The sequence below is a fragment of the Neobacillus niacini genome, assembly GCF_000759675.1.
GTDB classification, from domain to species: Bacteria; Bacillota; Bacilli; order Bacillales; family Cytobacillaceae; genus Neobacillus; species Neobacillus niacini_A.
Window position 1 is genome coordinate 6,828 of the sequence record NZ_BAWM01000086.1, and the last position, 57,671, is coordinate 64,498.

Annotated in this window: 53 protein-coding genes and 1 other annotated feature (1 of these 54 only partly in view); of the genes, 40 read left to right on the plus strand and 13 right to left on the minus strand. The window is 37.4% G+C overall.

Annotated features, from left to right (window positions below):
* Positions 1-376 precede the first annotated feature (376 nt).
* Entirely contained in the window at positions 377-913 is a 537-nt protein-coding gene (locus tag TR08_RS20405) for a YhcN/YlaJ family sporulation lipoprotein (protein WP_052427549.1), read from the minus strand.
* 191 nt (positions 914-1,104) lie between these two features.
* Here TR08_RS20405 and TR08_RS20410 point away from each other — a divergent pair, with 191 nt between their 5' ends.
* From TR08_RS20410 to TR08_RS20440, 7 genes are all read left to right on the plus strand, one after another.
* Positions 1,105-1,389, plus strand: a complete 285-nt coding sequence (locus tag TR08_RS20410) for an ArsR/SmtB family transcription factor (protein ID WP_045521443.1) — start codon at positions 1,105-1,107, stop codon at positions 1,387-1,389.
* Positions 1,390-1,408: 19 nt separating this feature from the next.
* Positions 1,409-1,897: an SRPBCC domain-containing protein gene (locus tag TR08_RS20415; RefSeq protein WP_045521445.1), complete on the plus strand. Its 489-nt coding sequence runs from the start codon at positions 1,409-1,411 to the stop codon at positions 1,895-1,897.
* A 185-nt stretch (positions 1,898-2,082) separates the two neighbouring features.
* Entirely contained in the window at positions 2,083-2,505 is a 423-nt protein-coding gene (locus TR08_RS20420) for a hypothetical protein (protein ID WP_045521447.1), read from the plus strand.
* A gap of 376 nt (positions 2,506-2,881) precedes the next feature.
* Positions 2,882-3,463 carry a DUF4256 domain-containing protein gene (locus tag TR08_RS20425; protein ID WP_045521448.1) on the plus strand — a complete coding sequence of 194 codons (582 nt, stop codon included), beginning with the start codon at positions 2,882-2,884 and terminating at the stop codon, positions 3,461-3,463.
* Positions 3,464-3,880: 417 nt separating this feature from the next.
* Positions 3,881-5,824 carry an FUSC family protein gene (locus tag TR08_RS20430; protein ID WP_045521449.1) on the plus strand — a complete coding sequence of 648 codons (1,944 nt, stop codon included), beginning with the start codon at positions 3,881-3,883 and terminating at the stop codon, positions 5,822-5,824.
* A 259-nt stretch (positions 5,825-6,083) separates the two neighbouring features.
* Positions 6,084-7,007 (plus strand): WD40/YVTN/BNR-like repeat-containing protein, encoded by a 924-nt coding sequence (locus tag TR08_RS20435; protein ID WP_045521451.1) that lies wholly within the window; start codon positions 6,084-6,086, stop codon positions 7,005-7,007.
* Positions 6,994-7,821 carry a hypothetical protein gene (locus TR08_RS20440; protein ID WP_045521453.1) on the plus strand — a complete coding sequence of 276 codons (828 nt, stop codon included), beginning with the start codon at positions 6,994-6,996 and terminating at the stop codon, positions 7,819-7,821. The genes TR08_RS20435 and TR08_RS20440 overlap by 14 nt, the downstream gene beginning before the upstream one ends.
* 114 nt (positions 7,822-7,935) lie before the next feature.
* Here the strand turns inward: TR08_RS20440 and TR08_RS20445 are convergent, their stop codons facing one another.
* Positions 7,936-8,760 carry an MBL fold metallo-hydrolase gene (locus TR08_RS20445; protein ID WP_045521455.1) on the minus strand — a complete coding sequence of 275 codons (825 nt, stop codon included), beginning with the start codon at positions 8,758-8,760 and terminating at the stop codon, positions 7,936-7,938.
* Positions 8,761-8,918: 158 nt separating this feature from the next.
* Here TR08_RS20445 and TR08_RS20450 point away from each other — a divergent pair, with 158 nt between their 5' ends.
* The 10 genes from TR08_RS20450 (at position 8,919) to TR08_RS20500 (ending at position 20,013) form a co-directional block, all read left to right on the plus strand.
* Positions 8,919-10,751 (plus strand): sensor histidine kinase, encoded by a 1,833-nt coding sequence (locus tag TR08_RS20450; protein WP_052427550.1) that lies wholly within the window; start codon positions 8,919-8,921, stop codon positions 10,749-10,751.
* Entirely contained in the window at positions 10,729-11,430 is a 702-nt protein-coding gene (locus TR08_RS20455) for a response regulator transcription factor (RefSeq protein WP_045521456.1), read from the plus strand. Before TR08_RS20450 ends, TR08_RS20455 begins: the two co-directional genes overlap by 23 nt.
* A gap of 102 nt (positions 11,431-11,532) precedes the next feature.
* The gene (locus TR08_RS20460; RefSeq protein ID WP_045521457.1) at positions 11,533-12,816 is read left to right on the plus strand and encodes an ABC transporter substrate-binding protein; all 1,284 of its coding nucleotides are present in this window, start codon (positions 11,533-11,535) and stop codon (positions 12,814-12,816) included.
* A gap of 63 nt (positions 12,817-12,879) precedes the next feature.
* Complete coding sequence (locus tag TR08_RS20465) at positions 12,880-13,572, plus strand: hypothetical protein (RefSeq protein WP_045521458.1); 693 nt, start codon at positions 12,880-12,882, stop codon at positions 13,570-13,572.
* 14 nt (positions 13,573-13,586) lie between these two features.
* Positions 13,587-14,522: a carbohydrate ABC transporter permease gene (locus tag TR08_RS20470; RefSeq protein WP_052427551.1), complete on the plus strand. Its 936-nt coding sequence runs from the start codon at positions 13,587-13,589 to the stop codon at positions 14,520-14,522.
* Positions 14,512-15,348: a carbohydrate ABC transporter permease gene (locus TR08_RS20475; RefSeq protein WP_045521460.1), complete on the plus strand. Its 837-nt coding sequence runs from the start codon at positions 14,512-14,514 to the stop codon at positions 15,346-15,348. Before TR08_RS20470 ends, TR08_RS20475 begins: the two co-directional genes overlap by 11 nt.
* 35 nt (positions 15,349-15,383) lie before the next feature.
* Positions 15,384-16,724 carry an FAD-dependent oxidoreductase gene (locus TR08_RS20480; RefSeq protein WP_045521463.1) on the plus strand — a complete coding sequence of 447 codons (1,341 nt, stop codon included), beginning with the start codon at positions 15,384-15,386 and terminating at the stop codon, positions 16,722-16,724.
* A gap of 24 nt (positions 16,725-16,748) precedes the next feature.
* Positions 16,749-18,398, plus strand: coding sequence for a DUF4127 family protein (locus tag TR08_RS20485; protein ID WP_045521464.1), 1,650 nt, complete (start codon positions 16,749-16,751; stop codon positions 18,396-18,398).
* Between the two features lie 448 nt (positions 18,399-18,846).
* The gene (locus tag TR08_RS20495) at positions 18,847-19,410 is read left to right on the plus strand and encodes a class I SAM-dependent methyltransferase (RefSeq protein ID WP_045521468.1); all 564 of its coding nucleotides are present in this window, start codon (positions 18,847-18,849) and stop codon (positions 19,408-19,410) included.
* Between the two features lie 195 nt (positions 19,411-19,605).
* The gene (locus TR08_RS20500) at positions 19,606-20,013 is read left to right on the plus strand and encodes an HIT family protein (RefSeq protein WP_045521469.1); all 408 of its coding nucleotides are present in this window, start codon (positions 19,606-19,608) and stop codon (positions 20,011-20,013) included.
* A gap of 240 nt (positions 20,014-20,253) precedes the next feature.
* Here TR08_RS20500 and TR08_RS20505 read toward each other — a convergent pair whose 3' ends face one another.
* A complete protein-coding gene (locus TR08_RS20505) occupies positions 20,254-22,755 on the minus strand; it encodes an NEW3 domain-containing protein (RefSeq protein ID WP_052427552.1) in 2,502 nt (833 codons plus the stop codon).
* Between the two features lie 388 nt (positions 22,756-23,143).
* On the opposite strand from TR08_RS20505, the gene TR08_RS20510 reads away from it, so the two are divergent.
* The 7 genes from TR08_RS20510 (at position 23,144) to TR08_RS20540 (ending at position 31,710) form a co-directional block, all read left to right on the plus strand.
* A complete protein-coding gene (locus tag TR08_RS20510) occupies positions 23,144-24,349 on the plus strand; it encodes an ROK family transcriptional regulator (RefSeq protein ID WP_045521472.1) in 1,206 nt (401 codons plus the stop codon).
* Positions 24,350-24,437: 88 nt separating this feature from the next.
* Positions 24,438-25,526 (plus strand): extracellular solute-binding protein, encoded by a 1,089-nt coding sequence (locus tag TR08_RS20515; protein WP_045521475.1) that lies wholly within the window; start codon positions 24,438-24,440, stop codon positions 25,524-25,526.
* A gap of 148 nt (positions 25,527-25,674) precedes the next feature.
* Positions 25,675-26,745 (plus strand): ABC transporter ATP-binding protein, encoded by a 1,071-nt coding sequence (locus TR08_RS20520; RefSeq protein WP_045521477.1) that lies wholly within the window; start codon positions 25,675-25,677, stop codon positions 26,743-26,745.
* An 11-nt stretch (positions 26,746-26,756) separates the two neighbouring features.
* Positions 26,757-28,484, plus strand: a complete 1,728-nt coding sequence (locus TR08_RS20525) for an ABC transporter permease (protein WP_045521479.1) — start codon at positions 26,757-26,759, stop codon at positions 28,482-28,484.
* A gap of 14 nt (positions 28,485-28,498) precedes the next feature.
* Positions 28,499-29,230, plus strand: a complete 732-nt coding sequence (locus TR08_RS20530) for a creatininase family protein (protein WP_045521481.1) — start codon at positions 28,499-28,501, stop codon at positions 29,228-29,230.
* A 22-nt stretch (positions 29,231-29,252) separates the two neighbouring features.
* Entirely contained in the window at positions 29,253-30,776 is a 1,524-nt protein-coding gene (argH, locus tag TR08_RS20535; RefSeq protein WP_045521483.1) for an argininosuccinate lyase, read from the plus strand.
* Positions 30,769-31,710 carry an N-acetylglucosamine kinase gene (locus TR08_RS20540; RefSeq protein WP_045521484.1) on the plus strand — a complete coding sequence of 314 codons (942 nt, stop codon included), beginning with the start codon at positions 30,769-30,771 and terminating at the stop codon, positions 31,708-31,710. The genes argH and TR08_RS20540 overlap by 8 nt, the downstream gene beginning before the upstream one ends.
* Before the next feature lie 177 nt (positions 31,711-31,887).
* Here TR08_RS20540 and TR08_RS20545 read toward each other — a convergent pair whose 3' ends face one another.
* Positions 31,888-32,613, minus strand: a complete 726-nt coding sequence (locus TR08_RS20545; protein ID WP_045521485.1) for a hypothetical protein — start codon at positions 32,611-32,613, stop codon at positions 31,888-31,890.
* Between the two features lie 111 nt (positions 32,614-32,724).
* Between TR08_RS20545 and TR08_RS20550 the strand changes: the two genes are divergently transcribed.
* The 5 genes from TR08_RS20550 to TR08_RS20570 all read left to right on the plus strand — a co-directional run bounded on the left by TR08_RS20550 (position 32,725) and on the right by TR08_RS20570 (position 38,438).
* The gene (locus tag TR08_RS20550; RefSeq protein WP_045521487.1) at positions 32,725-33,480 is read left to right on the plus strand and encodes a gluconate 2-dehydrogenase subunit 3 family protein; all 756 of its coding nucleotides are present in this window, start codon (positions 32,725-32,727) and stop codon (positions 33,478-33,480) included.
* Positions 33,481-33,527: 47 nt separating this feature from the next.
* Positions 33,528-35,243: a GMC family oxidoreductase gene (locus TR08_RS20555; protein WP_045521489.1), complete on the plus strand. Its 1,716-nt coding sequence runs from the start codon at positions 33,528-33,530 to the stop codon at positions 35,241-35,243.
* A 22-nt stretch (positions 35,244-35,265) separates the two neighbouring features.
* On the plus strand, positions 35,266-35,457 hold the full coding sequence (gene tatA / locus TR08_RS20560; protein WP_045521491.1) for a twin-arginine translocase TatA/TatE family subunit: 192 nt from the start codon (positions 35,266-35,268) through the stop codon (positions 35,455-35,457).
* Between the two features lie 293 nt (positions 35,458-35,750).
* The gene (locus TR08_RS20565) at positions 35,751-37,277 is read left to right on the plus strand and encodes a malate:quinone oxidoreductase (RefSeq protein ID WP_305082402.1); all 1,527 of its coding nucleotides are present in this window, start codon (positions 35,751-35,753) and stop codon (positions 37,275-37,277) included.
* A 174-nt stretch (positions 37,278-37,451) separates the two neighbouring features.
* Complete coding sequence (locus TR08_RS20570; RefSeq protein ID WP_045521496.1) at positions 37,452-38,438, plus strand: NAD(P)-dependent alcohol dehydrogenase; 987 nt, start codon at positions 37,452-37,454, stop codon at positions 38,436-38,438.
* A 10-nt stretch (positions 38,439-38,448) separates the two neighbouring features.
* Here the strand turns inward: TR08_RS20570 and TR08_RS20575 are convergent, their stop codons facing one another.
* Positions 38,449-38,712, minus strand: a complete 264-nt coding sequence (locus TR08_RS20575) for a hypothetical protein (protein ID WP_045521498.1) — start codon at positions 38,710-38,712, stop codon at positions 38,449-38,451.
* 142 nt (positions 38,713-38,854) lie between these two features.
* Between TR08_RS20575 and TR08_RS20580 the strand changes: the two genes are divergently transcribed.
* From TR08_RS20580 to TR08_RS20595, 4 genes are all read left to right on the plus strand, one after another.
* Complete coding sequence (locus TR08_RS20580; protein WP_045521500.1) at positions 38,855-39,610, plus strand: class I SAM-dependent methyltransferase; 756 nt, start codon at positions 38,855-38,857, stop codon at positions 39,608-39,610.
* A gap of 288 nt (positions 39,611-39,898) precedes the next feature.
* Positions 39,899-41,167 (plus strand): MFS transporter, encoded by a 1,269-nt coding sequence (locus TR08_RS20585; protein WP_045521778.1) that lies wholly within the window; start codon positions 39,899-39,901, stop codon positions 41,165-41,167.
* A gap of 324 nt (positions 41,168-41,491) precedes the next feature.
* Positions 41,492-41,950: a GNAT family N-acetyltransferase gene (locus tag TR08_RS20590; protein ID WP_045521502.1), complete on the plus strand. Its 459-nt coding sequence runs from the start codon at positions 41,492-41,494 to the stop codon at positions 41,948-41,950.
* A gap of 127 nt (positions 41,951-42,077) precedes the next feature.
* Positions 42,078-42,428 (plus strand): VOC family protein, encoded by a 351-nt coding sequence (locus TR08_RS20595; protein ID WP_045521504.1) that lies wholly within the window; start codon positions 42,078-42,080, stop codon positions 42,426-42,428.
* A 98-nt stretch (positions 42,429-42,526) separates the two neighbouring features.
* On the opposite strand, the gene TR08_RS20600 is transcribed toward TR08_RS20595, so the two are convergent.
* Positions 42,527-42,772, minus strand: coding sequence for a DUF1516 family protein (locus TR08_RS20600; protein ID WP_081954580.1), 246 nt, complete (start codon positions 42,770-42,772; stop codon positions 42,527-42,529).
* 354 nt (positions 42,773-43,126) lie between these two features.
* On the opposite strand from TR08_RS20600, the gene TR08_RS20605 reads away from it, so the two are divergent.
* Positions 43,127-44,341, plus strand: coding sequence for a glycosyl hydrolase family 18 protein (locus TR08_RS20605; RefSeq protein ID WP_045521506.1), 1,215 nt, complete (start codon positions 43,127-43,129; stop codon positions 44,339-44,341).
* Between the two features lie 131 nt (positions 44,342-44,472).
* Positions 44,473-44,736, plus strand: coding sequence for a hypothetical protein (locus TR08_RS20610; RefSeq protein WP_045521507.1), 264 nt, complete (start codon positions 44,473-44,475; stop codon positions 44,734-44,736).
* 79 nt (positions 44,737-44,815) lie between these two features.
* Here TR08_RS20610 and TR08_RS20615 read toward each other — a convergent pair whose 3' ends face one another.
* The 3 genes from TR08_RS20615 to hxlA form a co-directional block, all read right to left on the minus strand.
* Positions 44,816-45,532, minus strand: a complete 717-nt coding sequence (locus tag TR08_RS20615; protein ID WP_045521508.1) for a 3-ketoacyl-ACP reductase — start codon at positions 45,530-45,532, stop codon at positions 44,816-44,818.
* Between the two features lie 139 nt (positions 45,533-45,671).
* The gene (hxlB, locus tag TR08_RS20620; RefSeq protein WP_045521510.1) at positions 45,672-46,229 is read right to left on the minus strand and encodes a 6-phospho-3-hexuloisomerase; all 558 of its coding nucleotides are present in this window, start codon (positions 46,227-46,229) and stop codon (positions 45,672-45,674) included.
* 7 nt (positions 46,230-46,236) lie between these two features.
* Complete coding sequence (gene hxlA / locus TR08_RS20625) at positions 46,237-46,869, minus strand: 3-hexulose-6-phosphate synthase (RefSeq protein WP_045521511.1); 633 nt, start codon at positions 46,867-46,869, stop codon at positions 46,237-46,239.
* A gap of 208 nt (positions 46,870-47,077) precedes the next feature.
* On the opposite strand from hxlA, the gene TR08_RS20630 reads away from it, so the two are divergent.
* The gene (locus TR08_RS20630) at positions 47,078-47,443 is read left to right on the plus strand and encodes a winged helix-turn-helix transcriptional regulator (protein ID WP_045521513.1); all 366 of its coding nucleotides are present in this window, start codon (positions 47,078-47,080) and stop codon (positions 47,441-47,443) included.
* A 576-nt stretch (positions 47,444-48,019) separates the two neighbouring features.
* Positions 48,020-48,238: a binding site (T-box leader), on the plus strand.
* Between the two features lie 56 nt (positions 48,239-48,294).
* Positions 48,295-49,998, plus strand: a complete 1,704-nt coding sequence (locus tag TR08_RS20635; RefSeq protein WP_045521516.1) for a 2-isopropylmalate synthase — start codon at positions 48,295-48,297, stop codon at positions 49,996-49,998.
* Between the two features lie 120 nt (positions 49,999-50,118).
* Here the strand turns inward: TR08_RS20635 and TR08_RS20640 are convergent, their stop codons facing one another.
* Positions 50,119-50,820: an AIM24 family protein gene (locus TR08_RS20640; RefSeq protein WP_045521518.1), complete on the minus strand. Its 702-nt coding sequence runs from the start codon at positions 50,818-50,820 to the stop codon at positions 50,119-50,121.
* 360 nt (positions 50,821-51,180) lie between these two features.
* Positions 51,181-51,414 carry a group-specific protein gene (locus TR08_RS20645; RefSeq protein ID WP_370576371.1) on the minus strand — a complete coding sequence of 78 codons (234 nt, stop codon included), beginning with the start codon at positions 51,412-51,414 and terminating at the stop codon, positions 51,181-51,183.
* A gap of 185 nt (positions 51,415-51,599) precedes the next feature.
* Between TR08_RS20645 and TR08_RS20650 the strand changes: the two genes are divergently transcribed.
* On the plus strand, positions 51,600-52,352 hold the full coding sequence (locus TR08_RS20650) for a hypothetical protein (RefSeq protein ID WP_045521521.1): 753 nt from the start codon (positions 51,600-51,602) through the stop codon (positions 52,350-52,352).
* Positions 52,353-52,565: 213 nt separating this feature from the next.
* Positions 52,566-53,516: a ribose-phosphate diphosphokinase gene (locus TR08_RS20655; protein WP_045521522.1), complete on the plus strand. Its 951-nt coding sequence runs from the start codon at positions 52,566-52,568 to the stop codon at positions 53,514-53,516.
* A 352-nt stretch (positions 53,517-53,868) separates the two neighbouring features.
* Here the strand turns inward: TR08_RS20655 and fba are convergent, their stop codons facing one another.
* Together fba and tkt are read right to left on the minus strand one after the other, a co-directional pair.
* Positions 53,869-54,744 (minus strand): class II fructose-1,6-bisphosphate aldolase, encoded by an 876-nt coding sequence (gene fba, locus TR08_RS20660; RefSeq protein WP_045521524.1) that lies wholly within the window; start codon positions 54,742-54,744, stop codon positions 53,869-53,871.
* The gene (gene tkt, locus TR08_RS20665) at positions 54,741-56,759 is read right to left on the minus strand and encodes a transketolase (RefSeq protein ID WP_045521526.1); all 2,019 of its coding nucleotides are present in this window, start codon (positions 56,757-56,759) and stop codon (positions 54,741-54,743) included. Before tkt ends, fba begins: the two co-directional genes overlap by 4 nt.
* Before the next feature lie 188 nt (positions 56,760-56,947).
* Between tkt and TR08_RS20670 the strand changes: the two genes are divergently transcribed.
* Positions 56,948-57,671: the 5' portion of a DeoR/GlpR family DNA-binding transcription regulator gene (locus tag TR08_RS20670; protein ID WP_081954581.1), read on the plus strand. It continues 77 nt past the right edge of the window; the window shows 724 of its 801 coding nt (coding positions 1-724); the start codon lies at positions 56,948-56,950; its stop codon lies off the right edge, out of view.

Genomic DNA, 57,671 nt, shown 5'->3' on the forward strand with positions numbered 1-57,671 from the left:
CAGCATCATTATCGATATTATTGCGTTGGTTTTTATCAGCCACTCATCTCACTCCTTATTTAAAATAGGCATGTACTTTCCAGCACAATCCCGTTACATATTTTGCCCTATTAGGACAGATTTACACGAAATTTAAATGAGTTCTTAAAATGTTGCAACTATAACTATCCTTCACCGTTGTACAAAAAGAAAAGCAGCCATAATGACAGCTTAGATCTTTAACTCTTGCACCCGTTACTTGAAGAACAAGATATGTTTATAATACAAAAAGCCTTAGACATATTTAACAATCCAAGGCTTTTTGACTTATAGATTCTTGTAAAATATACTTAGACTGGGCTTCACTATAAAATAAGAAACGTGACAAATTTACTTTTTAACGTGGATTAGGAAAGACTCTTCTAACCGTTTCATTAAATTCATCAAAAAAGCCTTCTATTGGATGCCCTTGTTTAATTCTTCTACCGTAATCTTTCATTCTTTCCACAAAGTCTGGATTTGATGATACATAAACGTTCTGAATATCACGATCTGAATCCCTAACCTTGTCTGCAATCTTTTTCTCAAGCCGATTTGTTACCTCACCTTTTGCACTATCGCGCAATTCAACTGCAACATATGCATTTCGATTTGTTACAATTACGTTTGCACTATCTACTTCGTCTAAATCAGTAATTCTATCAGCAGCCTTATCAGCTACTTCCATTCGAGTATTGTTATCGAAATTTCGATCAATATCATTTTGATTATTTGTAATTCTTCTAGTATCCACATTGTCAGGTTGATATCGTACATTCCGTGCTCCATCGTTGTTACGATTGTTCATTGCTACATCATCATTATTATTAGCATTACATCCCATCAATGAAAAAATGAACAAAAAAAACATAGGAAAAAGTTTTGCTTTTTTCAATGTTATCCCTCCTTATAATGGTTACGATTATTAATATAAACATTGTAGGAGTTGTTATACATGGAAAATGATTAATATCTTTGACCTCTCCAGAAGCGGCTTGTATCGCCGACTTTAAATGGAATGAAAAGGAGAAGATAGGTAAAGGTTCTTCAAAAAATGGTATTAAAACTTAAAGGTGTAAATTAACTATCCTGCCCGTTTGTTCAGGCCCACTAACAGTGGGGGAAATAGCAGACCATCTTCATATTCGCCAGCCTCAAGCATCTAAACATCTCCGTGTACTGCATGAAGCAGGAATGGTGGAGTTTGATGCAGAAGTGAATCGTCGAATCTACAAGCTGAGGTCAGAGCCCTTCGAAGCCTTAGATTTATGGCTGAAAGAATTCCGTAACATTTGGGAAGAAAAATTCGACAACTTGGATCGTTATTTGCAGGATCTGCAAAAGAGAGAAAATAAAGAGAATGAAAACTAAAATTATTGGAGGAATCATAATGTCAACTCAAATCAAAATCACTCATACTTTCAATGCTCCACGTGAACTTGTGTTTAAGGCATTCACTGAATCAGAACACCTAAAGAACTGGTGGGGGCCAAAAGGATGGACGTTTGAGGTTTCTAAATCAGATTTCCGTCGGGGCGGTGTCTTTCATTACAGCCAGAAACCTGCTGACGGCAACGTAATGTGGGTTAAATTTGTATACAGTGAAATTATTGCACCAGAGAAAATCGTTTACACCAGTTTCTTTTCTGATGAAGAAGGTAACACTTTACGTGCACCCTTTAACGCAAATTGGCCAATGGAAATCCTGAATACCATTACGTTCATCGAGGACGCAGGAAAAACAACCCTAACAATGATTGTGATTCCCGTATCCCCGACTGAGGATGAGTTCAAAACCTTCGAGGATTCAAAAGATATGGCTCAGGAAGGATATACCGGAACCTTTGATCAATTAGATGAATACCTAACAAAGATATAAACCGTAAAAATAGCCGCAGCAAAAAACACCGACCAACGGTATTTTTGTTGTTTATAACTTTCCCCCTTTAGCTTAATAATAATTAATTTCAAAATTTCATCGTTCGCACAATAAGTTACTCCACAATCTGGCCCGATTGTAGAATAAGAGCTAAAGACTTACATAATATTATCGGAGGTGTTGTAATGGTTACGGTTAAAAATGCTGAAAGTTATCTTAAAGAGAAGATTGGTGAAGACGCTGATGATATAAAAAAAGTTTGGGAAACATTTAAAGATTTTTGTAAAGAACCAGTTGAAGGAGAAGAAGATAAAGAAATTCTATTTCAATGTGGTGTTTATGATTTTACTGGAGAGGAACTATTTCATTTTGATTTAGTACGGCAGTTTACTGTTTATGAAGAAGACGAGTATTCTCATATGGAACATCTTCACTGTGAATGGTTGTTTAAACCAATAGATGAGTTAAGAAAATTAGAGGTATCTGAATGGTCAATGGATTACGATGATATAGAAGATTTTTTTAATCATATTGAAAAACTTCAGGAGTTTAAAATACCTTTGAATTTAAAGCCCATAAAATCAGAAATATATCAGGAAGAAGTTTAGATTTTATATCATTAACAGTAGGCATTATCAGAACATGGTAATGCCTCTTTCTTTTTCAAGCAAAGGTCAGAAGGGACCACTGCGGCGATCGCTTTTTCTTGTTATGTTAACGAAGCAGGTTAGCTCAGGACTTCGCCTCTAAGTCTCGGAAACGTCTTGAACACTCAACGTAATACGCAATTCAAAAAATATTTCTCTTGAGGTAATATTAAGATAGGCTTTCAAAGGGAAATAAATTTGATTTTTTCTTTATTTATAGAGGGGGATAATATCGTGATTTCTTCCAATTAGCTTCAGAAAACTATTTATTATAAAACAAATTATATTTATGTATACTTAAACCATTATGAGTAAAAACAATAAGGGGGAAACTAATATGACACAGAGAAATAAAATCAGCAATAAAAAGGAGTTGTCACCAGAACAACTTGAAGAACTACTCAGAGCATTGAAAGCCCGTTTTGAGAAAAATATGAACCGCCATAAAGGGCTTGAATGGGCTAAAGTACAAGCAAAGCTGAAAGCTAATACTGAAAAACTGTGGTCGCTCAATGAAATGGAAAGCAGTGGCGGTGAACCGGATATTGTTGGACATGATATAAAGACGAACGAATACATTTTTTGTGATTGTTCAGCGGAAAGTCCTAAAGGTAGAAGAAGTGTTTGTTACGACCGTGAAGCGCTGGAGTCAAGGAAACAACATAAACCAGAAAATAACGCCATTGATATGGCAGCTGCCATGGGCATTGAACTCTTAACGGAAGAACAATATCGAGCTTTGCAGAAACTTGGAAATTTCGATATTAAAACGTCGAGCTGGGTGCAAACACCCTCTGATATTAGAGAACTCGGCGGTGCCCTTTTTTGCGATCGTCGCTTCGGGCACGTCTTCGTGTATCACAACGGTGCGGAATCTTACTATGCTGCCAGAGGGTTCCGTGGCTCGCTAAGGGTCTAAATTTTGCACAGAAAGAACGGGATCGCTGCGGCGATCCTATTTTGTTATTGAGCTAATAGGGTCAGTTTAGTTGAACAATCGTCATTTAGCTTTTTTTCAACAATCGGGCCATTTAGTAGAACAACACCTTTACAGAAAATTGGATATCTATATTAAAGTTTAGAAGAGATTGTGAAGGTGTGTACTTAAATAACTGACAGGTTTATAGAATAAGGAGATTCACTATGCACAAAATGAAAAAAAAAGTCGCAAATGATTTCACTTCATTTGGGACATCATAAAAATCGCTTTAGCGATTCTGTTTTGGTAGGAAAATAGCAATTCAACTGAATTTTGATAATAATCACGATTGTGTTTTTGTATTTTTATTCACAAATTTATTAATATGTAGATGATTTTGGAAAAGGAGTAATCAGTATGAGAGAAACACCTTCTGTCTCTCCCAAATCCCCCTCCATTATAAAACAGGCTTTAACTGTTAATAGGAAACCTTTTCCATGGGTAAAGGCGTTTTGTGCAGGATTAGCTGCATCTTTGCCAGTCATTATTGGATTATTATTTGGGAATCTAGAATATGGGTTGATAGCTGGAATGGGGGGCTTTACTTATCTTTATGTGTTTAATATCCCATATGCTCAAAGAGCTAAAAAGCTATTTTTTGTGGTACTTGGAATGACTTTAGTCTCTGCTTTAGGGACTCTTGCTGCCCCTTATCCACTTGCAGTAGCTATTTTGATGGGGATTATTGGAGCTGCGTCTATTTTTATTTTTGGAGCTTTAAAAATTATAGGGCCATCTGCGATCTTTTTCGTTTTAGTTTTTGCAATGACAACTGGTATGCCTGTTCATCCAGAACTTGTATTGCTGCGCGCCGGCCTTGTATTTCTAGGAGGTGCACTATCGTGGGTGCTTGCCATGATTGGTTGGTTTTTTGATCCTCATGGCCCGGAAACAGGTGTAGTAAAAAAAGTATATTCAGAACTGGCTGCGTTTCTTGATTCAGTTGGTACAGAGAAATATAATGAGACAAGACACAGAGTCATGTCAGGCTTGAAGGAAGCAGAACAAACACTTGCAGTAGGATATATACCTTGGAGAAATACTGACATATTTAATCGATTAGTTATCTTAAATGATCAAGCAAACACGATATTTTTGTATGTACTTGAAAATTTTTCGAAGACTCACGTAAAATTGCCACCAGAATTAGGAGAATTTATCCGGGAAATTGCTAATTCGCTTGATCTGAAAAATAAGAGTGAAAGTGTTTCTAAAAAAATCCTTCTGCCGGAAGAAATGGATGAATCAGTTCTACAGTTATTCACAAAAATTACCGATGCTGATGCGATCATGAATGAACCAGCTTCAAAGATTAATCAAGTGATTCGAATTTTTAAACCATCACTCAGGACCATTTTTTTGGGGGCCTTTGATAAAAACTCCATTGTTTTTATTACTGCTGTACGGTTCGGTATTGTCACCATTATCGCTGCTATTATAGCGTATCAGTTTGAATTTACAAGGCCCTTTTGGGTACCGTTATCCTGTGTAGCTGTTATGTCAGGCTTTACTATTGTCGCTACCTATCATCGTGCGATTCAAAGAGCATTTGGTACAATCCTAGGTATATTGATTGCAAGTTTAATTCTTATGACTCACCCTTCTGGATTCATCATAGCTGTACTTATTCTGCTATTGACGTTCATTACAGAGTTGTTTATTGTAAAAAATTATGGTCTTGCTGCGTTGTTCTTTACACCGAATGCTTTGCTTATGGCTGAAAGCACGAGTCATGGAAGCTTTACCTTTACTTATTTTGCATCAGCCAGATTAATTGATATCTTTATCGGTATTGTCATTGGTCTAATAGGAGTATTCTTCGTAGGAAGACAGTCTGCCTCTAGTCGACTCCCACATTTAATAACCAAAACGATCCGAAGTCAGGCGCAATTTTTATTAATTCTTTTCTCTGACCAGGGAACCGGATATAATGCGAGAAAAAGCAGAGAAATAATGAAAATGCGAACGAATTTAAATAATTTAAAAACACTATATGATACAGCTACAGGTGAAATTCCAGTTAATAAAAAAGCACTAGAATATTACTGGCCAGTCATATTTTCCATAGAGCATTTAGGATATTTACTGGAAAATTGCTCAAAAAATGAATATCGTCCTATTTTATCAGATAAAACCCTTTCCCAATTGCTTTATGTTTGTGAAACGATGGCTAATGCCGCCAATCGAAAACAGTCACCCTCAATAAAAAACGTCCCTGAAATTGAAAAGTTTCCAAGTATACATAATGAGATTATTACCTTGCAAAAATCCCTTCAAATAGATGAAGGAGTTTCTTTTTAAATTTAAGGGCGCTTATCTTTAGTAAGAAAGCGTCTTTTTGATATGCCCCTACACATTAAGGGATTAGATTTTGTTAAGGTAAAAAAAGATTGTGAAGGTTTTTACTTAAACAAAACTCACCCGTGGATGGTTCTTTTTTTTTTTTTTGGATTAATTTGTAAAATCTAGTAAAATAGTAAGTGGATGTAGTTTTATTAGTCTGCGGTTAGAAGGAAACATTTTCAGAAAATGAAATGCAAGGAAAAAGGAGTATTTCAGCGTGAAAAATATCATCATAGGTACAATTTGTATAATGTTGGTTGGAATAACGGTTGCCACATACTTTTTTGAAAAGCATCCAGAATTAACTACACCAGGACGGAGTCAACCAATTGAAGAGCAAGATACACAAGAATTCGAACCACCTCAACCGAGCCCATTTCTGCCAATCTATGAAGACAATTCAATTGGATACTCGCTTCAAAACGATCAATTACAAATCACCTTTAATAAAGGAGATGATTGGTCTATAGTCCCAATTGAAAAAGAGAAATTATTTGCAGGAGAATATAATGGAAACGCGCAAGAACTCATTGAGAATAGCTATATCCTTACGCAAAATCGTGCTGCCTTTTTATATTCAGAAGGCAACAGTATCAAATTGAAATATTCTCTTAACCAAGGAGAAACGTGGGAAGATAGTGTTGTGACGGCTCAATATCCGACAATCCGTTTCCGAAAGGTTAATTTTTTAAATGAGTCCTTTGGATATGTCATCATTTCAGGTGATCGAACTATGTCACAGGAATGGACGACCGTTTATATCACGAATGATGGTGGTAAGCAATGGAGAGAGACTAACCATTCAAATGTTACTAGATTAATTTATGATGGAGGATTTGTTGATGAAAACACAGGCTTTTTATCATTCGGAATCCTTAATCCTATAGAACCAGATCTTTACGTCACACAAGATGGTGGGAACTCCTGGAGTAAAGCCAATGTAATGATTCCAGAGAAGTATCATGAAATTTTTGTGATGTCTGAAGTCCCTTTTAAAGAAGAAAATCACTTGGCTGTTTATATCAATCAAGGACCTAATGGGGACTACGAAGGTGGGAAAGTAAAGGGAAAATTCACTTCAAACGACAACGGTAAAACATGGGAGTTTTCCATGGAGGTACTGCCAAATGAATCTGAATAAGAAGAAAATCGTGGGGTGGTTGTTTTTCCTTATCGCCATTGGGCTCTTTTGTATCCAAATGGGATACTTCTTTTTACAATCAAGATACGGTATGGAGTACTCAGATAATCGAATTTTTTATGTGATAAACATTATAATTTTTGTCTCCATGTTTTTTTCCATTTTTCTTCTGCTAACTGTAACTAATAAGTGGAAAATGATAATTGGGAGTATACTAGTGATTCTCGTCCTCCTACTTGTGGGCTTGCTTATAAACCATAGCAGTAAAATAAATCACATTGTAAGCATCTCACCAGACCTTAAACATGTGTTTGTCATAAAAGAAAATACAGAAACTGGTCAGTCAACATATTATAGAACCTACTATGGGATATTCGCTCGACCAAAGGAAAACTTGCCCTATAAAACAAATGGCGAGTTTAAGGTAAAATGGTTAGAAAAAGACATTGCAGCACTTACATACAAAGCGGCTGATAATAAAATACACCAATACATTGGTACATACGGTGATCGTAATGGAGGTTCATCATATTCTTATGTTGGTCCATCTATCCAGGGAAAATGGGAAGTGGGCAATATGCGGATTATTAGTGCTTCTGAAGGTATTACGATAGACAACAACGGTGAAATTGAAAGATATGACTGGGGAAATATTGTTCAATTTGGGACAATCGCTGTTGTTTTGATGAAAAATAACGAAGCACAATGGACGATCGGATTAAATGAAAATTTTAAAAGTAACTCGAATGAACCCATACCACCCCTGGTGAAATTACCATATATAAAGCAACCCTGGATCATAATAAGCCAATAACCCTGGAGTATGTATCATCTGAATAATACTGTCCTACTAAGTATTAGTGGTGGAAAATTATAAGAGTTTCATACTATTAAAAGCCGAATCGCATATGGATTTCGGCTTTTAATTTCATTGTTTTATAAACTTCTGTTCTTGAAGAATCGAGTTTATAATGTGCATCGAGTTCCATTCCCCTGAAGAAAACATGGTGATGGGATATTTTTTTGGAAAAAGGGTATTGCTAATTTGATTTGGTGACAAGCCATCTTCGTAGTGTTTGATGATTTTACCTTGGAGATCTAACAAATAATCAAGCTTTCTTTGTAAAGCAGCACGCCCATCTTCTAAAAAGCCAGCATGGCAGCAAAACACATCCCCAAAATCAAAGGTTAATACTTTCCTTAACGAATCGATGATGGTTGGAATGCTTTCTTCTCGTAAAATAACCTTTGTCTTTTCCTGGCAATACAAATCACCAGTAAATAGTTGACCGGTTTCACGATTTAAGAATGCCAAATGATCGATAGCATGACCAGGTGTTTCAATCACGTCCCATGTGGCATGGCGGGATGAAAAAGTTTTTCCAATTGTCTCTGCATGAAAAGGAGGACGCTTCCCCCAGAACACCTTTCGATATAGTGGATAATCAGGCTTCTTTTTACAATAATCCAACATCATATCATTCATATAAATAGGTAGATTCATTTCATTTTGTAAAAAAGCTGCACAGCCTGTATGGTCTTCATGAAAATGTGTGATGACCACTTGATCGATATCCTGTTGTTTAAAAAATGGTTTAAATTCCTTTTCTAATGATGCGGCACCCGTATCAATAAGAACTCCGTCGAGGACGAAACAATAAACATTTAATTTTACCCCTTGAAATGCTACTGTCCCGTTTCCAGCTTGAACACCCTTTATCGTCTGCTGGTTGAAACTCTTCTTTAATAACATAAAATGAAACCTCCCCAAAACCTTCCCTTTGTCAAAGTTTAACACGAAATGAATAGGTATTCATTAATTTAATACTGATTTTATTCCGAAAGTTCAGAAAAGGATTTCAACTATAAGTGTAGAAAGCTATAGGTAACACTTTACGTAAGGGGAAATACATGAAAATGAGGAAATTTCATCAAACGATCAAAAATTATCTACTTTCCCTCCCATACCGAGCAAAATTGATACTTGTTTTTTCTCTTCTTATTCTCATTACTGCTTCCATTCTAGGAAGTATTACTTACTATCAATTTGCAAAATCGAGCCAGAACAAAACCGAAGAATATCAGATTCAATTGGCGGATCAAATTAACCAGCATTTAAATCGCTATTTAAAGGAAATGCAGATTATTTCTTTGTCACCATTTTATGACCAAGAGGTTTTGGACATCTTGCAATCACATCAAACACCTAGTGAGGTTACATCGTTTCCCCCAGCAGCTGAAAGAGTTCCGATGTGGAGATATATTTCTAGTCTCATCCATATGCGAAATGAAATTAGAGGTATACATATCATGGCAAATGACGGTACAATCTTTAGTAATTTAGATTCAAATACAGTCTTGCTAAAAGTTTTCGAAACAGATAATGACTGGATCAATAGGATAAAAAAGGCAGACGGGGAGTGGGTCCTGCTTCCTTTACATAAACCAAATTATTATTTAAATAAAGACACTTCTGTATTTTCTGTAGCTAGGCTCATACGAGATCCCTCCAGCCATGAACCGCTAGGAATTATTAAAATTGATTTAAAGCAGGAATTAATCAATGAAATCGTCAGTAATTCAAATGCGAAAAGTCATATTTTTATCCTGGATAAGAATAACGAGTTTATTTACCCCAATAAGGAAGATAAACTAATTGAATCCTCTTTTCTATCAGAGATTGAAAATATCAAGGTGAATAACTATACCAACATCCCGATAAATGGTACAGACTATATGATGGTCTATCATCAGTCAAGCTATTCCGGTGTTAAAACCATCATGCTCACGCCACGATCTAGTGTATTTAGTGAAGTGAATCATCTACGGAAAGTGATCATTTTAGTTGTTATCGTGGGAATACTCATCTCATTTTTATTAGGATTTTTGCTTTCTAAGCCACTAGTAGGTTCGATTCACTCATTACGAAAAGCGATGGGTAAAGTGGAAAAGGGGAACTTTGCCCAGAGGGTAACGATCCAGTCCAATGACGAAATTGGTGAACTAGGAAAAGGGTTTAACCTCATGATTAATGAAATTGATCGCCTTGTCTCAGAGGTTTACACAACGAGTTTACGAGAAAAAGAGGCTGAAATTAGGGCGCTGCAAAGTCAAATGAACCCGCATTTTCTCTATAACACATTAGAATCTATCAATATGCTTGCGATTACAAAGGGCAATCTAGAAGTATCGGATATGGTCTCTTCACTGGGTAAATTACTTCGGTACACCATCGATAACTCATCCAAAATTATTACCTTGGATGAAGAATTATCCTTTATTCGGTCCTATGTGGCGATCCAAAAGGTAAGGATAGGTGAAAACCTCCAATATACTGAAGGCATTGAACCAAATCTAAATAAAGTTTTACTGCCAAAGCTTGTATTACAACCACTTGTCGAGAATGCCATTGTTCATGGGATTTTTCAACAAGGCGGGCACATTTTTATAAAGGCATATGTAGAGAGAGGGTTATTAAAAATATCTATTAGGGATAACGGGAAAGGGATTACCGAACTAGAATTAACAAAGCTTAAGAGATTAATTGAGAATCAACATACAGTATCGTCTGAAAAACATAATGGGATTGCTTTAACAAATGTTCATGAACGTCTACAGCTCCTTTATGGAAAACAATTTGGAATAACCATTGATGGTAGGGAACAGAATGGGTTTTCAGTAACGTTGACACTACCAATACAGAGAATGGGGGAAGAAACTCGTGAAAGAAATATTAGTGGTTGAGGATGAAGCCATTATTCGACAGGGGCTAAAAATATTACTTGAACAAGTGATCGGAGGGTTTCAGGTTACGGAAGCAAAAAGTGGTGAGGAGGGACTAACCCTTTTTCACCAACGAATACCGCATTTAATTATTACCGATATACGAATGGGCGGTATGGATGGACTTACCTTTATTTCTAGGGTAAGACAGATTTCCGAAGATGTACCGATTATTATTTTAAGTGGGCATGGTGATTTTGAATATGCCCGGACTGCTATGCGTTACAGTATCACCGATTATCTATTAAAACCTATAAATAGAGTCGAGTTATCAGAGACGTTATCAAAAATATTTAAGGATCAAGAGGAAGAGAAAATAGAAACCTCAAAACAATTCCAAAAAATCCTTCAATACATAAATGACAACTTAAGTCATGAAATTACCTTAAAACACATCGCAGACCATGTCTATTTGAATCCACAATATGTAGGACAATTATTCAAGTCAGAACTGAATCAAACCTTTACGGATTATATAACGGAAGAACGTTTAAAACGGGCGAAGCATTTATTAAAAGGTACTAGTTTAAAGGTATACGAGGTGGCACAGCTTTCAGGATATAGAAGTCCCAAGCATTTTATGACTGTCTTTAAGCAAGAGGTAGGGACAACACCCGTGCAATTTCGGAATTTTTCATAAAATTTTTTACAAATCTATGATTAACGAACTATATCTCTTTTTGAAGGGATATTTTTTGTAGGGCTTCATCTTTAAAATGTAAGACAAAGGGAGGTATGTCAAATGAAGAGAAAGATAGGACTCATTTTTTTAACACTTTTAATGGTAGCGTTTACAGTGGCGTGCAGTAACAACACTGAAACGGGATCGAAGGAAAATGGCTCAAAAGAGGATGAAGAAGTTGAGTTGACCTTTATGATGTGGGGAAATGAAGCACATCAAGAAGTGTACAACAAATTAATTGCAAAATTTAACGAAACACACCCGAATATTAAGGTGAAGATGGAAAGTGTACCATTTCCAGATTATCAGCAGAAAATCACCGTTTTAGCTGCTGGTAGAGAACTACCGGATGTTGGTTGGGTGGCAGAGCGGATGGCACCTCAATTTATGGAAAATGGACTGTTAGCAGATGTATCTTCCTTTAAGGAAGATAAAGAATATAACATGGATGACTTTTTCCCATCCACACTCGATTTATTCGAGAAGGATAGTAAATTGTACGGAATCCCATTTTCAACTCCGCCAATGGTTATGTTCTATAACAAAGACTTGTTCGTAAATGCTGGTGAGAAAACACCAAATGAACATGTAGCAGCGGGAACGTGGAATTGGGAGCAGTTCGAAAAGTCAGCAAAGGCGATTTCAGCTGATGGTGTCTATGGTGCGAACTTCTTCCGTGATTGGAATACGTGGATTTCCTTACTATCACATACTTGGGGTAATGGCGGTGACTTGTTTAATAAAGACATGAGCAAATTCACTTGGAATAGCCCACAAGGTCTCGAAACATTAAGCATGCTTGATCGTATGATGTTCAAAGATTCATCACATCCAAAAGCTGGTGAACAAATAAGCTTTGATTCTGGAAAAATTGGGATGTTCTTCGACGTTTATAGCTATGTATCAGCTGCTCGTAATGTAAAAGATTTTGCGTGGGACATTGCACCACTTCCAGAAGGAACAGAAGGCAGATTTCCAATGCTAGGTCAGGCAGGATATGGATTATTTAAAGATTCAAAACATCCGGAAGAGGCTAAAGAATTACTTAAATTTTTTACAAGTCAAGAGGGAATCACTGAAACATCCACATTCTTTGTACCACCACGTGAGTCTGTGCTAAGTTCTGACGCGTTTGTAAATCAGCCAAATAACCCGCCGGCAGAAAGTATTAAACGTGCGGTTATTGATGAAATGGATAATGCCCGTTTACAAGCTGGTCATGTGGAATGGCAAAAAATTGATACGGCGATTCAATTTGGGTTCGACGAACTATTTGGTCAATTGAAAAAGCCAGAAGACATCTTAAAAGGTATGGAAGAAAAAATCAATCCGATATTGAAGTAATCAAAAAGATGCGGTTAAACCTGAATAGGCTTAACCGCATACCTTTTACAGGGGTGAAAGACTATGACGGCATCATTAAAACAAAATCTTACAGAAAATAAAATGACTTTAATTGTGAGTTTACCAGAAAATCGATTCGATTTAGCAAGGGCTGCCATTCAGACAGGCGTAGATGCAGTTAAACTGCATGTGAATGTCAATCATCGTGCATCAGGAAATATGTTTAAGTCAGTGGAATCTTATGTTGAAATATTTCGCAGTATTAGGGATGAATTTTCTGGACCACTTGGAATCGTTCCGGGTGGGTCATTTGGAGATATAAAACAAAGTGAAATGGAGCAGCTCATCGCTCTAGGGTTCAATTTTTATTCCATTTATGCCCATGATAAACCAAGCTGGATGCTTGGGCTAGACAAGATTGAAAAAACATTTGCGATATCGAGTGACTATTCTCTCGAAACTATAGGTAACGTTAAGCATTTGGGTGTTACCGCTTTAGAAGCGTCCATCATTCGAGGAGAAGAGTATGGATCGCCACTAACCTTCAAGGATGTGCTTGCCTATAATTGGCTTGTCCAACATGTCGATGTTCCTGTTCTTGTTCCTTCACAAAGGAAGTTAGTTCCTTCTGATATTCCTTTACTAGCTAAGGCTGGGGTAAAAGCGGTTATGCTCGGTGCCATCGTGATTGGACACACTGAAGAAAGTATTCAACATGCTATTATATCTTTTCGAAATGCAATCGATTCATTGTAAAGGGGGTAGGAGAGTTGGAATCAAATGTTCAAACTGAGAAAGTTCTACCCACAAAGGGTATCAAAAGAAGAAAGAAATTCATCGGCAGTGAATCGTTTTATGGCTATTTATTTGTTAGTCCAATGGTGATTGGCTTTCTGTTGATTATGTTTTTTCCGCTAGTCTATTCCATTTATATGAGTTTAACAGATTGGCAGCTTCTCGGTGATCCAAATTTCATTGGGACGGAAAACTATCAACGCTTAGTAAATGATCCCGACTTTTGGGTAGTATTGAAAAACACGCTTATTTTTGCAGCCGGTCTGGTGCCAATCAATATCCTGATTGCGCTAATGTTGGCATTGCTGCTACAGAGGAATTTACCTGGAATTGGATTCTTTCGAACGGCGATTTTTATTCCCGTGATGACTTCTATCGTGGTTTGGTCGATTATTTGGAAATATATGTTTGGAACCGAGGAAGGATTTATTAACCAAGTACTTGCTGCCATTGGAATTGACGGACCCGCCTGGCTCTATGATCCAGATCTAGCTCTGGGAGCCGTTATTGTGGTAAGTGCTTTGAAAAATGTTGGTTTAAATATGGTGTTATTCTTAGCTGCCCTTCAGCAAGTGGACAAAAATCTTTATGAAGCTTCCTATTTAGATGGAGCCAATAAAGTAAAACAATTTTGGCATGTCACGCTGCCAATGATTACACCTACTGTATTTTTAACATTAATTTTAACGGTGATAGGTTCAATGAAGGTGTTTGGGCAAATCTATGTGATGACAAACGGTGGACCTGGAAATCATACGAAGGTTTTAGTTTACTATATTTGGGAGAATGCATTTAAACTATTTGATTTTGGATATGCATCGGCCATAGCACTTGTTTTATTTGTGATTATCTTATTTTTTACCATCATTCAATGGAGTGCAAGAAAAAGGTGGGTTTTCCATGAAGAATAAAAACAAAAACGGAATCTTTACAAAGGTATTATTTTACGGAGTGCTATCACTAATATCGCTTATCATGATTGTCCCTTTTTTATGGATGATCAATACTTCATTCAAGGATTCAACGAAAATATTTATTTTCCAATTAATCCCTAACCCGTTTAAGTGGGAAAACTATTTACAGGTGTTAGAATCGACACCATTTCATCTTTTCTATTTTAATAGCTTATATATTGCGATTTTAGTAACAGTCGGAACCATCTTTTTGGGTTCATTAGCCGGTTACGCCTTTGCAAAACTTACGTTTAAGGGGAGCTCGTTTCTTTTTCTCTGTTTGTTAAGTACGATGATGATCCCGGTAGAGGTCATCACCATTCCCTTATTTTTATTTATGAGAGATTTAGGGTTAATCAACACACATGTTCCGTTAATTGCAATTCCGATTTTAGGTCCGGCAGGAGTATTTGGCGTATTCGTTATGAGACAATTTTTTTTATTGGTGCCTAAGGAGCTTGAAGAAGCTGCCAAATTAGATGGCTGCTCGTACTTCCGTATTTACTGGAACATCATGCTTCCGTTAGCAAAACCAGCCGTTGCAACGCTTACGATTTTTACTTTTTTAACAAGCTGGAATGAATTTTATGAACCACTTATTTATATTAACTCAAAAGAACTAATGACCTTACCATTAGCATTGGCCTTATTTACCGATGAGGTTGGTACGAAGTGGGAGCTGCTTATGAGTGCATCGGTGATGGCAACTGTACCATTGTTAATTATCTTCTTTTTTGCCCAAAAGCAATTTATAGAAGGGGTTGCTATGACTGGCGGCAAGTAATCAGAGACTTAAATACGAAAAAGGATGTGTCTTTTTTGAAGAGAGAACTAGAATTTGATGTCGTCGTAGCAGGTGGAGGTCCTGCCGGGATCAATGCAGCGATTGCTTCAGGTAGAGCAGGAGCAAAAACACTATTAATTGAAAGGTATGGTTTTTTAGGTGGAATGTCGACAGTAGCACTTGTCTATCCATGGATGACCTTCCACACAGAATCAGGAAAACAAGTTATTAAGGGCATTGCACAGGAAATCGTTCAGAGGTTAATGGATAGTGATGGATCACCTGGTCATTTGCGCGATACCGTAGGGTTTACCAATACACTTACCCCATACCATCCTGAAAAATATAAGCTGTTAGCATTAGAAATGCTAGATGAAGCAGGGGTAGAAGTCCTTGTTCATAGCTTTGTAGATAAGGTTAAGGTAGAGGGAAATAAAATTTCTTCTATTAATCTAACAACTAAATCAGGACCGATAAGAGTTGCTGCAAAGCAATTTGTTGATACAACAGGGGATGCGGATATTGCTTACTTATCGGGTGCCCCTTGTTTAAAAGGGAGAGAAGGTGATAGTAAAACACAGCCAATGACGATGAAGTTCAGGATGCGGGGCGTGGACCTTTCGAAGGTAAAGGAAGCCATGAAGGCAAATCCAAGTAATTTTTATAAAAAGACACCGATTGCTGAATTGGATGAAATACCAATCACCGGTGTACAGGGATTTTATAAGGAATGGAAGGAATCCGGAGTGCCGATCAATCGGGATCAAGTTCTCTTTTTTGCAGGTCCTGAAGAAGATGAGGTACTCGTCAATTGCACCCGTGTTCAAGGACTAGATGGAACAGATGTATTTGATTTAACCAAAGCGGAAAAAGAAGGCAGGAAGCAAGTATTGATGATGGCTGAATTTTTGCAGCAGAAAATTCCTGGATTTGAAACGGCTTCTATCTCAGCTGTTGGATCGCAAATTGGTATTCGTGAAACAAGAAGGATTGACGGGCAGTATGCGCTCACGATTGAGGATGTTGTAGCAGGAAAGAAATTTGATGATACGATCGCTCTCAGCGGCTATCCAGTTGATATCCATGACCCTACCGGGAAAGGCGTTCAAGCCAATGACATCGAGGGTGACGGATGTTATGGAATTCCCTATCGATGTCTCGTGCCAAAGGTAATTGAAAATCTATTAGTGGCAGGAAGATGTATTTCAACTACTCACGAGGCATTAGCTACAACTAGACTGACTCCTAGTGCAATGGCAACAGGGCAAGCCGCTGGAACAGCCGCAGCACTTGCTATTACCGATCATGTGGCACCTAAAGATATTGATATTAAAAAGCTTCAAGGCATTTTGATAGAGAATGGTGTGGTCATTTAAATTCTTTTTTAGAGGAGGAAACATATGAAACACTGGAGAAAAATCGTATCCCTAAGTCTTGCATTACTACTTTTTTTTAGTTCTGTCGCTATGATTTCTGCTGAAGAAATTAAACAAGAACAAGCTACACTCTTACTGGTTCCCTTAGATGACAGACCCGCCAATGTTTACTTTCCACAGAAAGTGGGTGCTTCTGCGGGTATACAAGTGATTTCACCGCCAAAAGAGATGATAGGTAAATTTACGCAGCCAGGAAATGGCCAAGAAATTAGTAAGTGGCTTTTAGAGAATGGAGACCAAGCCGATGGGTTCGTCATTTCAACGAGTATGCTTGCCTATGGCGGTTTAGTAGCTTCTCGTACAGGCGTCAAATCGTTAGAAGAAGCAACGAAGGATATCCAGGTAATAAAAGAATTGAAAAAATTGTACCCTGAAAAACCTGTATATGTCTTTGATACGATTCAAAGATTAGCCGTCACTGCGATAAGCGATGAATACTTAAAATATTATTCATTAATAAGTGAGTGGGCGGTTTTATATGACAAGGTAGTGAACCTAGGGATGCCAGGAAAAGAGCGATTAGAAGTGTTAGAGTCGACGATCCCTGCGACGGTATTGGAAGATTACAAGAAAGCTAGAGCTAGAAATCACACCGTTAATAACTTAATGGTTGAATGGGTTAATGAAGGTTATATCGACCATTTAATACTGGCACAGGATGACGCAGCACCTTATGGACTTCATCGTGCGGAAAGAGAGCTTTTACTCCAAAAGGTGAACCAACTAGATGTCGAAGACCAAGTTGCTGTCTTCCCAGGTGCAGATGAAGTGGGAGTGGTATTGGTATCACGATTTGTCAACCAATTATATAAAACCTCTCCGGCATTCTTTATTGAATATGGAGGAGTTCATGGCAAGGACTGGATTGCTCCTTTTGAAGATACCACCTTCGATTACAATGTTCAAAAGCATATCGTTTCTGCTGGAGGCAGAGTCGTTGATAACGAGGACGATGCTGATATCCATCTTCTATTAAACACACCATCTGAGAGTGGAACACCTAGATTAGAAGATATTGAAGAGCTTGTCGCTAGAACGAACGAATTAACAACAAGTGGAAAACAAGTGGCTATTGGTGATGTCTTAATCGTTAACAAGGCTGATGAGGCTTTTGTTACGGAGCTTGCTGAAACAGTAGATTTAACAAAAATTCTAGCCTATAGCGGCTGGAATACGGCTGGAAATGCACTTGGAATTACAGTAGGTCATGCAGCAGCACGTACTGCATTTTTAGAGCAACAGTCAGGATTCGGTGTGCCTTTATATGAACAGGCTGCTGAAAATCATTATGAATTTTTACTCCACCGGTTTGCTAAAGACCAAGGGTATAAAAATGTTGTCCATCCGGCAGCAAGAGCCTATATCGGACAAATTGGCGCAAGTGAATGGGACTTAGGGAACAAATATGATTTAGTAAACAGCTTTGTAAAAGAAAGATTAACAGCTGAAACAGTAAATTGGTACCAATATTTTGATGATAAAGAAGTGTACATTGGTTCAAGAGGAAATAAGGATTTCTACAAAACTATCTCATCTCTAGAAAATGTTCATGTAAACCTGCCATGGCCAAGAATTTTTGAGGCAGAGTTAGAACCAGAGTTGGACCTCGAATAATTAATAGTAGAGGGCAGAAGTATTTCTGCCTTCTTTCATTTTTTTTATGCTCTGTTCAATAATATTGTTTATTATCAAATATAAATCAAGGACCAAAAATAGTCCTTGATTTAATAATAAAAGTAAAGTTGCATTCTTATTCCAGAAACTTGCCACATTGAACAATGAAAAGACAGCTACTGTAATTGAAATGTCGATTATCTTAACAACGATACATAACAATATTATGTCAACTTCCTTTGAATGGGAATTTTAAAAAGTCATGAAATCAGAACCAGTAAGATCTTAATGGAGCGTTCCGGTTTTTTATGGTTATTTTTTCATTTTCAATGAATAGCAGGAGATAAATCTATTAATAGCTTGTGAATTGTATATAGATTTAAGAGTATTATGTTAAAATCTACTAAAATAGGAAAAGAGTTACCCCAAAGACTTAGGAGGTTTTCGCATGAACACGAAAGAAAAATGGAATCTGAAACATATGGATAGAATTACTCAAATAAAGGAGCCTCAACCAAATCCAAGATTGAAGAAGCTAGCAGCTTATTTTAAAGAAGGTGGTAAGGCTTTGGATATAGCTTGTGGACTTGGTGGTAACAGTTTGTTCCTTGCTGGAATGAACAATCAAGTAGAGGCAATTGATATTTCCGAAGTAGCTATCAACTACATCCAAGAGCATGCCGTTAAAGATAATCTCAGTGTGCAACCTCGAGTAACCGATCTAACTGACTTAGATACTCTAAATTTGCAGAATAACCCCTTTGACTTTGTTGTTATGTCCTATTACCTAGATCGTTCACTGTTTCCAGTCGTAAAGAACCTGCTTAAAGATGGAGGGTATTTCTTCATGGAAACTTACTATCAGTCACCATTTACCAAAAATCAAGGAGTATCCGATCAGTATAAATTGAAGTCAAACGAGTTGTTAGTTGAATTTAGAGATTGGAAGGTTCTTTATTATGAAGAGAATGAACAAGAAGGTTGGCAATCGATATTTTGCCAGAAACAGTAAAAATTGATATACAAATGTCAATGTTTTTTAGTAAGTTCACATTGGTGTGAGCTTTCTTTTTTGTACTAACGTCAGCTGAAATTTTAGAGGCTATGCTGTTGTGACAACCTTTTCTAATTGGGCTAACAAGGCAGGATTTTTCAATAATATAGTGGAATTAAGTAATATTAAAGGAAGTTTCAAGGGAGTTTTACTATGGTAAAAGATTGTATTTTCTGTAATCTAGAACTAGAGCCCAAACAAAGAGTAATTTTTAGTAATGAATATTGTATGTTTTTACAGTTGGAACAATATGAAATAAGAGGTAGTCAACTAGAAGGGGCTGGTCTTATTGTTCCAAAAAAACATAGAGAAACCGCATTTGATTTGACTCGTGAAGAATGGAATGCAACATACACACTTCTAAAAGAAGTAAAAGAATATTTAGATGAAAAGTACCAACCTCAAGGCTATAACCTTGGTTGGAATTGCGGTGAAGTTGGTGGACAACATATCTTCCACGCACATTTTCACGTTTTACCAAGGTATGCAGATGAAGCTCTGGCAGGAAAAGGAATTCGGTATATGTTTAAAGGTAAAGAGAACAAAAGAAAAAGTTATTGAACGGGTGCAAGAACTTGGAATTAACTATGGGGATAAAAAGGAAACTACAAAATATCAACATTCAAAAATTGGAGAGGTTTACAATGCTTATCCTTTTTAACTTTATGCTACTAATGGAATAAGCCACGTAAAAAAGCTCAGAATCTCTGAGCTTTTTTACGTGTTAAATAGAGTGTTTATAGAGGCCCTCCAAACACTAATTGATTAAAGTGTTTGAGATAAGACCTCTAGTAAACGATCCTAGTTATTTGCACCGTAGCTAATTAAGTTCGTGAAAATTCGATATCCTCCTGGAACTTGAGCACCGATTTGACGGTAGAATACAAGGTTGGTGTATAAGAATGTTCCTTCACCGTATTTAGCCATTAGGATTCCGCTGTTGAAAGGCGCTTCGCCAGGGTCTGCCATCGATACGAATGTTTCATAGTTTGCATCCCATGCTGTTGGGAAGTAGAGAGCTCTTTCTTGTACCCAGTTATCCCAGTCACTATCATTAATTTTATTTGGATAGTTAAACAGCGGATGTTCTGGTTGAGTCACAGTCACCTTTGCATTTTCGTCTGTCACGCGCACTCGAATGGAAGGGGATCCGATGGTTAATGGGTATGGTGGTGTGAATCGATTGTTATTCCATGGATCTCCAGAAGTAACATACTGCATTACTAAATGTCCACCCTTATTGACATAATCAAGTAACCTTAGATTATTTGACAATATGTCTGGTCTTCCAAGTGTCGATCTGATTCCTGCAACAATTGTATCATATTGTGTAAGATCACCGGTTGCTAGGTCTTCAGGTGTTAGCTTCGTAATATCAAATCCAGCATTTAGCAATGAATCTGCAATGGTGTCAAAGCCGCTATCAATATAACCAACCTTCAAATTGTCTGGTTTTAATAACTCAAAGGCAACCCCGTTAATATTCGAAGGGTACATGAAGAAAGAGTCATTTATATGGTCATATTTTATTTCTTGTACGGTAGTGTTGAATGTCTTACCATCAGCTTTGGCAATGGCGCCGATTGTAAAATTACCTTCCGCAACAGTAGTAGGAGGAACTAATGTGAACGATACTTCTTTTTCCTGATTTCTTTCCGTAAAGCTGACATCTGCCGCTGCTGGTTGACTTGACCAGCCTTTAGGAAGATTCAAAGAAACGGTACCGTTATTAGAACCATTGTAATAGTTTTTCACTTTAACATTGACCGGAATTTCCTTTTGTACCTTGGCAGTGTTAACAGTGATATTCACTGGGTCAGGTGTAACACTGAATTTAGGGAGCACACTCACAGTATTATCTAAGTCAATGACAGAGGTTGTTTCCACACCGTTTTCCTTAAATGTTAGTTGTGCCTTAAGAACTGCATCACCGTATGGTTGGTAATATTCAGCATTAGCAGGTACGGTGACATTAAAGGTTACCGTTGTTGATTCACCTGGTTTTAGATGTTTTACTTCACTAACACCTTCATGTTTCCAATCTTCAGGAGTAAGTAAAGCTGCTTCAATATGGTTGATTTTTTGTTTTCCTTCATTTGAAACCTTAACATTAACTTGAGTTTGTTCACCTTGTGTTAATACATAAGAACCGATTTCAACATCAACGGCAAGGTCGGAAGCAACGAAACTAACCTTTTGTAGCTGTTCTTCTTTTGCTGCAAGCTTATGAAGTAAGTCATTTTTAACGGCAGCATCTAATTTTGCTGATTTTGTGTTAGAAATTAATTTTTGGACATCTCCTAAAGCCTTTTGTGACTGAGGTAAAATCGCCGCACGATCTGGGTAAAGCTTGATAATGCCTTCTAATTGGTTTTGTAAGGAATCCAATTTTTCGCTGACATTATCAGCAGGAACGATATCTGCCCATGCATGGAAGTCGTACGGAACTCCAGCAAAAAGGTCATTTGAATCCGTTTGGACCGCTGATTCGACTAATTTTAGATGTGATTTTCTAGGTGCAACTGGAATATCATTTCCCATTCCTTGGCTCTTGTGCAGATATCGAGATGCCTCACCAAGTTGTGGATAACTCATTCCGTAGATTGGATCAAAGTCACCAATTTCAATAGAGGTTGTGGCAGTTGCAGCATTAGCTGGTAAATAAAACTTTTTAATCTGCCAAGGCTGTAATCCATTCTTCAATTGTTCAGGGAAAATGTTCGGATCGGCAGCATCTTTAAATGCTTTTTCGGATAAAATCGCCATCAATCTATGGTGTCCATGCTGGGTTTCATCATTTTCGAAAGAAGGCATCACTATATCAGGCTGATACGTTCTAATAAATTTGATCAAACGTTCGTACGTTACTTCTTCTCCCCATTTTGTTAGGGTTTCAACTGGTGATTTCGAAAAACCAAAATCATAGATGGCATCAGATGTTGTTTCACTTAAATGATAGGCTTTAACACCAAAAATCTTGGCTGCTTCAATCAATTCATTGGAGCGAATAATTCCAAGGGCATTTCCTAACTCGTTTCCAATGGCATTTTGACCACCTTCACCACGGTTGGCAATTAAACTAGCAGTTTTCACACCTAACCCACGTGATAAATAGGCAAGAAAGTCACTTCGTTCATCGTCTGGATGTGCTCCTGTATTTAAGAAAGTAACGGTAGTATCTAGAGGCTTAACAACATTCCAAAGCTCAACATCAGCTTCACTTTGTTCTTGTGCAAGAGTTATCGGAGGTAGTAAGGAAGCAATTAAAAGAATGGACATCAATAAACAAAAAAGTTTTTTCAATTTTGTGAAACCCCCTTCATTAGTATGTGAAAAAATCGTTCCAGAATCTCCTTTCTTCATATGTATTTTAGTTAGTAAAAATAACTAACTAATTAGATAAAAATACTTACAAGTCCGATTATATTATCTTTCAGAATATTGTAAATATTACCAAATTACTATCTGATATTTGGAAATTAGGTCCAATGAAGTAGTGCTAAAGTAATAGGTCTCAGTATTTATAAGGGTTAAGAAGAATGGATTTTACTTCGTTACTCACAAAATAATCATAATTATCTAAATTTTAAAAATTTATTATTGTAGACGTTTCCAATTTAAGGTATAGTGGAATTAAATTAGTTAAACTTACTAACTAACACTATCAAAATTCATTAAGGCCGTGATGTTTATGAATAAGAAACTATCTAATGCTGCAATTCGGACAAATAATAAAAAGATGGTTTTGCAGTGTATCAAAAATCATCAACCGATCTCCCGAGCAGAGATAGCGGAAAAGGTCCTTTTTAGTAAGCCAACCGTTTCCTTACTGGTCGATGAATTAGTAAGAGAGAACTGGGTTCATGAAAAAGGCATCGGAGAATCCTCCTCACAGGGTGGTAGAAGACCTATTCATCTTTATTTTAATGAAAAGGCTGCCTATGTAATCGGGGTGGATATCGGTGGTACCAAAGTAAAAACCGTTATTTCTGATCTTGGGGGAACGATAATTTGTGCAAGCAGTTTTAATACTAGTAAACATTTAGAAAATGGGTTACTTAAACAAATTCAAAAAGAAGTGCAAGAGATGACTCAAAGGAATGAGTTAGATAAAGGTTTGATTCTCGGCATGGGAGTAGGAGTGCCTGGTATTACAGAAACGAAAACGGGGGTTGTTGTTGAAGCTCCAAGTTTAAAATGGATTCGTTATCCCTTTTTGACAGAGGCTGAACGATTCTTTTCCTTCCCTGTTTATGTTGATAATGATGTCAATATAGCCGTTCTTGGAGAACAATGGTTAGGCAGGGCTAAAAGTAAAGAGAATGTACTGTTTATATCCGTGGGAACAGGGATCGGCAGTGGAATTATTATTCATAATCAGCTTTATCGGGGATCCTCTTATGCGTCTGGGGAGCTTGGATATATGGTTACAGATAAAAATGATATGAAAAATGAGTTTAAACCAATCTTTCATCGATATGGTTACCTTGAAAGTGTTGCAGGTGGAAAAGCGATTGGGAGAAAATTTTCACAGCTTGTCCAGCAAAACAAGAGTCATCCTTTATTTGCAGAAGCGGCAGAAACGGAGTTGACTGGTGAGCAGGCTTTCTCGTTTGCGAAAGCAGGGGATGTAACCGCTCTTTCTGTTGTGGAAGACGCCATTGAACATTTAGCCTATGGAATCATCAATGCTGCTACTCTATTAAATCCAGAGGTCATTATTCTAGATGGAGGAGTGATGAAATCAACTGATTTCATTCTTCCAAGATTACAAAAAATTGTTCATCAATACCTTCCTAGTTCCGTAGAAATATTTCGATCACAATTAGGGGAAAATGCAGGAGTTTTAGGGGCAGTTTCTTTGTTCATGCGGGAATACGATAGTATTTTGAATTAGGTTTTTTCAATTCAAGTTTTCATTCCTTTGGTTCTTAGCAGGTCTGCCTGCTTTAAGAATAAATAAATTCATTAATAGGGGGAGAAGTATGTTTAAGAAAAAAAATTTATTGGTCTTCTTGATAGCTGTACTGATGCTTTTCGTGTCAGCCTGTTCGAGCAGTTCCTCAGGCGGGGAAAAACCAGCGAAAGAAAATGATGATGGAAAAAAAGAAGAAACAGTTGAACCAAGTGGCAACCTTGTTATTTATACTGCTCGTGACCAAACGATAGTAGACAAGGTTGTTGGAATGTTCAATGAAAAGTACCCTGACGTTCAGGTTGATGTGTTAACCATGGGAGCACAGCAGGTTCTTGAACGTGTTCGTGGGGAAAAAGCGAATCCACAATCTGACTTTTGGTGGGGTGGAACACAATCTGCTTTCATGACAGCAGCAAATGAAGATTTGTTAGAACCGTTTAAACCAAGCTTTGATGCAAGTATTTTACCAGAACATAAGGATCCAAAAGGCCTCTGGTATGGTGAAATGCTTCTGCCAGAAGTAATCATGTACAACTCTGACATGCTTAAGAAAAACGAAGCTCCACAGGATTGGGATGATCTACTTGATTCGAAGTGGAAAGACCAAATCATCATCCGTGGTGTATTAGCATCAGGAACCATGAGAACCATCTACTCTTCTATCATTCATGAACAAGGTGCAGATACTCCTGAAAAGGGTTATGAGTGGCTTAAGAAGCTTGATGCCAATACAAAAGAATATGCGCAAGACCCAACAAACCTATACTTAAAGCTTGCTCGTCAAGAAGGTTCGATTTCTCTTTGGAATCTACAAGATATATTGATCCAAAAAAATCAGCTCAACCAACCATTTGATTTCGTGTATCCAGAAAGTGGAGCACCAATTTTAGTAGATGCGGTTGGACTTGTAAAAGATGCGAAAAACCTTGAAAACGCAAAATTATTCTATGAATTCTTGTTTGATCCAGAAACTCGTACAACTTTAGCAAAAGATTTATATCAAATTCCAACTCGTACAGATATCGACAAATCCACTATGCCAGATTGGTATAAAGAGCTTGACCTGAAGTCATTAGACCTTGACTGGGGTGTAATGGCTGAAAAAGAAGCTGAGTGGATGCAATATTGGGATGAAAATATTAAAGGTAAAAATTAATAGATTACAATAAAAGGGGTGAAGGAGTTTTTTCACCCTCTTTTACAAGGTCGGAAGGATTTAAGTTACTTTCTTACCTTGTAAAAGAATAAGCCCTAATAAAGGCTTTTCTTTTTGGCTCATTTTTAAGAACAGCGAGGTGTTTATGTTGAAAAGTGTAAGACTTGATCACGTTAGTAAAATGTTTGGAACCGCCATAGGAGTAGAAAACGTCGATATCGATGTGAAACCTGGAGAGTTTTTTACATTTTTAGGTCCATCAGGATGTGGAAAAACGACGACATTACGGATGATAGCGGGATTTTATTATCCATCAAAGGGAAAGATTCTCTTTGATAACAAGGATGTAACGACACTGCAGCCAAATAAACGGAATATTGGAATGGTCTTTCAAAACTATGCCCTTTTTCCTCATATGACGGTATTTGAAAATATTGCATTCGGTCTTGAAGTTCGTAAAATGACAAAAGCGGTGATAAAAGAAAAAGTCGAACGTGCCCAAAAGCTTGTTCATCTTGAAAAATATGGGACTCGTAAAATTAATGAGCTTTCAGGTGGTCAACAGCAGCGTGTTGCCTTAGCTCGTGCTTTAGTCATTGAACCAGATATTCTTCTTCTTGATGAACCGCTATCCAACTTAGATGCGAAATTGCGTGAGGAAACGAGACTAGAGATTAAAAGACTTCAAGTCGAATTAGGTGTGACAACGATTTATGTAACCCATGATCAAACAGAAGCCATGACGATGTCAGATCGAATTATGGTTATGAAGGAAGGGGTCGTTCAACAAATTGGATCGCCGCAAGAAATTTATAACCAACCTACCAATCATTTTGTTGCTTCCTTTATTGGAGAATCAAACATCCTTGAAGCTGAAGTCGTTGAAGTAAAAGCTGATGCCGTCAAGGTTAAATTGGATGAGGACATCTTCGTTCAAGGAAGTATGTCACAATCAGCAAATGGGAAAAAGCTAGCGGTAGGTGAATCTATTAAAGTTTCGATTCGCCCTGAAGCCGTATTTGAAGGTTCGGGTCCGAACCAGGTGACAGGCACCATTCAATTTGTGGAATTTACAGGGGTAAGCATTAATTATGTTGTTAAAGTAGGCTCTAATATCATGAAGGTCATGATTATCAATAAAGGAAATGAGATCCTTAAGCGCGGTGATTCTATTACCCTTCACGTACCGGAAAAAGGGATTTACTTAATTGGTGAATAGGAGGTGAAAGAATGGGTGCAAATCAACCTACGGTCGTGCAAGAAAACTGGTGGGCTCGGCTTACACGTTCAAAATATTTTGTCTATGTTTTAATTTCTCCACTATTTTTAGTTCTTTTAGCGTATGTTATCTATCCGTTTTACCAAACCTTTCTTCAAAGTGTAGTGGGCGAGGAAGGGGCAACTCTCGAAAATTACCAACGTTTTTTTGGTTTAACAAGTACAGCCAACCTTGAAGCGCTTTGGACAAGTGTATATATTTCGGTCATAAGTGTGATTACCTGTGCAATTGTTGGTGTCACCATGGCGTTTTTAATGGAACGATACGAGTTTCCAGGAAGAAAACTTCTGTCCGTCTTAATTCTGGTACCGATGGCATTGCCGCCACTGGTGGGTGTTTTATCTTTTACCTTTCTCTATGGAGAAAGCGGTATTATCCCAAGGGCATTTCAGGTACTATTTGATCTCGAAAAAGTACCTTTTTCATTAAAAGGTGTTATGGGTGTCATCGTCGTTCATACGTTTACTATGTACACGTACTTTTATTTAACGGCAGCAGCAGCGATTAAAGGTCTGGATCCTTCCTTAGAAGAAGCCGCAACGAGCCTTGGATCTGGAAGAATTCGCATTTGGTTGAAGGTCATCCTTCCCATGTTAACTCCAGCGTTAATCGCATCTTCCTTACTTGTATTTATGATTTCAATGGCCTCATACACTGCACCGTTGATGTTTGGTGTCGAACGGACGATGACGATGCAAATCTATTTATCTCGTACAAATGGAAGTCTCGATATGGCAGCAACACAATCTACCATTCTATCGATTGTATCGATTTCCTTCTTAATTTTGATGAGATGGTACCAAGGACGACGGAACTATCAAAATCAAAGTAAAGGAATCAGTGTTCATCGCACCGAATTGCGTTCCCAATTTGCAAAATATATGTCTATGGTTCTTTCATTTATAGGAGTAATTATTTTAATGCTTCCGATCCTTGTTCTTGTCCTGATATCTTTTTCAGTTGACGGGGAATGGACGGTTCAAGTTATCCCAACCGCCTATACATTGCAGCACTATATTGATTTATTTACAGATGAACGAACCTGGCGTCCAATATGGAACAGTTTGCAGATGAGTTTTGTGGCAACAGCCGGAAATATTTTGTTCGGTGTGGCGGCGGCCTATGCCATGGTTCGTACGAAGTTTAAAGGAAAAGCCTTACTTGATATATTAATCATGGTTCCATGGGCACTGCCTGGTACCGTTGTAGCGGTTAACTTGATAGCTGCATTCAGCGAACCGAATGTATTCAGCTTTAATCAAGTGTTAATTGGGACATTCTGGATTTTACCATTAGCCTATTTCGTACGGCATTTACCACTTATTTTCCGATCCACTTCTGCCGCGTTAATGCAAATGGATGAATCCGTGGAGGAAGCGGCTCGCAGCTTAGGTGCCAATTGGTGGTATTCGTTTAGAAGAGTGGTTGTTCCGATGGCTTTCTCAGGAATTCTTGCAGGAACCTTGCTGGCTTTGGTTCAAGGAATAGGTGAATTTGTTGCCTCAATCTTAATTTATAGTACTTCAACCATGCCGTTATCTGTAGCGATATTCCAAAAAATGTATGCTTTCCAATTCGGAACGGCCTGCGCCTATGGTGTGCTACAAATCATTCTGATTATTACCGTTCTTTTCGTTTCGCAAAAGATAACGGATGGAAAAGCAGGATCGGCTATTTAAAAGGGGAGATCTCGTTGAAAGCATGTGATATTCATGGTAGAGACCTAAATACGCTTGCGCAGGCCACATTTGCTGTTGTTCCATTAGGGAGCTTTGAGTATCACGGACCACATTCTCCTCTAGGTACGGATATTGTGTTAGCAGATGGATTTGCGAACGTGATTGATCCTAGCTTAGGTGGTGCTGTGTTCCCAACCGTTCCTTATACAGCCTGTCCCGGAAAAACCAACAAATATAAAGGGACCATTCCGATTCGACCCAGCATTATTCAAGAATATTTGATTGATATTTCGATGGGAATTATCGAGCAAGGTATTAAAAAAATTATTCTACTCAATGCACATGACGGAAATATGGGGGTTTCTCGAACAGTAGCAGAATATGTAACTGGTAAGCATGTTGATGCAAGCTTCTTACTGGTAAATTGGTGGCAAATGGTCGATATAAACGCTGCTGCTGAAATTGGATTTGAAGGTACGAAAGGAAGAGGACATGGTGGACCTTATGAAATGTCTGCTGTTAAAGCGTTTCGTCCAGATTTGGTCCATGTAAATGTAGAGGATGAAGAATTTAAAGAGGTATCTTCGCTTTCATCCTACCCATACATTCTAGTGGAGGGCACTCCAAAGGCATGGGATGGTTATACAGGGCTTATTCAACAAATCTCCTATGAAAAGGGGAAGAAAATCGTTGAGAAAGCAACAGCAAATATGAATGCGTTAATCAAAAACTGGCTTGAAAATTAATAGACAGAAGGGATTGACCAAAGTGAAAACCTCACTCAGAGAACAAATCATTAATAAGGAAGGTACAACTTTTCCTTCTAGAACCTATATGTCCATGGTGCTAGAACCAGCCTATGATGAGGCAAAGCAACAATTTATTGATTCAATGGTGGAGATTCATCATGCCCATTTGATCATGCTTGTAGAACAAGGGCTTGTTGGAAAAGAAGAAGCACAAAAAATTGCCAAAGCCGTTTCTAACTTGGATATGGAAGATATTAAAAGAAGAAGCTACACCGGTGAATTTGAGGATTTATTTTTTGAAGTCGAGCATTCATTAATCGAGGATGCAGGTGATATTGCTGGAAACCTTCATATAGCAAGAAGCCGAAATGATATGGGAATTGCGATTTACCGCATGACACTTCGGAAGAAGCTATTACTATTGGTGGAAAAGGCGTTAACACTCCGCGAGGCCCTTATTGAATTAACGGACGAACATAAAGAAACGGTGATGATTGGTTATACGCATACCCAACAGGCGCAACCAACAACATTGAGTCATTATTTAAATGCGATGACTGATATGCTTACACGTGATATCTTTCGATTACAAGCCGCCTATAAAACGGTCAATCGCAGTAGTATGGGGGCAGCTGCCCTAACAACATCGGGATTTGCGATTAATCGAGAGCGTATGAAAGACCTCCTTGGCTTCGAGGACATGATTGATAATGCTTGGGATGCTGTTGCAGGTGCAGATTATATAGCTGAGACTGCTGCTGCAGTTCAGTTGTCCGCACTAAATTTAGGAAGATCCATGCAAGACTTCTTATTATGGGGTACACAAGAGTATGGTGCATTTCTTCTTTCCGCACCATACGTGCAAATTAGTTCTATCATGCCTCAAAAACGAAACCCTGTTTCGATTGAGCATATGAGAGCTCTTTTATCTAGTGTAGCGGGAGATTGTCAAACAGTCTTATTAATGGTCCATAATACTCCATTTGGAGATATTGTTGACACAGAAGATGATATGCAACCGTACATATGGAAAGCAATTGAAAGACTCGGTGGCATCTATGATTTATTAACGTCTGTATTACTCACTATGGAAGTAAATAAAGAAACCCTTCTGAAAAGAGCTAAGGAAAGCTTTGCGAACGTCACTGAATTGGCCGATACCATTGTCCGAAAGGATGGACTATCCTTCCGTCAGGCTCACCATGTTGTAAGTTCAACGGTTAAAGAGTTAATGAAAAATGGAAAAACGTCTTTAGAATCATTAACATTGGAACTTTTAAACGAGCAATCAAGAAATGTAGTAGGAAAGGAATCTGTTTTAACAGAAGAAGATTTAAAACAATGCTTGAGCCCTGAATATTTCATTCAGATCCGTGATTTACAAGGCGGACCAAGCCCAAGTAGAATGGAAAAAACAATCCATGTGCGATCAAAGGAACAGAAAGATTTAACAAGCTGGTTAAGTGAAAGACAAGACCATCTGACAAAATCAGCTTCTATGGTTAAGGACATTATTACGAAATGGACTGGAGACGATGAATAAGAACACCATCGAACTGCTTGCGGTCGATGGTGGTGGAACAAAGACACATGCTGTTCTTGTTAATGCTGAGGGAACCATCCTTGGTGAAGGAAGAGCAGGGGCATCTAATTATCAGGTAGTCGGTGAGGACGGAGCCAAAGAGGCTTTAATAGAAGCAGTTCTTGCTGCATTTACTGAAGTCGGTGGTTTGGTGAATGTGGAAAAAGCAGTATTTGCATTAGCTGGAATTGATACGTCAAAGGATGAAAAAATAGTAGAAGGTGTCGTTCAGCGTGTAGTTACTGATTTGTCTATCAAGATTGGTCATTTACTAATAGAAAATGATTGCTTGTCTGCCTTATTAGGAGCCACGCAAAATAAAGCTGGAATACTCTTAATTGCCGGAACAGGCTCCATTGTGTATGCTCATGATGGTAACAAACGAATTGTCAGATCAGGTGGGTGGGGACACCGAGTCGGTGATGAAGGAAGCGGATATTGGATCGGCAAACATGCGATCCAGTCAGTCCTCAAAATGCAGGATGGACGTGGAGAGAGAACTCTTTTAACGCGGCTTGTATTGGATAAATTAGGTTTCAATAGGATTGAAGATCTCTATAATTGGACTTATAGTGATTCTTATTCCGTTGATAATGTAGGAGCCCTTGCGGCTGTCGTGGATGAAGCTTATAAATTGGGAGATGCAGTTAGTAAACGTATTTTAGATCATGCGACAGATGAACTAATACTCCTAATAAAAACCGTTATGGAAAAAGCTGATATCCAGCAGGAAGATTTTGATTTAATTTTACAAGGTGGGGTATTCCATCATAATACGTATATAAAAAACAAAGTTCTAGAAAGCATTCAGCAATACACATCAAAGGTTAATCTCATCCTTGCTACCGAGGAACCGATTCGCAACATTATCAAGCGTGGATTGAAATCACGATAGCAGTCATGGGTAAACAACAAAACCAGGTGACGAAGGCTCTGCAATAAAGTAAAAAAACTTGCCAAATATATGGCAAGTTTTGCTTATTAATAAATGTTTTTCTTATGGTATTTATTTGATAATTAAACCTAAAATTTTACTTATAACGTAACAAAATAGACTCTGTCTCTTTGCTTCTTATTTTTCCCTTGTCATTTTAACAAGCGTAATAATATCTTGTGATACGGTATCATATGGAACAGAATCCGCTTTTAAATTGTTTTTAATCTTTTCTATTAGCACCACTGCTTCGGGATTTGTTATAGTAAGGGTTTGGACATTTCCATTAAAGACTTTGTTCATATAACTTTTTGCCTTGTCGAGATTATCATCTACATCTTGAGCAGCTGTATTGTTCATATTAGCAGGAACTTTTTTATTTTGGTCTTTTCTTGATACTCCATCGACACTATTGAGGACATGCTCCTGCATGGAATCGTATTGATTGGAGGTCACCTCAGGTGTTGCGCGCGCAAGGATGACTGTGTCATCTAATACAAATACCTTGACCCCATTGATTCCTTCCCCTCCTAATCTCGATTCCAGATGAGAAGAAATTCCGCCATCATTTAAACCTGAGCTACCGATCAAGCTGTATACATTTGTTCCTGTTCCATGAGAGGTTCCTCCATGTTCATCCGTTGTTTGTCTTTTTTCCCCGTTTTCACTAGGAATAATTAAGCCATCATTCATATTTCTTGTTGAAATACTTTTATCATAGACACTTGTTTGATGTACTCCATGCATGTCACGATGACCTTCTTCGGCTTTGACGGTTTCATCCATCAAATTCTGTTGACCGGAGCATGCAGTGATGTATAAGGCTGCACAGGATATACCCGCATATTTCCAGATATTTTTCATTATTTTCCACCTCATAACAATAAATTTAAAGTTATTATGCCCAACATACTTTTACGTATGAATGGATTTTTTTTGGGGTAATCTATCCTTTAAATGTAGGAGGTGGATTTTATGGCAGATAAATCCAAACAACAGGAAAAAAATGAATCACTTTCTCGCCGCAAATTCCTTAAGAATTCTGGTATTGCGGTAGGGGGATTGGCTGTAGGCGGTGCACTAGGCAGTTTACTCCCATTTAAAGACAAAACAACAAATACACAAGTAGTTAAAAACCAAGGGGCCTCTGAAAGCTATAATCTGGCATTAATGTATTTTACCCGCGAGCAATTTAACATCGTTGAGGCCGCAACAGAGCGGATTTTCCCAGCTGATGATAAAGGTCCTGGAGCAAAGGATTTGGGTGTTGCCTATTTTATCGATCATCAATTAAGTGGGGACTGGGGCTTTAATTCAAGAGAATACATGCAACCGCCATTCTTTAAAGGTGAAAAAGTTCAAGGGTACCAAGGAAGGTTAAGAAGACGTGAAATTTTCGATATTGGTTTACGTGAATTTCAAAATCACAGTTTAACAAAGTTCAAAAAGAATTTTGTTGAACTTAGTGAAGAGGAGCAAAACGATATTTTAACAGATTTTGCAGAGGACAAGATAAACCTTACAACGATTTCCCCAAGTGGTTTTTTTAATATGTTGAGAAGCAGCACATTAGAAGGGGTCTATAGTGATCCATTATACAGTGGAAATCGAAACATGGAAGGCTGGAAAATGCGGAATTACCCAGGTAGTCAAATGGCTTATACACAAGTGATTGATAAAGAATTTACAGTCATTCCTCCAAAAAGTCTAAAAGATCACCTTGGGCATTGATGTATTTTTGAATTTGCACTAAATCGACGATGAATGAGGTGTAAGAGGTGGCAAAGAAATTACCGAAAGTGGATGTTGTTATTGTTGGCGTTGGCTGGGCAGGCGGAATTATCGCTGCTGAGCTCACCAAGCAAGGTTTAAATTGTGTTGGATTGGAAAGAGGAATCGAGCGAAAAACGGAAGATTATTTTATGGTACATGATGAACTTCGCTATGCTCTTAGATATGACTTGATGCAGAATCTCTCAAAGGAGACCATTACGTTCAGAGGAAATGAAAAACTCCGTGCTCTGCCCATGCGGCAATACGGTTCCTTTCTATTAGGGGAGGGATTAGGGGGATCAGGTGTTCATTGGAACGGGCAAACCTACCGTTTCCTTCCTTACGATTTTGAAATTCGCACTAAAACCATTGAAAGATATGGTGAAAACAAAATTCCTAAGGATATGACCATTCAAGATTGGGGCATTACCTATGATGAATTGGAGCCCTATTTCGATAAATTTGAAAAAATGGCTGGGATTTCAGGGGAAGAAAACCCCCTTGCAGGTAAGAGGTCCAGTCCCTATCCAACCCCGCCGATGAAAACAACACCTGCACTTGAAAAATTTAAAAAAGCAGCAACTAACTTGAAGTTACATCCCTATAATCGACCTTCCGCAAATCTTTCAGAAGCATACACCAATCCAGATGGGGTAGCACGTGCTGCCTGCCAATATTGTGCTTATTGTGAAAGGTTTGGCTGTGAATATGGTGCCAAAGCGGACCCGGTTGTGACCGTTATACCAGTAGCAAAAAAGACCGGGAAATTCGAGATTCGCACGCATTCCAATGTTAGACGCGTTTTGAAATCCGGCAATAAAGCAACTGGAGTCATGTATGTGGATACAACAACTGGAGAAGAAATTGAACAGCCTGCTGATATTGTAGTGTTAACAAGCTATGTGTTTAATAATGTTCGTTTATTATTACAATCGGGCATTGGTCGTCCATATGATCCGGTGTCGGGGACAGGGGTGATTGGAAAAAATTACGCTTACCAAGTCCAAAAAGGAAATGCGACCGGCTTTTTTGAAAAAGAAGAATTTAATACCTATGCTGGTGCAGGATCTCTCGGCATGGTGGTGGATGATTTTAATGGAGATAACTTTGATCACTCTAATCTCAATTTTATTCATGGCGGCTCAATTGCCATTTCACAAACAGGGCTTCGACCTATATCAAATAACATAGTTCCAAAAGGAACTCCGACATGGGGTAAAGAGTTTAAAGCAAATTCGGTTAAATATGCAAATCGGGTTTTATCCGTGGGCGGACAAGGCGCAAGCATGCCATTTAGGCATCATTATCTTGACCTTGATCCGACATACAAGGATGAATTTGGCGATCCGTTAATTCGGATTACCTATGATTTTGAAGAGCAGGACAGACAGTTGGCCAAGTTTTTAACGGATCGATGCAGAGAAATCATGAAAGAAATGGGTGCTAATAAGATCGATACGATGCAGGAACTGGGTCCCTATGATATTACCACCTATCAATCCACCCATAACACAGGCGGTATCATCATGGGAGCAGACCCAAATACCTCTGCTGTAAATAATTTTTCGCAAATGTGGGATGCTGAAAATGTATTTGTCGTTGGCGCTACAGCGTTTGCGCATAATAGCGGCTATAATCCAACCGGGACAGTCGGGGCATTCGCTTATCGGGCGGCTGAAGGTATTTTATCCTATAAACAAAAAGGTGGGATTTTAGCTTAAATAACTCTAGTAGGAGGAAACTATGCTATCAAATATAGGCATCCCAGGATTAATCTTAATTTTAATCATTGCTTTAATTATTTTTGGACCTAAAAAGCTACCTGAAATTGGGTCAGCGTTTGGAAAGACATTATCCGAATTCCGACGAACCGCTACTTCCATCATCGATGAAGAAGATGAAATTCTCGAAAATAGTAAAAAACAGCAACCATAATAATAGGGATGATATGACTTATTGGAGAAACATCCGAAATATTTTACAAGTAGCAAACCAAAGCCTTAACCATTGCTAGAGATGGGTTAAGACTTTGGTTTTTGTGTGTTCCTAAACCTTGTGAAGAACTTCTCACTTTTATAAGCTTTTAAATAATTTATAATTATCATATAATAGTATATAATTAATTTATAAATAATGTAATACACTTTGAAATAGTAGTAATTGAGACAGAAAAAGTGTGTGACCCGGTCGTGCCTTAGATTGGTGTGACGTCTATATTTTTTCTGAAAATTTTAGTGAAAAGGTTGATAAAAATGAGCAACGAGGAAACTAAAACAGACGTCATTTTAATTGGCGCCGGAATTATGAGTGCCACTTTAGGGACAATTATAAAAGAATTAGTACCGGAATGGGAAATTAAAGTGTTTGAGAAGCTTGAAAACGCAGGAGAAGAAAGCTCTAACGAATGGAATAATGCGGGGACTGGGCATGCGGCATTGTGCGAGCTTAACTACACGGTCGAAAAACCAGATGGATCTCTAGATATTAGTAAAGCGATAAAAATTAATGAGCAGTTTCAGGTTTCGATGCAGTTTTGGTCTTATTTAGTAAACAGTAAGCAGGTTAGTAATCCACAGGACTTTATAAGACAATTACCTCATATGAGTTTAGTACATGGCGAACAAAATGTAGCTTTTTTAAAGAAACGATTTGAAGCGCTGTCAATCAATCCCCTATTCCAAGGGATGGAATTTTCCGATGATCCAGAAAAACTGATGGAATGGCTTCCGCTTATTATGGAAGGCCGTGCCTGGAATGAACCTATTGCGGCTACAAAAATCGACTCTGGAACGGATGTCAACTTTGGTGCTTTAACGCGTAGGTTGTTTGACCACTTAGAGAGTAAAAATGTAGATATTAAATACAATCATAGTGTTAATGATATTAATCGTACTAGCGATGGCTTGTGGGAATTGAAAGTGCAGAATCTCTTTAGCGGTTCAGTCAATCGCCATACTGCTAAATTCGTCTTTATCGGAGGCGGTGGAGGAAGCCTGCATTTACTTCAAAAATCCGGTATTCCTGAGGGAAAACATATTGGAGGATTCCCGGTAAGCGGAATATTTATGGTATGTAATAATCCAGAAGTTGTAGAGCAGCATCATGCAAAAGTTTATGGAAAAGCTAAGGTTGGCGCTCCGCCAATGTCTGTTCCGCATCTTGATACAAGATATATCGACAATAAAAAATCGTTGTTATTTGGACCGTTCGCTGGCTTCTCACCAAAATTTTTGAAAACGGGTTCAATGCTCGACTTAGTAACCTCTGTAAAACCGAATAATGTCTTAACAATGTTGGCGGCAGGTGCAAAAGAGATGTCATTGACAAAATACCTGATCCAGCAAGTTATGTTATCGAAAGAACAGCGCATGGAGGAGTTACGTGAGTTTATCCCGACTGCCGTTGCTGAGGATTGGGATTTAGTAGTAGCAGGCCAACGAGTGCAGGTTATCAAAGATACTGAAGCTGGCGGCAAAGGGACGCTTCAATTTGGTACGGAAGTGATTACTGCGGCTGATGGTTCGATTGCTGCCTTACTAGGCGCTTCTCCGGGAGCTTCTACTGCCGTTCAGGTTATGCTTGAGGTCATCAAAAAATGTTTCCCTGAACATATGAATGAGTGGGAATCGAAAATCAAAAAAATGATTCCTTCTTATGGCGTGTCACTAATGGAAAACCCAGAGTTGCTGCACGAAATTCATACTTCGACTGAGCAGTCGCTCGGTCTAACAGAAAAAGAACTAGCTTACAGTTAGTTTTTAGATGCAGAAAAGAAAAATTAAAGAGCAGAAAAGGTGCAAGTTCTATTTCAATACTTGCACCTTTTCTGCTCTTTTACATTTAAAACCATAACAAATACTGTCAAACCATTGTTCTATTTAATCGTAGATATAGATATTAATAATTTATAACGAATAGGAGGATGATAGATGAAAGCCATCGTGTACACAAAGTACGGTCCGCCCGACGTTCTTCAACTTAAGGAGATAGAAAAACCAATTCCTAAAGATAATGAAATACTAGTAAAAGTAAAAGCGACAACCGTAACAGTAGCAGATATTCGGTCAAGGAGTTTTACCGTTCCTCCCGCTTTTTGGCTGCCGGCACGAATTACACTTGGTTTCAAACAACCAAAAAAAGAGATTTTGGGGATGGAGTTAGCTGGTATAGTGGAGTCGGTTGGGAAAGATGTCAAAAGGTTTAAGGAAGGAGACCAGGTTTTTGCAGCATCTCTTGTGGGTTTTGGTGCTTATGCGGAGTATAAGTGTCTGCCGGAAGATGGTCCTGTAACAATTAAACCTTCCAATATCACTTATGAAGAAGCAGCTGCCATTCCCATTGGAGCACGTACAGCATTGTTTTTTCTTAGAAAGGCTAACATTCAGAGAGGTCAAAAGGTTCTTGTTTATGGTGCTTCAGGAAGCGTAGGAAGTTATGCAGTACAGCTTGCCAAGTATCTTGAAGCAGAAGTTACAGGAGTATGTAGTACTTCGAATTTAGAGTTGGTAAAATCACTGGGCGCTGATAAGGTAATAGATTACACCATAGAAGATTTTTCTAGTAACGATGAATCGTATGATGTAATCTTTGTAGCGGTAAACAAGAGTTCCTTTACAGATTGTATGAAACTGTTAAAGAAGGACGGTACGTATATAAATGTCACTGAACCGCTGCCAAATGCTAGAATGTTATGGACTCAATTAACCACCAGCAAGAAACTATTATTGAGTAGAAATTCACCTGAAACTGCAGAAGCTCTAAACTTCCTTAAAGAACTTGTTGAATCAGGGAAGTTAAAAGTTGTCATTGACCGATCTTATGCGTTTAATGAAATTATTGAAGCCCATCGATATGTCGAGAAAGGACACAAAAAGGGTAATGTCGTTATAACTGTGGAACAAAACAACAAATCCTAATGGAGTAAGACTATTCTCCAGCATCATCACCACCAATGTCACCATTATCATCATCAATGGTTTCATTGGTACCATCCTTAAAGAAATCATTAATTGCATCTATTAATGATTTCTTTTGTTCATTTGGTTCATCGTCAAGTGTATTGGAGCTGTTACCTAAAAAAGTTTGAATGGAGAAGATTTGTGTAGCTTGTTTCCTGTTTTTAATAAAAAAAATTAGAAGAATGGAAATGATTATTAGAATTAAAATTACAAACAAGAAAATTTTTAACATAACATACCACCACCTTAACTTGTCCTTTTTTTATAGTATTTTGGTAACTACATAGGTATTCCGATTTATTCAAATGTTTTTTATAAGGACTTTTTAGTTAAACAAGGACCTAAATACGAAATTGAAGAAGGAGGAGTTTTGTATGAAATCAACAGATAAATTTAGCGGGAAGGCAGATGTGTATTCAAAATCTCGCCCTAGTTACCCAAATGAGTACATCGATTATCTACTCTCAATTAATAAATTGAATGGTACTAGTAGAATCGCAGATATTGGATCCGGGACAGGTATTCTAAGCCGGCAGTTATTGGAGAGAAGAGTAAAACTTTTAGGGGTGGAACCAAATGATGATATGAGAACAAAAGCTGAACAAGACTTACAACAGTTTGAACATTTTACTTCTATTAAAGGTTCAGCTGAAGAAACTACTTTAACGGACAATAGTGTAGACCTGGTTATAGCAGCTCAGGCATTTCATTGGTTTGACCAAGAAAAGTTCAAGTTGGAATGTAGACGCATTTTGAAACAAAATGCTAAAGTTGCCCTGGTATGGAATAGTAGAGATTTCAAAAGCCCGCTCAATATTGAAAATGCTGAGATTTTTAAAAAATTCTGTCCGAATTTTCATGGATTTAGTGGTGGAATTGGGGAGGATCAGGAAGTATTTAAACAATTTTTTCAGGATGGAGAATATGAATTTAAAAGGTTTCCAAATGATGTGATCCTGGATCTTGAAGGATTTTTGGGCAGGAACCTATCAGCGTCCTATTCGCCAAAAGAGACAGATAAGGAGTATGAATCCTTTGTAGAAGCCATCACAAATCTATTTAAAAAATACAGCCATAATGGAAAAATAGTTATGCCGAATTTTACCCGAAGTTATTTAGGAAACGTGTGAGGAAATAATAATTATGAATCCGTAAAAAATATAGTAGCAGAGTAATTCATATCTAAATTTGCTCTACTTCTATATTGATATAAAAGGGAAGGTTTATCAGGAATTATCCTTATCTTCTTCATTAATTGGAGGTAAATCATGGATTCCTCTCTAACAAAATCCACAATTATTGACAGATGTTCACTATTGTTTATATGTTATAAACAGCTGGATAGGGAGAATTCCAATATTGCTTTGGTTTGCGAACAGGCTGGTTTAACAAATTTCAAATGGAAGAGGATATTCAAGATGAACAAACAGGAAAGCAGCTATAGATGGGTGGTATTTAGTACCGTCTTATTGGCTTACTTTTTAATAATCAGCCAAAGGACTGCTCCAGGACTTATAACTGATCAGTTAATGAAGGATTTTCATGTTTCAGCTGCTGTCATAGGTCTAATGAGTAGTTTTCAATTTTTTGCTTATGCAGGACTTCAAATTCCGATAGGGTTATTATCGGACAGATTCGGTCCCAATCGATTTCTTATTTTAGGTACCATTCTCACGGGAATTGGCTGCCTTATTTACAGTTTTGCTCCCAATGAATATGTTTTGATTTTTTCTCGATTTTTAGTTGGAACGGGAGATTCGATGATTTTTCTTAACTTAGTAATCATTTTAAGCCAATGGTTCAAGGCGCAGGAATTTGTAAAATTGTTGGGTGTGATTTCACTTGTTTCGAGCCTTGGTTCATTAACAGCTACAGTTCCTTTTTCTATGTGGATTTCATTCGCAGGTTGGCGAACACCATTCTTAACTATAGGTATCATTTTAGCGTTATTCTCTTACCTTCTTTATACTGTGCTTGTTTTGAAGCCTAACAAAATCTTTAAAAATGATTTCGATATGAAAAAGAATAGGAACAAAAATCGTGAAAGTGTTTGGAGGATCCTCCGCCGAACCATTTCCGCACGTCAAGCTTGGGCAACGTTTCTATGTCATTTTGGGTTGGTTGGGGCGTATGTCGGATTTATCGGTTCATGGGGAGTACCGTATGGAATTCATGTACTGGAGTTATCCCGTTCAGAAGCTAGCCAGCTAATGATGTATGGTCTTTTTGGAGCCATTCTTGGTGGCCCTTTAATTAGCTGGATTACAAGCAGACTAGAATCTATGAAAAAAGTTTATACCTTTGTTCATATCATTGCCTTTTTAAGTTGGGGAGGATTGTTTTTATCAGGTGTGAACCCTTCATTTATACTAGTAGTAGTTTTGTTTTTTCTCGTAGGTTTTGGAACTGGTGCAAGTGCATTGACGTTTGCTGTAGTGCGGAAATCCTTCCCGATAGAAGAAGTAGGGGTGGTTACAGGATTCTCCAATATGGGTGGCTTTTTAAGTGCTGTTTTATTACCAATTGTTTTCGGTAAGGTACTAGATTTATTTCCTCAAGATACTATCAATGTTGGTTATCATTATGGGTTTATCATTCCTGTTTTATTTTCTTTGGTGGGAGTGTTAGGAGTCATTATGATCAAAGAGGAAAAAAGCGAAGGAAAAAACGTACTAAATGCTTTATAATGCAAAGCCGATTTTCCTAAGCGGAAAGTTGGCTTTTTCTATATTCAAGTTTGAAAAATTTTGAAACATTAGGGGAGATAAATACGTCTAAATAATGGTAATTTTCTTTATTTGAATGGACAAAGTTGCATTAGAAAGGTAAGTTGATAGTAAAAGTACATTCACATCGATAACAAATTTTGGCAGCAGCACCTGGAAAGAAATTGAATATACTAACAGCTGTGGGAAGAGAGTTAGTTACTTCTCACAAAGTAAGATAGAAACAAAGAATATTTTAGAGGGTTTTAATAAAGTTAGGTAGTTTTAATAAAAGGTGGAATTTATATGAAAATTGTTGAGCTTCAGACAGGGAACGAATTTCTTGAAGAAGGCATTCAGGTATTTTGGAATGTATGGGGGACTGAAGATAATTATAAGTTTTACGAGGATTGTATACTTCATTCCGCTGAAACTTCAGAACATCTTCCAAGATTCTATATGGCAATTGAAAATGGAAATATTATTGGCACGTATGCTCTATTGAGAAATGATATTAATAGCCGCCAGGATTTATGTCCGTGGCTTGCGTGCTTGTTCGTGGATAAAGAATACCGTGGGAAAGAAATCGGATCGAAGCTTCTTGAACACGGTTTAAGTGAAGCTGCCAAAAAGGGGTATAAGAAGCTTTATTTGACTACAGATTTAGAAAATTATTATGAAAAATACGGCTGGGAACATAACGGAATAGCCTATGGACCAAGTGGCGGGCATATCAAGATTTATGAAAAAAGCACCGGTATTTAGGCGATGAACTGCATGAAAATAGTAGATACGACCACCATTCATCCTTCCATAAGGAAACTACTTTCCCTAGCCACCTCAAAGGAAAAAGTGGAAATAGAATATAAGAAATAAAGACTGGAGTTTACATATGAATCCAATAATAAACCAAATTGGAACCATTTTTATACCTGTCCGTAATGTTGAAAACGCACGTAATTGGTATTGTGATATCTTAGGGTTAGAAAACAATGGAGAGATCTTATTTGGACATTTATTTATTGTTCCGATGATTGGGACTGGAATTGTACTAGATAGTAAGATTTATTCAGAGGATAATATAATCAAAAGTCCAGTTTTTCATTTTAACACGGATAATATAGAACAAGCCTTCGAGTATATGAAGAGCAAGAATGTCGAACTAACAACTGGAATTGAGCATAATCATTGGTTTAATTTCAAGGACCCTGATGGAAACCATTTGATGGTCTGTCAGTGTTAATTTCTTTATTAAGTATGGTTAATCAATATCTAATGTGGAAAATAAAAAGGAGTGTTTCATCGGTGCCAGGCATCATGAAACACTCCTTTTTATTTAATTCAATCGAATCCCTGTGCGAGTGTAAATCCTAGAACAAAAAGGATAACAAAGACGATGGAAAACGCAATCCATATTAGGTCTGTCTTCTTTCCTTTCTGCTCCCTGACGATAACCATTTCAAATAACCCAATCATTAATATACCGAGTACTGCCTTCAAATAGTAAGATAGCGGAATGGAATAGGCGGAAAAGAAGAGAATACAACCCGTTACGATTATGAGAATGTATGTAGCTCGTAAAACCATATGCACAACAAGTGACCCGACAAGAAGAATAAGAGAAGCCTATTTTCTTGTCAATTTAACACCAACAGTTAAGCACCTAGAAAAATTGCTTTGTGGTTAAACCTTTTTCATTTTATGGAGTAATCATGTTTTTTTAGAAAAAGAAAATGGAGGATAATGGATGGAACATTTTCATGATTCATCTTGCAATTAAGTTGAATTGGCTACTCTAACCCATACAGAGGACCCGTAATATGTCCCTATAAATTGCCTGATTGACCGTTGCCCATGATACATAATTATTTTGCCGTGAATAAATTACAAATTTTCTCATCAACTTAAGAAATAAACAAATAAGAGAAGAAGGTGTAATAGGTGTCTCGAAACTGTTATCGGTTATTCACTATAATTACTTTAAGCATATTCTTTTTACTACTGTCATCCTGCAGTCCTTCACAAAAAAATGGTAGCCCAAAAATTGTTCGAGAAAATACATACGGTATCGGAAAGCAATCGACAGAGCAAGTGCAGGATATTCATCCGGGTTACTCAGAAACGCCTGGCCAGAGAGTTCAGGTACACTATATTAATAAAATTCCTCGTGAAGTTTTAGGTTTTTACACAGAGCAGGAAGGAACTTATCCAGGGTCTCAACCTACAGTTAATTCGCAATTCACCAATTTAAGCATCATTGCACCCTTTTGGTACAAACTTGATGATAAACGTCCAGGCAGTCTTATAGATTCTGTTTCTGCAGATCATAAGAGAAAGGTTATTCAAAACGCTCATGAAAAAAATGTGAAGGTATATCTAGTTGTTCACAACCTCTTTTATGAAACCCTGGAGAAGGGCAAGCAAGTAGCGAGTAATGTAATCGATAACGATAAAAACCGCAGTGTTTTCATTCAAAATTTACGAAATGAAATGAATCAGTTCAATTATGACGGTATTAATATAGACATAGAAAATTTGTATTTGAAAGACCGAGATTCCTTTAGTCTGATGATTAAAAAATTGTGTGATACACTGCATCGCGATGGAAAAGTAGTGACGGTTTCAGTCCCGGCAAACACAGGTGATTCGCGTTCTAATCCGTGGTCACCATGGTTTGATTACGCAAAGCTTGGTCTATTTGCAGATAGGTTAATGATTATGACCTACGATGAACACAACGTAAACACAACACCCGGGTCAACGGCATCAGTTGATTGGACAGAAGCAACGATTCGTTATGCTTTGAATAAAGGAGTACCACCATCAAAAATTTTACTCGGTATCGCTGGTTATGGATGGGATTGGGACACAACAGCGAACAAAGCCCTTTATAGCTCCTATGCACAGTTAATGGGGCATAAAACAAAATATAAAGCTGAAATTTTATGGGACTCCCGTTCACAGACACCTCATTTCGGTTATGTCGATGAAAAAAACCATAACCACGAGGTCTGGTTTGAGAATAGTTACAGTCTGCAGTATAAACTAAACCTTGTGGAAAAATTTAACTTACAAGGAATCGGGATTTGGCGACTTGGCTTAGAAGACCCTATGTACTGGACGGCCATTCCTGGGAAAATAAAAGTAAAAAAATGATGCTGAAGGTTCCCCAAAAGTCTGAGCTTTTTTGGGGACACCACCTTTTTTATTCAAATAATTATTTCTAATGTGCAATTTGTTCCGTATTTTGGAGGTAAACTAACTTATAGACATTGAGGAGTGAGATTATGTTCTTGCAAGGGACTATTATTGCAGGTGAATTTGATTCATCTTTGAATGAATTTTCCATACTGAAAGTAAAAAATTTCAACACAGAATCGGTCCTGAATGAAAACCAAATAAATAATATATATCACTATTTAAAAAAACATGAGCATGAAGATGATGGACAAATTATTACCCTATATGACCAAATGCCTGTACACTTATCTCAGAATGAAATTAACCAGTTCATATGTGATTTAGAGAGAGTAATGTCCATGTATCACTGAGGTTGTGTAAGTCTACCTTAGCCATATATAGTACAAACAGTAAGAAGAAGCAGACCCAATGGATCTGCTTTGTTTTGGTTTAAGGATTTGTTGACCAAAGCCCTGCTGTTTTAACGAATACTCTTGGATTAAGTTTTAACCCTGCTACGATTAATTCAGCTAGGTCTTCTGGGTGCATAACGTTATCTTCATTGCCACTAACAAGATTTGTATCAATTGCCAAATCGGTTACGACCGTACTTGGTGTTAAAGCAGTTACACGGATATTATGCTTTCGTACTTCTAGCATAAGTGATTCTGTTAGTCCTAAAACAGCGAATTTTGATGCACTGTATGCACTTGTTACAGGAGCACCTTTTTGGCCGGCAGATGAAGAGATATTGATAATATCACCTGATTTTCTTTCAATCATGCCAGGTAACACCGCTCTTGTTACATTATAAACACCCATCAAATTTACTTGGATGATTTTTTCCCATTCTTCAGGTGTTAAATCAAGGAAACCACCAAATTTAGCAATACCAGCATTGTTGATTAGGATATCAATTGGTCCTAGGTCTGATTTGATATGTTCAACAGCATGAGTAACTGATTCGAGATCGGTAACATCTGCAGTTGCAGCGGAAACTTTCACATCATATTGCACTAGTTCAGCTGCTACCTTTTCAAGATTAGACATATTCAATCCAATCAATCCTAAATTAACGCCTTCTTTCGCTAAGGCGATAGCAGTAGCTCGTCCAATTCCTCTTCCTGCTCCCGTAATAATAGCAGTTTTTCCATTTAAAGAAATCATTTTATCACTCCAATAAAAAAATTTAAAAACAATTATTAATAATAACAAATTGAAGTAATGAATACTAACAGAAAGACCGCAACTTGCATTGGAACAGTTTGCGGTCTTTCATATTTAGATTTCTTAGATGCTCAGATTTTTATTCTAAGTTGGCGTGTCTACCATACATCTGATTGGTATCCAAACCCTTTTTCTCCATGAACCTCAGAATGACAGCGTCGTAAAATACTAAAAGAGTTTGTTCAAATAATGATCCCATTGGTTGAATGGTTTTATAATCACCTTCCGACTGATCTTTAGGTGATCCAGGTAACTTAATTGTGAAATCCGATAGTTGTCCAATAGTGGACTCAGGGAAAATCGATACAGCCGCTATGGTGCCACCAATACTTTTGGCTTTCTCAGCCATGCTAACAAGGCTTTTTGTTTCTCCTGAACCTGACCCAATGATTAAAATATCATCCTTTTCAAAGTTAGGAGTTACCGTTTCACCTATCACATAGGCATCTATTCCCATATGCATCATTCGCATCGCAAAGGATTTAGCCATAAATCCAGATCTTCCTGCTCCAGCAACAAAGACTTTCTTTGATTCAAGAATCCCATTTACCAATTTTTCAGCTTCATCATCCGAAATATAACCCATTGATCGATTTAATTCTTTTAAGATTTCAGCTAAATATTGAGTCGTATTCATGGTCGCATTACCCTTGATTGATTGTTTGTTGCATTGTTGCAGCAGCAGCTTTTTTATCAGCCTGTCCTGTTATACCGCCACCAACAATAACAAGATCGGGTTGTACTTTAACGACCTCTGGTAATGTTTCTAATTTAATTCCGCCAGCAATGGCTGTTTTTGCATTTTTTACAACGCTTTTAATGGTTTGTAGATCTTCAAAAGAGTTTTTTCCAATTGCTTGAAGATCGTAGCCAGTGTGCACACAAATATAATCAACGCCCATTGCATCCACTTCTTTAGCACGTCCAGCAAGGTCTTTTACAGCAATCATATCGACAAGGATTTTTTTACCTTGTTTTTTCGCTTCTTCTACAGCACCTTTAATAGACATATCTTCAGCCGTTCCAAGAATAGTGATGATATCTGCACCTGCTTCAGAAGCTTTCATTACTTCATAACCAGCAGCATCCATGATTTTCAGGTCTGCTAAAACCTTTAAATTAGGGAATGCTTCTTTTACTGCCTTTACAGCGTGGAGACCTTCATTGATTACAACCGGAGTACCGATTTCTACTATATCAATATGCTCCTCGACTTCTTTTACCAGCTCAATTGCTTCTTGAATATTTACTAAATCTAATGCTAATTGTAATTCCATCTATATTCACTCCTAATAGTTTTTAATTTTGTTGCACAGTAGTAACATGTTTCTGGTTAACTACCGTCTATAATAACCAACCTTTCTTTAAAGTTGGTACAGTGGTTAGTATACTGTGTATGAAAATTTAATGTAAGTACGCACTTTTTTTTTACATAGTGTTAAAAAGTATACTATGTGATAGACTAATGAAGTGGAGGTGTTATAAATGTCTCGTATGCAAGATAAAACTTTTAACTGTGAAAAAGAATTAACTCTATCAGTTATTGGTGGTAAATGGAAAATGCTTATACTTTGGCATTTAGGTAAAGAGGGAACGAAGCGATTTGGTGAATTGAGGGCTCTTATGCCGGGTATCACTCAAAGAATGCTAGTTAACCAACTACGTGAATTGGAAGAAGACATGATTGTACATCGAGAAGTATATCCAGTTGTACCTCCTAAAGTAGAATATTCTCTCACTGAACAAGGAAGAAGCTTGATGCCAATTCTTGATGCCATGTATAAATGGGGAAAGAATTATATGGAAATAGTGGGTATGAACCCATTAGATAGAAATGAGTCGGTTAAGTAAAACAAGCCTTCAATTAAGTTCAATTCTATTAAGACAATAATTAAATGATCATTACAAAATAGAAAAAGACAATGCAAAGATTTTTTGCATTGTCTTTTTATTTTTCGGCTTTGTTAAAGAATAATGTTGATTTTTAACCACTTGTTGATTGCAGTGGAAGGCACGAAGACTCCTGCGGTCGCCCGCGGAAAGCGAAGTGCCTGGAACTGAAATCAACAACCAAGTTTAACAGAGCCTATTTTTAAGAATGTAATTAGAAATACAAAAATCAAAATTTTCGAAAAATGACTTATGTGCATTTTAACTAGTTATTACTCTAGTTATATAGATACCGTAATTAGATTTTAAATATCACATATCGGTATTTTTGAAAAAGTTATTATTTATAACAAATTATTAATCTGGGAAATGAAACCCTATGGTATGGTTAAGATATTGTATAAAAATGCTGGAGAGGTTCAAAAGTTCCTGCCTGTAAAATTGTAGAATTTTGTTAAATTAAAAAATATAAAAAATATGGGTTGGAAATTATCTGAATTTATTATAGAATAGAGAAAATAAAAAAAATCAAATGGTAAAAACACGTTGATTGGGAGTATTAAGGAATATTTATTGCCAAGAGAGCTGTCGGCTGGTGAAAGACAGTCAATAAATTCCCCAACTCGCCCAGGAGTGGTAAGGCTGATATGTAGGTCTTAACGGTTGACCACCGTCATCAAGTCTTAAAGTGGGTTCGTTGTTTCTTGACGAACCAAAAAGAGTGGTACCACGAGGGCAAAGCCTATCGTCTCTTATGAGATGATAGGCTTTTTTATGTTATCTGAAATTATATGAAAAGGTGGTCGTTTTGAATGAGAAATATTGAAAAGTATTCTAGAGGATATTTTATGCCCCCAGTCAAAAGTTTGAAATGGACAGAGAAGGAGTATATTTCGGAGGCTCCTACTTGGTGCAGTGTGGATTTGCGAGATGGAAATCAAGCGTTAGTTGTCCCTATGAGTCTGGAAGAGAAATTAGAATACTTTCAGTTGCTTTTAGAAGTAGGATTCAAGGAAATAGAAGTTGGGTTTCCTGCATCATCGGAAACAGAATATAGGTTTTTACGTACATTGATTGAACAGGATTTGATTCCTGAGAATGTAACGGTTCAAGTGTTAACACAGTCTAGAGAACCTATTATTAGAAAAACATTTGAAGCGCTACAAGGTGTTAACAATGCAGTGGTACACCTGTACAATTCTACCTCAGTGGCACAGCGTGAGCAGGTATTTAAAAAATCTGATGAAGAAATTATCGATATCGCTGTAAGCGGTGCGAAATTACTTAAAAAATATGCGTCAGAGACAGATGGCAACTTCCAGTTTCAGTATTCGCCTGAAAGCTTTACGGGTACAGAGATGGAGTTTGCACTTGATATTTGTAACACGGTACTTGATATTTGGCAGCCTACTGCAGAGAACAAGGTAATTATTAACCTTCCAGCAACAGTGTCTATGTCCATGCCTCACGTATACGCAAGCCAAATTGAGTTTATGAGTGATCATCTTAATTATCGGGACAATGTGATCCTGTCACTCCATCCACATAATGACAGAGGAACGGGAGTAGCTGATGCGGAGATGGGAATGCTGGCCGGTGCGCAGAGAGTTGAAGGAACACTGTTTGGAAATGGAGAAAGAACAGGTAACGTAGACATCGTAACACTTGCAATAAATATGTTTTCACATGGGGTGAATCCACAACTTAATTTTGATAATATCCGAAAAATCAGGACCAAGTATGAAAAATTGACAAAAATGAAAGTTCATGAAAGACATCCATATGGCGGCGACCTCGTCTTTACTGCATTCTCAGGCTCCCATCAGGATGCCATTGCCAAGGGGATGAAATGGCGTGAGGAAGAAGAACGTCGGTATTGGACAGTGCCTTATCTATTGATTGATCCAAAGGATATTGGCAGAGAATATGAAGGAGATATTATTAGAATTAATAGCCAATCTGGTAAAGGTGGTATTGGTTATTTGCTAGAGCAGCATTATGGGCTTGATATGCCTGCCAAAATGCGTGAAAACTTCGGATATAAGGTGAAGGATGAATCAGACCGTTTGCATAAAGAAATTATGCCAAATGAAATCTATGAAATATTCAATAATGTTTATGTGAATATTAGTACCCCTGTCAAGTTTATCAATTACCGATATACTCAGAATGATCATTACGAAACCATTGTATCAATTATGATAGATAACGAAGTTCTTGAATTTACCGGTGTTGGGAATGGAAGACTAGACGCTATCAGCAACGTCCTTCAAACACAACTGGGTATCCAGTATAAGGATTTAGTTTATAAGGAGCATGCGCTAGAAATAGGATCCGGATCCAACGCAGTATCTTATGTGGGTATTACTGCTACGGATGGCGATGTATATTGGGGCTGCGGGATTGATGCTGATATTATGACTTCCTCTGTAAAAGCTCTGTTTAGTGCAGTGAACAACATGATAGCCACCATACAAACACCAATTGAAAAAGGGTTTTCCCTTAATAAAAATTAAAGAAAACAAAGACCATCAGCAAGAGATATACCTTGCTGCTGGTCTTTGTTTATATGAAACGAAACTTAAACATGCAGATGAATAGCATATAGGCAGGTGGATGAAGGACTTTTCATATAATTATGTAATATTTTGCTTAGCTTTCATATAGACTTCTTCATATGGCTGGATGACCACAAACCCGTCACCTTCGAATTTCATTTGAATGGATTCTCCGCTTCCTCTTCCAAAGAATGTTTTTAATGTAATATCAGTTTGGAATGTTGGCATGAGATTTCCAGACCAGGCGACTGTTGCATTTGGGTCAGTAATGACTGGATTGCCCGGTGATACTCTTAATGTGATTGGTTCATAATGTGCAGTAAAGGCAATCATTCCGGTTCCTTCACATCGGACATTAAACAACCCGCCAGCAAGCATGCCGGCAATTCGTTTCATTAATTTAATCTCCCATTTAATACTAGGTTCAAAGGCAAGTAAATCATTCCCGTTAATATAAATAGAATCGTTTTGTAAATTCAGGATAATGATCTTTTTCCCACTATCGGCGAGATATAATTTTCCTCTCCCATTGGCTTTCATCAAAGATGCGCCTTCTCCGGTTAATGCCTTTTTGAACGCGGTTCCGAGACCGTGCTCTAAGATTCCTTCGCGAACAAACTTCATTTCCCCATGATAGGCGACCATGGATCCAGCTTTTGCCCAAACTTGGCCGTCTAAGTTTACCTCCAACATCCGAGGAGTCTCTAATTCAAACAAACCTTCGCCTTTATCCTTTTGCTCGGTTTGTTTGATAAATTCTTCAATTGAGTATCTGCTCAATATTCCCACATCCTTCCATTCTTCTATTATGAATCTCAAATGGTGTTGTTTCAATAATTTTATAATAGAACCCACTACATTGGTCATGATTCGACCTGTTAGTGGGCTCTGTTGAAAACTAGTCAAATAGATTCTCAAAATTGGTTTCGCTGATAAAAGGTTGCTTTTCGCTGATAAAATAATTCTGTTACACTGATTTCATAGGATTAGGCAGAAGTAATGATAGAAAAGCAACCAAATTTAATGCATTTATCAATGACCTTGTCTTTTTTTACACGCTTTTCTATCGATATTGTTATATTTTTATCAAAAGTTATTAATCTAACTAAATAATTTGCGTCTCCTCTATGGGAGAAGTTGTCATTCTTTCCTTTTAACTAATAAGGAATGGGCATTTCCGACTTTTTCCTCTAAATAACTTAAAGAGTAGTTTCCGGAAGGGTCTGTTAAGTCACCAACTGCTCGTGAAAGGTTATCGATTACCATTGTTAGGAGTTCTGGTGGCATTTGCACATTTCTTAAATTGACCTCATCCATAATTTCATGTGCAAGCCGTTGAATTTTTCGTAAACGTATACCATCTGATGTCATCATTCCTCATGTCCTCCTTTAATATCATCCTGCCAAAAATATATGTGGCTCGAACAGATTCTTGACAACAATTTAACAATTCAAATAATTTAGCAGGTAAACTAAAAATAATGATTGACATTGATAATCATTATCAATTATTATCGAATCAACTAGGTTGAACGAATATTTTTAGGGGAGGTTTGTAAATGAATCAAATACAGTCGATAACAGAAGAGAACTTAAAAGACTTCCTCACTTGTCCCTACAAATTTTACTTTGAGGTTTTTGAAAAGAAAAAACGTTCAATAAACTGGAGACAAGTAGTGCAACATGTTGTGAATAAGGTTGTGTATTCTTTTTTTCAGCTCCCTGCTCAACACCGTCATTCAGGAAAAGTGCTAGGGCTTGTTGATGAATATTGGAGTAAAGTTTCTCCTCAAATATTTGAATCAAGGATTCAGTATTATATGGTGATTGCCAAAATAACTGATTATCTAATGGAGAATATCCATACAGAATCCAAGAAATCTCCACCTTTGTTTTTGTTTGAAAAATTAAATACATATATTGAGGAGCTTGATGTTGACCTGTCATTAACCTTTGATGTTGCAGAATGGTCTGATTCCTCCTTTGTGATAAAAAAGTACTTAGTCGATGCAACGCCAGAAATGTTAGTGCTTTACAATTATTTGTCGATTGTTTTTTCTGAAAAGGTATTAAAAAGAACTCCTAAAAGTGTAGAAGTGGTTACACTACTAGACGGAAAGAGGCATGTCTTCATCCCGACCCCTGATGATTTACAGGAGGGTCTTAACTATCTACAAGTCATGAAGTATTCCATTGAGGATCCTTCCAACTACTTTAAGACGAACAACGTAAATGAATGCAAGGTATGTCCGTTTCATAAGGAATGTGATCAGAATACAAATGAATTTACTTCAAAAAAATACTTGTCATAAGAGGTATTGAAATTATGTAAAGGTCTCATAAAAGGAGTCCAATAACTTTTTCCCTTCGTATTTTTTTCATCCGACATTAGAATATCCCATCACCAGGCAACTGTTAATTTTATCAATTTGTGTTTAATAGTGTTCTGAAAACGCTTTTTCATGTAAAATAAGAGAATGAGTTAAACTAGGTAAAGTAAATAATCAAAGCATGGGGGACATAAAGTGTCGTATCAATTGAAAAAAGGGTTTAAATTGTTTGCTTTAAATTCTAATCAAAGCCTGGCGAAAGAGATGGCCGCGATTTTAGGTTGTGAGGTTGGAAGGAGCTCAGTCACTCAATTTAGTGATAGGGAAATCCAGGTCAATATAGAAGAAAGTGTGCGCGGCTGTGACGTATATGTCGTTCAATCCACTTCACACCCAAATAATGATCATATTATGGAGCTTCTCATTATGATTGATGCTTTGAAAAGAGCTTCAGCAAAAATGATTAACGTTGTTATTCCTTACTACAGCTATGCACGTCAGGATCGAAAAGCTAGATCCCGAGAGCCTATTACAGCCAAATTAATTGCAAACCTTTTAGAAAAATCAGGTGCTACAAGGCTGTTAACGATGGACTTTCACTCTCCACAAGTCCAAGGCTTTTTTGATATCCCAGTGGATCATTTAATTGGAATGCCAATTCTATCCGCGTACTTTGAGAAAAAAGGACTTGATGATGTTGTCGTTGTTGCACCACATAACGGTGCTGTAGGGAGAGCAAGGAAAATGGCCAATCTATTAAATGCCCCGATTGCTCTCATTGATCGACGACGACCTGAACCTGGTGTTTCCGAATTATTTGATATCATTGGTAATGTAGAAGGTAAAAATGCCATAATCGTTGATGACTTAATTAATACGGCAACAACGCAGATTTTAGCTGCTAATGCGTTAGTGGAGAATGGGGCTAAGGCGATTTATGCTTGTTGTACCCACGCTGTTCTCTCTGGACAAGCTGTAGAAAAAATTGAATCATCAGCCATTCAAGAATTAGTCATAACGAACACCATTGAGCAGACAGACGAAAAGCAAATTAACAAGATTACGATGCTATCCGTCGCACCATTACTGGCAGAAGCGATTGATCGAATTCACAATGAAAGAGCAGTAAGTCCTTTATTTGAATAATTTTCTTTTGCAAATCGTCCCATCTTTTAAAAGGGAAATAGATATAGTTTTCAAGGCAGCCGAATAGTATTCGGCTGCCTTGTTGTTGTGTTTACCAAGGATAGAATGTTCCTTTGTTCAATGGTTCTAACTGTTTTAAATAACGGCTGTGTTAATGTTAATTGCTGATTTTGGCAGTCTGTTGATTGGAGCGGAAGGCGCGAAGACTCCTGTGGAAGGACGGGGCAGGTGAGACCCAGCAGGCACTTAAGTGCCGAGGAGGCTCCCCGCACCGCCCAGGGAAAGCAAAGTGCCTGTGAAGAAGGACAAAAAAAATCTATGTTTTTTAGACATAGATTTTTTAATATATAGATTAAATATTTAAAAGGGAAGGATCGTTTTTATTAATAGAATTAAATAATCGTATTTTGGATCGCACCATTTCTTTTACGGCTTCTCTTCCTTGTCTTAGGAATAATCTAGAGTCTTGAATATCATCATGAGTATTGATAATTTTTCGTACTGCATTTGAAAAAGCCACTTGATTTTCTGTATTTACATTTATTTTTGATATTCCACAATCTATAGCTCTTTTAATATCCTGATCTGGAACACCTGAACCCCCGTGAAGTACTAACGGTACTGGAATTGAATTTGAAATATCTGTAATGACATCAAACCTTATGTTTGGTTCGATCTTATACATTCCGTGAGCTGTGCCGACTGCAACTGCAAGAGCATCAACCTTCGTATGATTCCAGAATTCGATTGCCTCATCAGAACTCGGTAATATGACGTCCTTTTCATGAACATGTATATTGTCTTCTGTTCCTCCAATGGTTCCTAATTCTGCTTCTACAGAGACCCCAACAGAATGTGCAGCTTCAACAACCTTTTTTGTAAGAGAAATATTTTCATCGAATGAATATTTTGATCCATCAATCATTACGGATGAGAATCCAGCTCTAATACACTGCATGACAACCTCAAAACTACTACCATGATCTAAATGGAGGGAGATTGGAATAGAATTATTTTTCGCAGCAGCCTCGGCAATCGCAATAACATATTCCATTCCCATATATTTAATGGTAGGCTCACCGACACCTAAAATGACGGGTGAATTTTCCTCAGTGGACACCTCCACAATTGCCTGAGTAAATTCCATATTGATAATATTAAACTGTGGAACTGCATATTTTCCCTTTTTTCCTTTTAAAAGCATATCAGTCATTGGTAAAAGTGTCATTTGGACAACTCCCTTATATTTTTATTAAGATAAATTTTTATCATTTGTGAAAGGACTTCTTCTGTAAAACCGAATTCTTCTACTAAATCATCTCCAGGTGCAGAAGCCGCGAAGGTTTCAATACCAATATTTATACCTTTTTCACCTTTTACCGAGTCCCATCCGTATGGAGCGGCTAGTTCAAGAATAACTCGATGACAGACATCAGAAGGGATGAGACTTTCCTTATATATTTGGTCCTGTTCATTGAATAATTCTAATGAAGGCATACTTACAATTCGAATCGAATAGCCCTCATTTGAAAGGAGATTTCGTACTTTATCAGCGAGATATACTTCTGAGCCCGTCGCAATGATTATGGCATCAATTTCTTTCTTTGATTCAAATTTATAAACATAACCACCCCTTTTTACGTTTTGATAGAGTCCTTCAGCGTTGGTGATGACAGGTAAATCTTGTCTAGAGAGAATGATAGCAGAAGGGCGATTGGTCTGTGAAAAGGCTGTTTTGTATACTTCAACTGTTTCGTTCGCATCAGCAGGCCTGAACACTAATAAATTTGGAATTAATCTTAATGATGGGATATGTTCAATGGGCTGATGTGTAGGACCATCTTCGCCGTAATGGATGCTATCATGTGAATAGATATAGGTAACTGGTTGATTCATTAGTGCAGACAACCTAATAGATGGTCTCATATAATCTGAAAATACTAAAAAGGTAGCACCATATGGTTTTAATCCTCCATATAAGGATAGACCATTTAAGATAGAGCCCATTGCAAATTCTCGAACTCCGAAGTGTAAATTCTGCCCACCATAATTAACAGGACTAAAGTCGCCTTGATCAAATAAGTAGGTTTTATTAGAAGAGGATAAATCAGCTGAACCACCTATAAGGCTGATGTTAGATTTTGCAAAGGCATTTAGTACTTTTTCAGAGGCTTCTCTTGTTGAAATGTAGGTATTTTCTTCAAAGATTGGTAGGATGGACTTTTCAATTTCTATTGGATGGGAAAGAATGTTCGTTAATAGTTTTGACTCCTCTGGATAATGATGTTGATAATCCTTAAATACTTCTTTCCATTTTCTTTCCTTTTGTTCATTGTTATCAATATAGTCTTCAAAATGGTTTCTTACTCTGCTATCCACGAAAAACGGTTCATGATTCCATTGATAATTCTCCTTTACTAATTCAATTTCATTTTTACCAAGAGGGGATCCATGACTCGCGGATTTTCCGCCTTTATTAGGACTTCCATATCCAATCTTTGTTTTTACAATAATTAGGGAAGGTTTAGTTTCGTCTTTCTTTGCTTCTATTAATGCTCTTTCAATGGCAGGTACATCATTACCATCATGAACAGTAAGAACTTCCCACCCCATGCTCTTATATTTTTTTTCTACATTTTCTGTGAAAGAAAGGCTTGTACTTCCATCTAATGAAATATCATTTGAATCATATAGAACAATTAATTTCCCTAATTTTAGATGGCCAGCTAAAGAGGAGGCCTCTTGTGCAACACCTTCCATTAAGTCGCCATCTCCACAGATTGCATAAGTATAATGATTGATTAACTCTAATTTTTCCTTATTAAATTTTGTGGACAAATACCTCTCGCCAATTGCCATTCCTACTGCCATTGAAAGGCCTTGACCTAATGGACCTGTGGTGGCTTCCACACCGGTGGTATGACCATATTCTGGATGTCCAGGTGTTTTGCTTTTAAACCTTCTAAACCTTTTTAAATCTTCTATAGATAAATTCATGTTGCTTAAATGTAGAAGACTATACAGCAGCATGGAGCCATGCCCAGCAGATAATACAAAACGATCGCGATTTATCCATTTTGGATTCTTTGGATTGTAATTCATGATTTTTGTCCATAAAACATAAGCCATTGGAGCAGCTCCCATTGGCATACCAGGATGTCCTGAATTCGCGTTCTCAACCGCATCAATTGATAGCATACGAATGTTTGTAATAGATAAGTCATCAATAAATGAACAACTCATGTAATTCCTCCCTATTATTAGAATTTACTTAATATTGATAATATTATAAAAAGTAAGCGATTACAACAAAAAAGAAAAAAATAGTAAATAAAAGAAAAAAATAGAAAATAAATCTTTACAAACAAAAAATAGTAAAATAAAATAAAGTAAAATTAAGAAAATTCAAAAAACAAGAAAGTGTGAAGGGTATGATAACCACTAAAAGAATTGATTGCCTCATGAAATTTATTGAGGAGAAAAAGATGGTTAGTATAAATGAAATAGCTAAATTGTTAAATATTTCAGTTGTAACTGCCAGAAGGGATGTAGAGTATCTTGCAGAAATTACTCCTAATATTAAAAAGGTAAGAGGAGGAGCTGTTTGGGAGGAAAATGAAAGCGATAACAAAGAAAATATTGGAAATATATCGAAAGATTACTTAAACGATCGTTTTAATAAACAAAGCAAAACAAATATAAAAGAAAAAAGACAGATAGCCTTAAAAGCTTCTACTTTGTTAAAAAGTGGAGAAAGTATCCTGATTGACGCTGGATCTACTTTATATGAATTTGCGAAGACTATAAGTCCTAATTTAACGATTACAGCATTTATTACAGCGATGAATATTGCTGAAGTATTAGAAGATAGAGAAAATATTACAAAAATAGTATTGGGAGGGGTGTTCAGATCTAAAACAACGACAATGGTTAGTTCTATGATGGAGCAAATGATTTCTTCAATTTATGTAGATAAACTATTTATTGCTGCTACAGGTCTGTCGTACACACATGGGTTTACCTGTAACGACATTTTGGAAGCAGATGTAAAAAAACAACTTCTTAAATCGGCAAAAGAAGTTTACTGGCTTGTTGATTCATCAAAATTCGGGAAAATAAGTTCTTTTCAAATTTCTTCTTTTGATTCATCACACA

What these genes read in the sequence shown, in the direction of transcription:
- TR08_RS20415 (WP_045521445.1), top strand. Translation starts at nt 1,409, where the DNA reads ATGTCAACTCAAATCAAAATCACTCATACTTTCAATGCTCCACGTGAA.
- TR08_RS20420 (WP_045521447.1), top strand. Translation starts at nt 2,083, where the DNA reads ATGGTTACGGTTAAAAATGCTGAAAGTTATCTTAAAGAGAAGATTGGT.
- TR08_RS20425 (WP_045521448.1), top strand. Translation starts at nt 2,882, where the DNA reads ATGACACAGAGAAATAAAATCAGCAATAAAAAGGAGTTGTCACCAGAA.
- TR08_RS20430 (WP_045521449.1), top strand. Translation starts at nt 3,881, where the DNA reads ATGAGAGAAACACCTTCTGTCTCTCCCAAATCCCCCTCCATTATAAAA.
- TR08_RS20440 (WP_045521453.1), top strand. Translation starts at nt 6,994, where the DNA reads ATGAATCTGAATAAGAAGAAAATCGTGGGGTGGTTGTTTTTCCTTATC.
- TR08_RS20445 (WP_045521455.1), bottom strand. Translation starts at nt 8,760, where the DNA reads ATGTTATTAAAGAAGAGTTTCAACCAGCAGACGATAAAGGGTGTTCAA.
- TR08_RS20450 (WP_052427550.1), top strand. Translation starts at nt 8,919, where the DNA reads ATGAAAATGAGGAAATTTCATCAAACGATCAAAAATTATCTACTTTCC.
- TR08_RS20460 (WP_045521457.1), top strand. Translation starts at nt 11,533, where the DNA reads ATGAAGAGAAAGATAGGACTCATTTTTTTAACACTTTTAATGGTAGCG.
- TR08_RS20465 (WP_045521458.1), top strand. Translation starts at nt 12,880, where the DNA reads ATGACGGCATCATTAAAACAAAATCTTACAGAAAATAAAATGACTTTA.
- TR08_RS20475 (WP_045521460.1), top strand. Translation starts at nt 14,512, where the DNA reads ATGAAGAATAAAAACAAAAACGGAATCTTTACAAAGGTATTATTTTAC.
- TR08_RS20485 (WP_045521464.1), top strand. Translation starts at nt 16,749, where the DNA reads ATGAAACACTGGAGAAAAATCGTATCCCTAAGTCTTGCATTACTACTT.
- TR08_RS20495 (WP_045521468.1), top strand. Translation starts at nt 18,847, where the DNA reads ATGAACACGAAAGAAAAATGGAATCTGAAACATATGGATAGAATTACT.
- TR08_RS20500 (WP_045521469.1), top strand. Translation starts at nt 19,606, where the DNA reads ATGGTAAAAGATTGTATTTTCTGTAATCTAGAACTAGAGCCCAAACAA.
- TR08_RS20510 (WP_045521472.1), top strand. Translation starts at nt 23,144, where the DNA reads ATGAATAAGAAACTATCTAATGCTGCAATTCGGACAAATAATAAAAAG.
- TR08_RS20515 (WP_045521475.1), top strand. Translation starts at nt 24,438, where the DNA reads ATGTTTAAGAAAAAAAATTTATTGGTCTTCTTGATAGCTGTACTGATG.
- TR08_RS20525 (WP_045521479.1), top strand. Translation starts at nt 26,757, where the DNA reads ATGGGTGCAAATCAACCTACGGTCGTGCAAGAAAACTGGTGGGCTCGG.
- TR08_RS20540 (WP_045521484.1), top strand. Translation starts at nt 30,769, where the DNA reads ATGAATAAGAACACCATCGAACTGCTTGCGGTCGATGGTGGTGGAACA.
- TR08_RS20545 (WP_045521485.1), bottom strand. Translation starts at nt 32,613, where the DNA reads ATGAAAAATATCTGGAAATATGCGGGTATATCCTGTGCAGCCTTATAC.
- TR08_RS20550 (WP_045521487.1), top strand. Translation starts at nt 32,725, where the DNA reads ATGGCAGATAAATCCAAACAACAGGAAAAAAATGAATCACTTTCTCGC.
- tatA (WP_045521491.1), top strand. Translation starts at nt 35,266, where the DNA reads ATGCTATCAAATATAGGCATCCCAGGATTAATCTTAATTTTAATCATT.
- TR08_RS20570 (WP_045521496.1), top strand. Translation starts at nt 37,452, where the DNA reads ATGAAAGCCATCGTGTACACAAAGTACGGTCCGCCCGACGTTCTTCAA.
- TR08_RS20575 (WP_045521498.1), bottom strand. Translation starts at nt 38,712, where the DNA reads ATGTTAAAAATTTTCTTGTTTGTAATTTTAATTCTAATAATCATTTCC.
- TR08_RS20580 (WP_045521500.1), top strand. Translation starts at nt 38,855, where the DNA reads ATGAAATCAACAGATAAATTTAGCGGGAAGGCAGATGTGTATTCAAAA.
- TR08_RS20585 (WP_045521778.1), top strand. Translation starts at nt 39,899, where the DNA reads ATGAACAAACAGGAAAGCAGCTATAGATGGGTGGTATTTAGTACCGTC.
- TR08_RS20590 (WP_045521502.1), top strand. Translation starts at nt 41,492, where the DNA reads ATGAAAATTGTTGAGCTTCAGACAGGGAACGAATTTCTTGAAGAAGGC.
- TR08_RS20595 (WP_045521504.1), top strand. Translation starts at nt 42,078, where the DNA reads ATGAATCCAATAATAAACCAAATTGGAACCATTTTTATACCTGTCCGT.
- TR08_RS20600 (WP_081954580.1), bottom strand. Translation starts at nt 42,772, where the DNA reads ATGGTTTTACGAGCTACATACATTCTCATAATCGTAACGGGTTGTATT.
- TR08_RS20610 (WP_045521507.1), top strand. Translation starts at nt 44,473, where the DNA reads ATGTTCTTGCAAGGGACTATTATTGCAGGTGAATTTGATTCATCTTTG.
- TR08_RS20615 (WP_045521508.1), bottom strand. Translation starts at nt 45,532, where the DNA reads ATGATTTCTTTAAATGGAAAAACTGCTATTATTACGGGAGCAGGAAGA.
- hxlB (WP_045521510.1), bottom strand. Translation starts at nt 46,229, where the DNA reads ATGAATACGACTCAATATTTAGCTGAAATCTTAAAAGAATTAAATCGA.
- hxlA (WP_045521511.1), bottom strand. Translation starts at nt 46,869, where the DNA reads ATGGAATTACAATTAGCATTAGATTTAGTAAATATTCAAGAAGCAATT.
- TR08_RS20630 (WP_045521513.1), top strand. Translation starts at nt 47,078, where the DNA reads ATGTCTCGTATGCAAGATAAAACTTTTAACTGTGAAAAAGAATTAACT.
- TR08_RS20635 (WP_045521516.1), top strand. Translation starts at nt 48,295, where the DNA reads ATGAGAAATATTGAAAAGTATTCTAGAGGATATTTTATGCCCCCAGTC.
- TR08_RS20645 (WP_370576371.1), bottom strand. Translation starts at nt 51,414, where the DNA reads ATGATGACATCAGATGGTATACGTTTACGAAAAATTCAACGGCTTGCA.
- TR08_RS20650 (WP_045521521.1), top strand. Translation starts at nt 51,600, where the DNA reads ATGAATCAAATACAGTCGATAACAGAAGAGAACTTAAAAGACTTCCTC.
- fba (WP_045521524.1), bottom strand. Translation starts at nt 54,744, where the DNA reads ATGACACTTTTACCAATGACTGATATGCTTTTAAAAGGAAAAAAGGGA.
- tkt (WP_045521526.1), bottom strand. Translation starts at nt 56,759, where the DNA reads ATGAGTTGTTCATTTATTGATGACTTATCTATTACAAACATTCGTATG.